Genomic DNA, 56,273 nt, shown 5'->3' on the forward strand with positions numbered 1-56,273 from the left:
GAACTCACCTGCGGTGTCACCCGGGGGAGCGATGCCCCGTACAGGCGGTCTGCATACCTGCCGGTTACCGTCGGACCATGGACACGTCCTGGTGGCCCGCGGTGGCCGCGCTGGTGGCGCTGGCGGTGGTGGCGGTGCTGGTGGGCCGGCGTCCCGGGCGCCCGCCGGCGGGTACGGTGCGCGGGCCGGGGCGGGGTTCGGAGCCGGCGCCGGGTCCGCGGCCGGCCGAGATCTGGTGGGCGGCGGTGCCGTTCGAGGACGGGCCGGGCCGTAAGGACCGGCCGTGCCTGGTGCTGGGGGTGCGGGGGCACACGGCCCGGGTCGTGAAGATCACCAGCAAGTACCACGACGAGCGGCCAGGGGTGATCCCGCTGCCGCCGGGGACGGTGGGCGACGCCCACGGCCGGCCGAGTTTCCTGGAGACGGACGAGCTGCGGGAGGTGCCGCTGCGGGAGTTCCGGCGGCGGGTGGGGGTGGTGGACCCGGCCCTGTGGGACCAGGTCCGCCACCTCGCCTGAGGGGAGCGCGGGGGCGCGGAGCCCGGTCCGCGCCCCACGCGTCCCCGAAAAGGAGAGCCCGCAGGCTCAGGCCCAGAGCTGGCCCTGGAGGGTTTCGATGGCCTCTTCGGTGGTGGCGGCCGTGTAGACGCCGGTGGAGAGGTACTTCCAGCCGCCGTCGGCGACCACGAAGACGATGTCCGCCGACTGCCCGGCCTTGAGGGCCTTCTTGCCGACGCCGATGGCGGCGTGCAGGGCGGCCCCGGTGGAGACGCCGGCGAAGATGCCCTCCTGCTGGAGCAGCTCGCGGGTGCGGGTGACCGCGTCCGCGGAGCCGACCGAGAAGCGGGTGGTGAGCACCGAGGCGTCGTACAGCTCCGGTACGAAGCCCTCGTCCAGGTTGCGCAGCCCGTAGACCAGGTCGTCGTAGCGGGGTTCGGCGGCGACGATCGTGATGCCCTCGACCTGCTCGCGGAGGTAGCGGCCGACGCCCATGAGGGTGCCGGTGGTGCCCAGGCCCGCCACGAAGTGGGTGATCGAGGGGAGGTCGGCCAGGATCTCGGGGCCCGTGGTGGCGTAGTGGGCGCCCGCGTTGTCCGGGTTGCCGTACTGGTAGAGCATCACCCAGTCGGGGTGCTCGGCGGAGAGCTCCTTGGCGACCCGGACCGCGGTGTTGGAGCCGCCCGCGGCCGGGCTGGAGACGATCTCGGCTCCCCACATGGCCAGCAGGTCCCGGCGCTCCTGGCTGGTGTTCTCCGGCATGACGCACACGATGCGGTAGCCCTTGAGCCGGGCCGCCATCGCGAGCGAGATGCCGGTGTTGCCGGAGGTCGGCTCCAGGATGGTGCAGCCGGGGTACAGGCGGCCGGACTTCTCGGCCTGCTCGATCATGTGGAGCGCGGGGCGGTCCTTGATGGAGCCGGTCGGGTTGCGGTCCTCCAGCTTGGCCCAGATCCGCACGTCCTCCGAGGGGGACAGCCGCGGCAGCCGGACCAGCGGGGTGTTGCCGACCGCCGCCAGCGGGGAGTCGTAACGCATCAGACGGAGCCGCCGGCCACGGCCGGGAGGATCGTCACGCTGTCGCCGTCGGCGAGCTTGGTGGCGATGCCGTCGATGAAGCGGACGTCCTCGTCGTTGAGGTAGACGTTCACGAAGCGGCGCAGCTGGCCGCCGTCGACGATGCGCTCCTCGATGCCCTTGTGGCGGGTCTCGAGGTCGGCGAAGAGGTCGGCGAGCGTGGCGCCCTGGCCGGAGACGGCCTTCTCGCCGTCGGTGTAGGTGCGGAGGATGGTCGGGATGCGGACCTCGATGGCCATGGCGGGCTCCAGTGAGTCGGTGGTGCGGTGGCGTGCGTGAGGGGGCGCGCGGCGCGCGGCGCCGGCCCCCGCGCGAGGAAGGGGGTGGTGCGGCTCGGCTCGATCGGGGATCGGCTCGGCTCGGTCAGGGATCAGGCGGCGGGACAGATCGCGCTGGCGAGGCGGCACAGGTCGACGTGCAGCCGCGCCACGAGCAGCAGCCTGCCGGGCGTCTCGATGCTCACGTCGTGGGGAACCATGCGGTCATGTTAACGATTCCCGGTCTCACGTTTGGAGTGTGATCCCACATCCTGGACGTCCGCCGCTCACGATGTGGTCAGTAGGCCTCGACGACCTGGACTTCTTCCTCGGTGATGACGCCTTCGACGATGCGGAAGGAGCGGAACTGGAACTCCCCCGCGCCGTCGGTGTCCGCCGTGGAGACCAGCACGTAGTGGGCCTCGGGCTCGTTCGCGTACGTGACGTCGGTGCGCGAGGGGTAGGCCTGCGTGGCGGTGTGCGAGTGGTAGACGATGACGGGCTCCTCGTCCCGGTCGTCCATGTCGCGGTAGAGCTTGAGCAGGTCCCCGGAGTCGAACTCGTAGAAGGTGGGCGAGCGCGCGGCGTTGAGCATCGGGATGAACCGCTCGGGGCGGCCGGTGCCGGCCGGGCCGGCGACCACGCCGCAGGCCTCGTCGGGGTGGTCCTGACGGGAGTGCGCGACGATCTTGTCGTACAGGTCCTGGGTGAGGGTCAGCATGGGGCTCAGAATAGACAGACGGGCCGTTCCGTACCGACGGATGGTACGGAACGGCCCGAATGCTGGACAGACCCCTTGTGGGAGCCCGTTCGCGGGGAAACCGGTCAGCGCTTGTTGAACGCGGCGGCCTTCGGGTCGCGGCTCTTGAGGACCAGGTAGGCGACGCCCAGCAGCAGCCCCCAGGCGGGTGCGCAGTAGAGGGAGACGCGGGCGTCCTTGTCCACGCCCATCATCACGATCACCATGCCGATGAAGAGCAGGGCGAACCAGCTGGACCAGGGGGCGCCGGGGGCCCGGAAGGGGGACTTCGGCAGTTCGCCGCGGTCGGACTTGGCGCGGTAGCGGATCTGGCAGACCAGGATCATGATCCAGGCCCACATGCCGGAGATGGTGGCGAAGGAGACGACGTAGTCGAAGGCCTTACCGGGGGCGACGTAGTTGATCCAGACGCCGACGAGCATGAGGGCTGCGGAGAAGGTGGTGCCGACCAGCGGGGTGCCGCTCTTGGTGAGCTTGGTGAAGATCTTGGGGCCCTGGCCGTTCTGCGCGAGGTCGCGCAGCATGCGGCCGGTGGAGTACATACCCGAGTTGCAGGAGGAGAGCGCGGCGGTCAGCACGACGAAGTTGACGATGGCGGCGCCGACGCCCAGGCCCATCTTCTCGAAGGCGAGCACGAAGGGGCTCACGCCCGGCTGGAAGTTCGACCACGGGATGACCGAGAGGATCATGATCAGCGCGCCGACGTAGAAGACGGCGATCCGCCACGGCACGGTGTTGATGGCCTTGGGGAGGGTCTTCTCGGGGTCCTTGGACTCGCCGGCGGTGACGCCGACCAGCTCGACGGCGAGGAAGGCGAACATCACGATCTGCAGGGTCATCAGGGTGTTGCCGATGCCGTGCGGGAAGAAGCCGCGGTCGCTCCACAGGTTGGAGACCGAGGCGGTGGCGGCGGCGTCGGAGAAGCCGACGGTCAGGATGCCGGCGCAGATCAGGATCATGCCGACGATGGCGGTGACCTTGACCATCGAGAACCAGAACTCCAGCTCGCCGAAGAGCTTCACGGAGATGAGGTTCGCGCCGTACAGGATGACGGTGAAGATCAGCGCGTACGCCCACTGCGGGAAGCTGTCGTGCGTCCAGAAGGACATGTACTGCGCCGCCGCGGTCACTTCGGTGATGCCGGTGACCACCCAGAACAGCCAGTACGTCCAGCCGGTGACGAAGCCGGCGAAGGGGCCGACGAACTCCCGGGCGTAGTCCGAGAAGGAGCCCGACACCGGCCGGTACATGAGCAGTTCGCCCAGGGCCCGCATGATGAAGAAGATGACCAGGCCCGCGATGGCGTAGGCCAGGATCAGGCTGGGGCCGGCCTTGGCGATGGCCTTGCCCGCGCCCAGGAAGAGGCCGGTGCCGATGGCACCGCCGATCGCGATCATCTGGATCTGGCGGGCGCCGAGTGCGCGGTGGTATCCCTCGCCCCCGGCGGCGTCCGCCGCGGAACCGGCCTCATTGCCGTCGTGCTGCTCTTCGACCTGCACTGAGGTCATGGTGGTGCGCCTTTCTCCATGCTCGACCCGCGCCTGAGAACGGCTGCGGATCGGGTCCTCGATCCCCCCGGATACGGAAATGGAGTGCACGCCGACGATCAGTCGGCCCGAAGCGCCGCCACGGAGACAGGGGTGGTGTCCCGCCGGCGGTCGTGAAGATTTATCACGGCCGTCACAGTGATCGATCGGGACGAAGGGGACGCCGGCCACAAAAAAATCCGGACACAAAGGTCCGGATGGGGACATGCGGGCACATCCCAGTGATCTGATCGTTATCCGGATTTGAGGCTCCGCTGAGCGAACACCTCAGCGGAGGCTCAAATCGGTACCAGTCAGGCCAACACGGGGCGGCCCGATCAGGACATCAGGGTGTCGACCAGGGTCTCCTGGAGCCCGCCGAGCCACAGGTAGGCCATCACCATCGGCTTGCGCGGATCCTCGTCCGGCAGCCGGTACAGCTCCCCCGTCTCGTCGTCCGCGGTGATCTCCAGCCGGGCCGCGATGGTCAGCCGGAGGTCGTTGAGGGCGCCGAGCCAGCGCCGCGGCAGTTCGCCGGTCAGCTCCAGCACGGCCCCGCCGTCGCCGCCCGGGCTGAGCGCGTCCAGGCTGCGGACCACCGCCAGGGCGTCCTCCCGCTTGCGGGTGCGCAGGTCGTTCTCGGTGAAGCGGCGGAACTCCCCCGACCGGGCGCGCAGCTCGGCCGGGTCCTCGCCCTCGACGGGACCGCCGGGGGCCTCGTACGCGCTGGGGAAGAGCCGGGCCAGCGCCGGGTCCTTGGGCGGTTCGGTGGGGCCCTCGGCGAAGAGCACGGCCAGCGGGTCGGCGTCCTCGGCCGGTTCGTCGCCGGGGCCGATCAGCTCCAGCAGCTGGACCGCGAGGGAGCGCAGGATCGAGATCTCGATCTCGTCCAGCGCGACGGCGGCGCCGCCGCCCTTGAGGGGCACGAAGGTGCCCGGGTGCGCGGCCATCAGCCGCGGTCCTGCGACAGGGTCGCCCACAGGCCGTACCCGTGCATGGCCTGCACGTCGCGCTCCATTTCCTCTCGGGAACCGCTCGACACCACCGCCCGCCCCTTGTGGTGGACGTCCAGCATCAGCTTGTGCGCCTTGTCCTTGGAGTAGCCGAAGTAGGCCTGGAAGACGTAGGTCACGTAGCTCATGAGGTTGACCGGGTCGTTGTGCACCAGGGTCACCCAGGGGACGTCCGGTTCGGGGACCGCATGGGTCTCTTCGGCGGACTCGGTGCGTTCGATCTCAATGGGAGCAACACTCACTCGTCCCATGCTGCCACCGTGACGGGGTGGTCGCACAAACGGACCCCCACATCTCGTCAGTTTGACGAAATGTGGGATAGCATCCGTGGCATGAACCCTGCGGACCTGGGACTGCCGGTGGATGTGCCGTCGACAGCTCTCTTCACGGACCATTACGAGCTCACGATGCTGCAGGCCGCACTGGCCAACGGCACGGCCGACCGCCGCTCCGTCTTCGAGGTGTTCACCCGCCGGCTGCCGGAGGGGCGCCGGTACGGAGTGCTCGCGGGCACCGGGCGGGTGCTGGACGCGGTGGAGAACTTCCGCTTCGACCCGGCGGTGCTCGAGTTCCTGCGGGAGCGGTCCGTGGTGGACGCCCGGACCCTCGACTGGCTGGCCTCGTACCGCTTCTCGGGGGACATCTGGGGCTACCCCGAGGGCGAGGTGTACTTCCCCGGCTCGCCCGTGCTGCGGGTGGAGGGCAGCTTCGCCGAGTGCGTGCTGCTCGAGACGGTGATCCTCTCGATCCTCAACCACGACTCGGCGATCGCCGCGGCGGCCTCCCGGATGTCCGCGGCGGCCGGCGGCCGGCCGCTGATCGAGATGGGCGCCCGGCGCACCCACGAGCTGGCGGCGGTGGCCTCGGCCCGGGCCGCGTACGTGGGCGGCTTCACCTCTACCTCGGACCTGGCGGCGGGCTTCCGGTACGGCATCCCGACGGTCGGCACCAGCGCGCACGCCTTCACCCTGCTGCACGACACCGAGCGCGACGCGTTCACGGCGCAGGTGGCCTCGCTGGGCAGCGGGACCACCCTCCTGGTGGACACGTACGACGTGGCGGAGGCGGTCCGCACCGCCGTCGAGGTGGCCGGCACCGGTCTGGGCGCGGTCCGGATCGACTCCGGCGACCTGCTGCTGGTGGCGCACCGGGTACGGCAGCAGCTGGACGAGCTGGGGGCCACCGGCACCAAGATCGTGGTCACCTCCGACCTGGACGAGTACGCCATCGCCTCGCTGGCCGCGGCGCCGGTGGACGCGTACGGCGTGGGCACCCAGCTGGTCACCGGCAGCGGGCACCCGACCTGCTCGATGGTCTACAAGCTGGTGGCCCGGGCCGCCTCGGCCGACCCGAAGGCGCCCCTGGTGCCGGTGGCCAAGAAGTCGCTGGGCGGCAAGAGCTCGCAGGGCGGCCGCAAGTGGGCGGCCCGGCGGCGGGACGCGGAGGGCGTGGCGGAGGCCGAGGTGGTGGGCACCGGGGCGGTGCCGGCCGCGCTGGCCGGGGGCCAGCTGCTGGTCGAGCTGGTGAAGGGCGGCGAGGTGGTGGCCCGCGAGCCGCTGGAGGCCGCCCGCGACCGCCACCGCAGCGCCCTCGCCGGGCTCCCGATGTCCGCCATCCAGCTCTCGCGCGGCGAGCCGGTCATCCCCACCGAGTACGCCTGACCTCCGGGCCGGGAGCCGGTTCGGACCGGGGCGGGGCGGGGAAAGGCCCCCGCAGGACCCGACCCCGGCCCCGGCCCGCCCACCGCCACTCCTACGTAAGGACCGCGCACATGCACCGCGCACTGATCGTCGTGGACGTCCAGAACGACTTCTGCGAGGGCGGCAGCCTCGCGGTCCCGGGCGGCGCCGACGTCGCCGCGGCCATCACCGAGCTGATCGGCCAGAGCGCCGGCCCCGGCTACCGGCACGTGGTCGCCACCCGCGACCACCACATCGACCCGGGCGCCCACTTCGCGCACCCGCCGGCCGCCCCCGACTACGAGACCTCCTGGCCGGTGCACTGCGTCGCCGGCACCGAGGGCGTGGGCTTCCACCCGAACTTCGCCCCCGCGGTCGCCTCCGGGGCCGTGGCCGCGGTCTTCGACAAGGGCGCGTACGAGGCGGCGTACAGCGGCTTCCAGGGCGCCGACGAGAACGGCACCGCCCTGGCCGACTGGCTGCGCGCCCACGACGTGGCGGAGGTGGACGTGGTCGGCATCGCCACGGACCACTGCGTGCGGGCCACCGCCCTGGACGCGGCCGCCGCCGGCTTCACCACGCAGGTGCTGCTGGACCTGACCGCGGGCGTGGCCCCGCACACCACCGAGCGGGCCCTGGCGGAGCTGCGGGAGGCGGGCGTGACGCTCTCCGGCACCCCGGTGGTCCGGACGGCCTAGCCGGGGGCCGCGGGGCCCCACAGCGGCCTCACAGCGGCCTCACGGGCCCCGTGAGGCCCGCCGGCCGGGCGAAGGCCCCCGGGGCCCGCCCGGCTGCCCCTCAGCTCCGCAGCAGCGCGCGTATCGGGTGCCACAGCTCCTGGGCGGCGCCCGGCGGCGGTACGGCCGCCGCGCGGCGCCAGAGCAGGCCGTCGGGATGGTGCAGGACCGCCGTCACCTCGTCCGGTGTCGGCGGTTCGGCGTTCCCGCGCAGGTACACGGCCCGCATCCCGAGGTTCCGCAGCCTGGTCAGGGCGCGGGCCCGGTTCACGGCGTGCACGAGCACGCGGACGCTGCCGCACTCGGCGGCCGGTCCGCCGGGCGGTCTGGGGAGGGTGAGCGCCACCACGACGCTCCCTCCCGGAAGCTTGACGAAACCTCCGCCGGGCATGCCTTTCGTCTCCCCCGTGAGATGGAGTTGATGCGGGTGTCAATAAGCACCGCGCACCAGGCATCTAAACGCGATCGGCCGCCGCCCGCTAGAGGGCGACGGCCGATCATGCTTTGACCTGCGGTTTTACTGGGCCTTACTTGGCCGGGGCCACCGAGACGGTGATCGTGTCGCCGGAGACCGGCTGGTTCACGATCGAGATCTTGGTGTTGGTGTCAGTGGTCTTGACACTGCCCGTGCCGTTCTCGGCGTACCAGTAGGTGCCCGTGTGGTCGTTGAAGACCGGAACACCCTTGTGGGCGCCGATGCGGGTGCCCTTGTCGGCCTTGTGCAGCGTGAACGCCTTGGTGTCGAACTTGCTGAACGCGGCGTCGAACGGCTGGATCTTGTTGCGCATGAGCGTGCCGTCGGACCACTTCATCGGACGCGCGTGCGCGTCGATCGGAAGGATCAGGCCCTCGCCCGGGTGGACGCTGGTGTTGTTGTCCTTCTGCGAGGTGTCCCACAGCCAGACCAGCAGGCCGTTCTGGTACGCGTAGTGCTCGACCCAGCTGGGCTTGCTGGCGAAGCCGAAGTTGTACGGGCCGACCTTGAGGGTCTTGTCGTACGAGGTGTACTGGCGGTTCTCGGCCAGGTAGTACTGCGCGTAGGACTTGGTGAAGCTGCCGGCGATGGCGGTGTAGCCCTTGGCGGTCCAGCCGTTGGCACCGTTCTCGGCACCGTCGGTGAACAGGGTCTTGCCGTCGGCGACGACCTTGATCGAGTCGGCGGTGAAGCCCTTGCCGCCCGCGCCGCCGTCGGTGGCGTAGCGGAAGCGGATGCTGACCTTCTTGCCCTTGTAGGCGTCGAGCGGGAAGCTCAGGTTCTGCCAGGCGCCGGAGACGTCGGTCAGGGCCGGCTTGTTGGCGGCGTCACGCGGGAGCGCCTTGCCGTTGGCCGTGCCGTCGAGGGCGGTCCAGTTGGAGCCGTCCGTCGAGACCTCGGTGTAGAGGAAGTCGTAGTCCTTCTCGATGTCCCACCAGCCCTTGAGGGACAGGGTGGCCTTCGCCTTGCCGGTCAGGTCGACCGAGCGGGTGAGGGTGTTCTGCAGGTTGTCACCCATGCCGCTCCACCACTGCTTCGAGCCCGCGGCGGGCGCGACGATCGTGGTGGTGACCTTCTTCTTCGGCAGCGTGACGAGCAGCGCCTGCTTGTTCTTGGTGTTGTACTCGGCGAGGCCCAGCTTGTGGGTGGACTTCGTCGCGGCCTTGGCCTTGTCGTAGTTCAGCCAGCCCAGCTGGTACTTGTCCCAGGCATTCATGCCGCCGGGCATGTCACCTATGGAGTCCTTGCCCATGCCGAGCCAGGAACCGGCCGACATCAGCGACCAGAAGCCGACCGAGTTGTCGCCGCCACCGGTGGTGTCGTACTCGTCCGGCAGGCCGAGGTCGTGGCCGTACTCGTGCGCGAAGACGCCGAGGCCGCCGTTCTCGGGCTGCATGGTGTAGTCGCCGACCCAGATGCCGGTCTTGCCGATCTGGGTGCCACCCGCCTTGTTGCCCGTCGGGCCGGTGGAACCGGCGTCGGTGCCGTAGGCGTACCAGCGGTGCGCCCACAGGGCGTTGGGGCCCTGCACGCCGCCGCCGGCCGACTCGTCCTCGCCCGCGTGGACGATCTGGAAGTGGTCGATGTAACCGTCGGGCTCGTTGAAGTTGCCGTCGCCGTCGTGGTCGTAACGGTCCCACTTGTCGTACTTCGCGAGCATCGTCTTGATCTGGGCGTCGGTCTTGCCGGCGGCCTTCTGCTTGTTGTAGAAGGCGGTCACGCCGTCACGGACGGTGTCCCAGACGTTGGCGCAGTTGGTCTGGCCGCAGTAGTTCGAGCCGTAGCGGGCCTCGTTGTACGGGACCTTGACCCAGTCCTGGACCTGGCCGGTGACCGAGTAGCGGCCCGAGGAGGTCTTCTCGTAGTACGACTTCAGGGAGCCTTCGTGCGAGCCGAAGTACAGGTCCTGGAAGTACTGGCGGTTGTAGTCCTTGCGCCAGGCGGTGCTGTTGTCCTGCTTGCGGTCCGGCTGCGCGATCTCGTTGTGCGCCGGGCCCGGGTCGCCGCCGTACTTCTTGACGGGGGGCAGCGGGCCGTCGCCGTCCGGGTCGAACATGGTCGTGTTGTCGACCTTCTTGCCGAAGTCGACCAGGATCGTGAAGATCGAGTCGGTCCGGGTGCGGTCGAGCTCCACGTACTTGCGGTCGCTCAGCTTGACGACCTTGGAGCCGTTGCGGGTCTCCACCGGCTTCTCGCCGGAGAGCACCGACTCCAGGGCGGCCTTGCGGGCCTGGTCCTGCTGCTTGGTGAACGGACCCGGCAGGTTGTGCGAGTCCTTCTGAGTCCCGGCCTGCTGCACGGCGGCAGCAGCAGCGCGCGCCTTGGGAGCGCTCTGGTGGGAGTCGGCCTGCGCCATGGTGGTGTACGCACCGGCGGTAGCAGCACACGCGGCCATGGTCACGGTGACCGCGGCTGCGCGGAATGCTCGCCTCTTCGAGGCGGTGTTCGTGCTCACTTGATGTAGTTCCCCTCCCGCGGCCGCTCGCACGGATCGAAGGTGAGGGGTCGTTCCGGCGCAGCACGCGTCTCAAGTGACGTCATTCGACCGGAGTCCCGCTAGAAAAGACAGACCTTGACTTGCTCCGGTCAAGTGCACTATGCGGGACGACCGTTCCGCATTTCGGACGTTCGGCACCGTTCCGGAGGAACGCCTCCCGAATGCCCTCGTCATGGCCCTGCCAGGGTGACGACCCCGGCCGGCCCCAGGGCGCGTCAACTCCTCCCACCGGCGTGCGGAATGACCCCGTGCGCCCCCCGTGCTCCGGCACCGTGGGTTAGGTCACGCTTACCGCCGGTTCCGCTCGGGAATCCACCGTCGTAGAGTCACTTGACAGAGCGACGAGTTGAGCAGACTCCCCCTCCGATGCCTTGAGGACGGAACCGCCATGCCGCGTCCCACTGCCGCACAGCTCGCCTACGGGTCCGCCACCGTCATCGTGTCGACGATCGCCATGCTGCTGCTCTCGCAGACCAGCACGAGCCTCGGGATCGCCGTCATCTCCGCCGCCGCCCTCTGCCTCGGCCTCCTGGTGGCCCTCACCGCCCCCTCCCCCAAGCGCACCGCACCCCCCGCGCCGGCCACCGCCGCCCGCATCCCGGAACCCCGCCGCCCGGAACCCCTCCCCGCCGAGGCCCCGGCCCGCCACTGACCTCCCGGCTGCGCCTCGAAGTGGAGGCCTAGGCACGCGGAAGGGCCCGCGGCGGGTGTGTACCCGCTGCGGGCCCTTCGTCGTGCGGGGTGGTCAGCCGGCGGAGACCACCACCGTTTTGGCCACCTTGTCGTGGAGGGCCTGGCGGTAGGGCTTGTCGGTGAGCATGGTGACGATCAGGACCAGCGGCCAGATGCAGAAGCAGCAGACCAGCGTGGGGATCCACAGGACGGCGGCGCGGGAGAGCGCCGCGTTGCTGTCGGGAACGCTGCCGTCGTTGAGCATCGCCACCCGCAGGGACATCACGCGCTTGCCGACGGTCTGGCCGTTCTTCTTGGTCATGTACCAGTCGTAGACCAGGTAGGCGGCGATCTCGATCAGGAGCCAGAGCAGGCCGCTGCCCTTGTAGGACTTGGTGATGATCTCGGTGGCGTCCTCGCCCTTGTCCGTCTTGACCACCCAGCGGTCGCTGCTGAACGGCCACTGGATGAGCGCGAGCGGGATGGCGATCAGCAGGAAGTCCATGATCCGCGCCAGCAGGCGGCGGCCGAAGTCGGCCAGCGGGGGCATCCCGGCGAGCGGGTCCGGCGCGCCGTAGCCCCCCGGACCGCCGCCGTACGGGCCGCCCGGACCGCCGGGGCCGCCGCCGTACGGGCCGCCACCACCGGGGCCGCCGCCGTACGGGCCGCCACCGCCGGGCGGGCCGCCGCCGTAGGGGCCGCCGGCGCCCGGCGGGGGCGGGGGCGGGTAGCCGCCACCGCCGCCGGAGCCGCCCTGCGGGGGCGGCGGGGTGCCGTAGGGGGAGCCGCCGGTCGGCGGCTCGGTGGGTCTCTTGAGGAACGGATCGTCCTCGGGCGGCTGGCCGGGCGGCGGCTGATCGTTGCTCATGGCCCGAGCAGAACCCGGCCCCCGGCACCCCGCAACGGGACCGCGGCCGTCCGGGGGAAACCGGGGCCGGCCGGGTGACCGGGGGCGCGTCAGCGGGTCACGAAGGTGCCGGCCGCCTTGTCGTGCCAGCCCTGCCGCCAGGGCCGGTCGACCAGGCACCACAGGCCCCCGAGCACTCCGACGCCGGCCAGTCCGAGCAGCCCGTACACCAGCCAGCGGCCGAGCGCCGCGCCGAAGGACGGCTTCCGCTGCGATTCCAGTCCGCAAACGCGCACACGGAAGACGGCCTTGCCGAGGGTGCGGCCCCAGAGCCAGACCGGCAGGACCTCGTAGAGCAGTCCGAAGACCACGAACGCGCCGAGGACCAGGGCGAGGTAGCCCCCGGTGGTGCCGTCGACCAGGTAGACGGTGACCGTCTCGCCGGTGAGCTTCGCCGCGTCGATCTTGTCCTGGACGTGGTCGGTGGCCTTGGTGACGAAGGGCAGGGCCACCGCGGCGGTGACGGCCGCCACCACGAGCGAGTCGAGCAGCCGGGCCAGGCCCCGCCGCAGCAGCCCGGCGGGCCGGCTGGGGGCCGGGGCGGCCAACTGCCGGAAAAGGTCCTCCGAGGCGGCGGGGAGGCCGGCGCTGCGGGCGGAGGCGGCGGCTTCCGGGGCCGCCGCCGCGGCGGCGGGTGCCTGCGGGCCGGCCGGCGCGGCCGGTTCCGCGGCGGGCCGGGGAGCGGACCCGGCGGGTGAGCGGACGGAGAGGATCCCAGCGGCCGCGGCCTGCCCGGGCACCACGGCCTCCTCGGAGCCGGCCGCCGCGGCGCGCGCTCCGGCGGCCCCGCCCGTACCGGAGGCCGCCGCCGGACCGGACCCGGATCCCGACCCGATCGGGGACCCCGTCCCGGCCCCGGACGCGATCCCGGACCTGGACGTCGTACCGGACCCGGACGCGGCATCGGACCCGATCCCGGACACGGCTGCCGGTCCCGAAGCCGATGCCGGCCCGGAACCGGATGCCGACCCGGTCGTCGGCGCGGGCGCCTTGGCCAGTGCGACCGGGGCGGCGGGAGCGTCGGCCGGGCGGGACTCGCCCCAGGACACCTTGCGGTCCCGGTCCCCGCCGAAGCCGGACTGCTGACCCGCGTCGGCCGCCCACTCGGCCCGGGCCGCGGGCACGGCGTCCGCGGGCACGCCGTCCGACGGCACCGCGTCGGCGGGCCCGGCGTCGGAAGGCACCGCGTCCGAGGGGCCGTCACGGTACGGGTCGACGCCGAGCGGGCCGCCACCGGACGAACCGGCTGCCGCCGGACCGTCGGTCTGCCTGGGGCCGTCCGGGAGTTCGTCGAAGAAGACCGGGCCGGTCTCCTCGAGGACGGCGGGGGCGGTCGCCCGGGGATCCGGCACGCGGGCGGCGGCCCGGGCGGCCAGCCGCTCGGCGACGGCCGCGCTCTCGGCGCCCGGCGCGGCCGGCCGGCTGGTGCCCGGGACCCAGGCCGAGCCGTTCCAGTACCGGACGTAGCCCGGGATCGACGGGTCGGGGTAGTAGCCCTCTCGGGGCGCCTGCTCGCCGTCACCAGGGGAGGCCGTCATGATCCCCAACTCCGATCGTCCGCATACCGCCTGTGCAGACAGGACCTTAGCCAAGAAGGAGGGCGTCCCAGGACCGGTCACCGCAGAAAGACCGCCTTCGGGCGACCCGCGGGGCGTCCGGCTGATTCCGGTCACACCATCCGTTTTCAGCCAACCTCGATTTCCCGGCCGAAGCCGCGTCATCACCGGGCCCCGCCCCGCTCTCTCCGGGTGCGGGCCCACCCTGCCCCAGCTGCCGCTGGGTGGGGGTGCCCCCGGACGAAGTCTGGGGGAGTGCCCCCAGGCCCGCCGCACAGAGGAGAGGAACACCCCATGCACACCACCGTCGTTGAGCGCGAACTCGAGCTGAAGCTGGTCCTGTCCCCCGAACGCAGCATCCCCGTGCCCGCCCGGCTGGCCTACCGCGCGGACGACCCGTACGCCGTGCACATCACCTTCCACATCGGCTCCAGCGCCCCGGTGAACTGGACCTTCGCCCGCGAGCTGCTGGTCGAGGGGGTTTTCCGGCCCTGCGGCCACGGCGACGTGCGCATCTGGCCGACCAAGGTCGACTCGCACAGCGTGATCTGCGTGGCGCTCAGCTCCCCCGACGGCGACGCACTGCTGGAGGCCCCGGCCGGCTCGGTCTCGGCCTGGCTGGAGCGCACCCTGCGGGTGGTCCCGCCGGGTTCCGAGACCGAGCGGCTGGGCCTGGACTCCGCGCTGGCCGAGCTGCTGGCGCCCACGCCGGCGGACGACCTGTGGCTGCGGGACCCGTGGCCCTCGGACGAGTCCAAGGAGGAGGACGCGTGAGAGGGCCGGGCCCGGACGGCGTACCGGTCCCCCGGCCGCCCGGAACCGGCCCCGGACTGCGGACCGGTCAGAAGAGCTTGCCGGGATTCAGCAGCCCCAGCGGGTCGAAGGCCTGCTTGACCGCCCGCTGCATCTCGATGCCGACCGGTCCCAGCTCCCGGGCCAGCCACTCCTTCTTGAGGACGCCCACGCCGTGCTCGCCGGTGATGGTGCCGCCCAGGGCCAGCCCCAGCGCCATGATCTCGTCGAAGGACTCCCGGGCCCGGCGGGCCTCGTCGGCGTCGTCGGGGTCGAAGCAGACGACGGGGTGGGTGTTGCCGTCCCCCGCATGGGCGCAGACACCGATGGTGAGCCCGTACTTCTGCCCGATCGCGGCGGTGCCGTCCAGCATCCCGGCCAGCTGCGAGCGGGGCACGCACACGTCGTCGATCATGGTGGCCGGCCGCAGCGTCTCCAGCGCGGTCAGGGCCAGCCGCCGGGCCTGGAGGAGCAGCGCGGACTCCGCCTCGTCCTCGGCGGGCACCACCTCGGTGGCGCCGGCTTCCCGGCACAGCTCCGCCACCGCGGCCAGGTCCGCGGCCGGGTCGGCGGTGTCGAAGGCCGCCAGCAGCAGCGCCTCGGTGCTCTCTGGCAGGCCCATCTGCGCCAGCGCGTTGACCGCCCGGACGGTGGTGCGGTCCATCAGTTCCAGCAGCGAGGGGGTGTGGCCGCGCTCCATGATCGTGCAGACCGCGGCGCAGGCCGCGGCGGCCGAGGGGAACTCGGCGGCCAGCGCGAGCTGCCGGGGCGGGGCCGGGCGCAGCGCGAGGACCGCCCCGACCACGACCCCCAGGGTGCCCTCGGAGCCGACGAACAGCCGGGTGAGGTCGTACCCGGCGACGCCCTTGGCGGTGCGCCGGCCGGTGCGCAGCAGCCGTCCGTCCGCGAGGACCACGTCCAGCCCCAGGACGTACTCGGCGGTGACGCCGTACTTGACGCAGCACAGGCCGCCGGAGGCGGTGCCGATGTTCCCGCCGATGGTGCACTGCTCCCAGCTGGAGGGGTCCGGCGGGTAGGCGAGGCCGTGCTCGGCGACGGCCCGGGAGAGCGCGGCGTTGACGACTCCGGGCTCGACCACGGCGATCCGGTCCACGGCGCTGATCTCGAGGATGCGGTCCATCTTCACCAGGGAGAGCACGATGCAGCCGTCGGTGGCGTTGGCCGCGCCGGACAGGCCGGTACGGGCGCCCTGCGGGACGACCGGGACGCGCAGCGCGGTGGCGGTCCGCAGGACGTGCTGGACCTGTTCGACGGTGCGCGGCAGGACCACGACGGCGGGGGTGCCGGCGGCGCAGAAGCCGGCCATGTCCCGCGCGTAGCCGGTGGTGACGTCGGCGTCGGTGAGCACGGAGTCTTCGGGGAGGGCTTCGAGGAGCCGCTCGATGAGGTCGGCGCGGAGATCATCCATGGGCCCAGCCTGGCACCGGGGGCCAACTGTGTGAACCCGCGGGCGATCCACTTCGGACACCCCGGAAAGCTCTTCATATTGACGCACAGTGATCGCATGGAAGAGGAATCCCACCGGCCGCCCGTCACCTTCACCGCGCGGCGGACCGCGCTGACCGCCGCGGTGGCGGTGGTCCTGATCGCCGGCGCGCTCGTCATCCGGCCCGCCCGGCCGCACGTGGACGACCCCCGCCCGCAGCGGCCCGAGGCCCGGGCGATGGCCTCGGTCGCGATGGGCGCCCCGGCCGCCGCCTCGGACCTGGGCACGCTGATCGGCGACCGGTCGGCGTGGGTGCGCTCGCATCCGCGGGACGACGGGGCGTGGGCGGTGCTCGGTGCGGCGTACCTCGAACAGGCGCGGCGCAGCGGGGATTCCGGCGAGTTCCCGAAGGCGGAGCAGGCCTTCAAGAAGTCGCTGGCGGCCCGGCCGGCCCAGAAGGGCAACCTCGAGGCGATGATCGGCATGGGCGGCCTGGCCAACGCCCGCCAGGACTTCGCCACCGCCCGCAAGTGGGGCGAGCTGGTCCGGGCGCAGGCACCCGACCGCTGGACGGCGTACCCGCTGCTGGTGGACGCGTACACCGGGGCCGGGGACTACAAGGGCGCCGAGCGGGCGATGGAGAAGCTGGTCTCGCTCCAACCGGGGCTCGCGGCGTACCTGCGGGCCTCGCAGGTCTACCGGGACCGGGGCTGGCGCGAGGACGCGGCGGCCTCGATGGAGCAGGCCGCGACCGCGGCCCGGACCCCGGCGGAGAAGGCGTACGTGCTCTACCGCAAGGCCGAGCTCCAGTGGGAGCGGGGCGAGGTGCCGGAGGCGCTGGGCCTCTACGAGGGGGCGCTGCGGGCGGACCCGTCCCAGGGCCGGGCGCTGGCGGGCAAGGCGCGGGCGCTGGCCGCGCTGGGCCGGACCGGCGAGGCGGTTCGGGACTACCGGGCGGCGCTGGCGGCGGTGCCGGAGCCGCGGTTCGCCCTGGAACTGGGCGAGTTGCTGGACGCGATGGAGCGGCCGCAGGAGGCGAAGGACCAGTACGACCTGCTGCGGGCGCTGGTGGCGCGGGAGTCGGCGCACGGCATGAACGACGCGGTCACGCTGGGGCTGTTCGAGGCGGACCACGGCGATCCGGCGGCGGCGGTACGGGTGTTGCGGGCCGAGTGGACGCGGTCGAAGAGCGTGCAGGTGGCGGACGCGCTGGGTTGGGCGCTGCACAAGTCCGGTGACGATCCGGGGGCGTTGGAGTACGCGAAGAAGGCCACGGACCTGGGGATGCGGAACGCCGACTTCGCCTTCCACCGGGCGGAGGTGGAGCGGGCGGTGGGCGACGAGGCGGCGGCCCGCCGGTACCTGCAGGAGGCACTGCGGACCAATCCGCTCTTCTCGCCGCTGCGGGGGCCGCTGGCGAAGGCGGCGCTGGACTCGGTGGGGCAGCCGGTGGCCTCCGGCGGGCCGGAGCATGTGCTGCCGGTGGTGCCGTGGGAGCCGCCGGAGTTGCCGAAGCCGGCGGGTAAGCGGGGCTCGTCTTCCTCCGGCTCGTCTTCCTCCGGCTCGTCTTCGAGCTCCGGCTCGGGCTCCTCCTCCTCGGACGGCGAGGAGGAGGCGGAGCCGGCGCCGCGGGTGGTGAAGCGGAAGCCGCAGCGTGCGGCGGCTCCGGTCGCGAAGCCGGAGGCGAAGCAGCCGGCTGCTCCCCACCGGCTGCCGGCCGCCTCGCCGCCTTCTTCCGCCGCGAAGCGGACGCCCTAACGGGGGCGGGGGGTGGGGGCCCTGCGGGGCCGTTCCCCTACCCGCCCCTTCCCGAAACCGGGGCTCCGCCCCGGACCCAGTACCGCCGCTCCGCGCCGGTGCGCTCAATCGCCGCGCGGGCTGGAATTCGCTGCGCGAATCCAGCCCCGCTGGGGTTTGAGGCGCGGGGGTCCGGGGGCGGAGCCCCCGTAAGGGCTAGAGGTTGCCGCGCTTCTCCTGTTCGCGCTCGATGGCTTCGAAGAGGGCCTTGAAGTTGCCCTTGCCGAAGCCCATGGAGCCGTGGCGCTCGATCATCTCGAAGAAGACGGTCGGGCGGTCCTGCACCGGCTTGGTGAAGATCTGGAGCAGGTAGCCGTCCTCGTCGCGGTCCGCGAGGATCTTCAGTTCGCGCAGGGTGTCGACGGGGACGCGGGTGTCGCCGACCCACTCGCCGAGGGTGTCGTAGTACGAGTCCGGGGTGTCCAGGAACTGCACGCCGGCCGCCCGCATCGCGCGGACCGTGGCGACGATGTCGTTCGTGGCGAGGGCGATGTGCTGGACGCCGGCGCCGCCGTAGAACTCCAGGTACTCGTCGATCTGCGACTTCTTCTTCGCGATGGCCGGCTCGTTGATCGGGAACTTGACCTTGAGCGTGCCGTCCGCGACGACCTTGGACATGAGCGCGGAGTACTCGGTGGCGATGTCGTCGCCCACGAACTCCTTCATGTTCGTGAAGCCCATGACCTTGTTGTAGAACGCGACCCACTCGTTCATGCGGCCCAGCTCGACGTTGCCGACGCAGTGGTCGATCGCCTGGAAGGTGCGCTTGGCCGGGGGCTCGACCATCGGGGCGACGGCCGTGTAGCCCGGCAGGTACGGGCCGGAGTAGTTGGAGCGGTCGACCAGCGTGTGGCGGGTCTGGCCGTAGGTGGCGATGGCCGCCAGCACGACGGTGCCGTGCTCGTCGGTGACCTCGTACGGCTCGTCCAGGCCGCGGGCGCCCTGCTCGACGGCGTACTTGTACGCGGCGCGGGCGTCCGGGACCTCGATGGCCAGGTCGACGACGCCGTCGCCGTGCTCGGCGACGTGCTCGGCCAGGAAGCGGCCGTGATCGGTGGTGGCCTTGATGACCGAGGTGAGGACGAAGCGGGCGGCGCCGTTGGTGAGGACGTAGCTCGCCGTCTCGCGGCTGCCGTTCTCCGGTCCGGAGTACGCCACGAGCTTCATGCCGAAGGCCGTCGAGTAGTAGTGGGCGGCCTGCTTGGCGTTGCCCACGGCGAAGACGACCGCGTCCATACCCTTCACCGGGAAGGGGTCGGCCTCACGCGCGGTTCCGGGGGTGTGATCCAGGGTCTCAGTCATGAGCGCAGATTCCCGCTGTTCCACAAGCTGCGCAATAGTTTGCTGGATCGCTGGTCAATCTGACCAGTCGGCTGCCAGGATGATGGGGCTCTCTGTACAGGATGACCAGCTCTGGAGGCCTCATGGGCATCGACCGTCTCGACGGCCGTCTCATCGTGCTGCTGGCCCGGGAGCCGCGGATCGGGGTCCTGGAGGCCTCCCGCCGGCTCGGTGTGGCCCGCGGGACCGTGCAGGCCCGGCTGGACCGGCTCCAGTCCAACGGCGTGATCAGCGGGTTCGGCCCGCAGGTCGATCCGGCGGCGCTGGGCTACCCGGTGACCGCCTTCGCGACCCTGGAGATCAAGCAGGGCCAGGGGGCCGACGTCCGGGCCCATCTGGCGACCGTGCCGGAGGTGCTGGAGCTGCACACCACCACCGGTCACGGCGACATGCTGTGCCGGCTGGTGGCCCGGTCGAACGCCGATCTCCAGCGGGTGATCGACAAGGTGGTGGGCTTCGAGGGGATCGTCCGGGCCTCCACCGCGATCGTGATGGAGAACCCGGTGCCGCTGCGGGTGATCCCGCTGGTGGAGCAGGCCGCCGAGGACAGCGGGGCGTAGTCCGGGCGGTGGGTCCGGGTCCGCTTGCGCCGGCGGGAAAATCCCCGCCGTCCGGCCGGACCCGCTGGCTAGACTCCCGCGATCATGGAACTGGACCCCCGGACCGGCGACCGCCGGCCGCTCACCGCCCTGCTCGTCGCGAACACCGTCTCCGTCACCGGCAGCGCGCTGACCCTGATCGGCGTGCCGCTGTTCGTGCTGGAGACCACCGAAAGCCCGGCCCGCGCCGGCGTGGTGGCCTTCTGCGCGACCCTGCCGATCGTGGTGGCGGCCCTGGTCGGCGGTCCGGTGATCGACCGGATCGGGCGCCGCCGGGTGTCGGTCCTCTCCGACCTGGTCTGCGGGCTGGCGGTGGGCGCGATCCCGCTGCTGCACGCCCTGGGGGTGCTGGAGTTCTGGATGCTCTGCGCGCTGATGGCGGTCAGCGGGCTGGTGCACACCCCCGGCCTGACCGCCCGCAGCGTGCTGCTGCCGAACCTGGCGCAGCACGCCGGGACGACGGTGACCCGGGCGGCCGGGCTGTTCGACGGGGTCTCGCGCGGGGCCCGGATGGCCGGCTCGGTGCTGGCCGGCGTCCTGATCGCGATGACCGGCGCCGAGACGGTGCTGTACCTGGACGCCGGGTCGTTCCTGGTCTCGGCCGCGCTGCTGGCGGCCGGGCTGCGCGGGGTGGCGGCCGCGGACCCGCAGCGGGGCGCCGGGCCCGTCTCCTTCGCCTCGTACCGCACCGAGCTGCGCGAAGGGTACGCCTTCCTACTGCGGACCCGGCTGCTGCTGGCCGTCACGGTGATGGTGATGGTGACCAACGGCCTCGACCAGGCCTGGTCGGGGGTGCTGCTGCCGGTGCACGCCAAGGAGGAGCTGGGCGGTCCGGAGGCGCTGGGCCTGCTGGGCGCGCTGTTCGGCGGCGGCGCGCTGGTGGGGGCGCTGGTGTTCTCCGCGGTCGGCGAGCGGTTCCCGCGCCGGGCGGTGTTCGCGGTGGCCTTCCTGCTCAGCGGGCCGCCGCGGTGGGCGGTGGCCGCGCTGACCGGTACGACGCTGCCGCTGGCGGTGACGATGGCGCTGGGCGGCATCGGCGCCGGGATGCTCAACCCGGTGCTGACCGGGGTGGTCTTCGAGCGGGTGCCGGAGGAGCTGCGCAGCCGGGTGGCCGGGGTGTCGATGGCGGGGGCGGAGCTGGCCATGCCGGTGGGCGCGCTGACGGCCGGTGTCCTGGTGCAGGCCGCCGGGGTCACCCCGGCGCTGCTCGCGCTGGGCGGGGTCTACCTGCTGGCCACGCTCTCGCCGCTGGTGTTCCCGGTCTGGCGGACCATGGGCCCCGAACACGCCACGGTCGGCAGGGCGGTCAGCAGGCCGGGACCGGGCCGCCCTTCTGGAGCGCCCGCAGCGAGTCCACCGCGCCCGACAGGGTCGTGACGGGGATCAGGCGCAGTCCGGCGGGCAGTTCCGCGCGGGCGTCGGCGCATTCGGCCCTGGGGACCAGGAAGACGCTGGCGCCGTCCCGCCGGGCGGCCTGGGTCTTGAGCGCCACCCCGCCGACCGCGCCGACCGTGCCGTCGTCGTCGATGGTGCCGGTGCCCGCGATGGACGTGCCGCCGGTGAGGTCCCCGCCGGAGCCGTTGCCGTCGAGCTTGTCGACGATGCCGAGGGAGAAGAGCAGGCCCGCGCTGGGCCCGCCGACGTCGGCGAGGGAGAGGGTGACCTTCACGGTCCTGGGGTCCTTGCGGAGGAAGCGCAGGGCCGCGGTGGTCGCGGCGTCCTGGGAGTCCTGCATCTGCTCCAGATTGTGCTTCTCGATCTCTTCGTCGTTCTTGCCGGTGGGGTAGACCGCCTCCTTGGGCAGGACCGCCCGGTCGGTGCGGAACCAGCTGTCGACGAGGTCGCCCAGGCCCACGTCCACGGAGGGCCCGGTGGCGACGATGGTGGTCATCCGCAGCTGCCCGGTGGTGGCGCGGACCGGGGCGCCGGTGATGGTGATCACCTGCTTGCCGTCCTGGGCGCCGAGCACGTCCGCCGTCATGCCGGGGCGGGCCAGCGCGAACGGCAGGGGCGCGAGGGCCGCGACGGCGAACAGCGCCAGCACGGGCGCGGCGCAGACGGCGAGCGCGGTGGGGCGGGGCAGACGTGTGAGGCGTGAGAGCACCCGGCCAATCTATCGGGCCGGGTGCTCCGGGTGCCGCGTGCGGCGGCCCGTACGGCGTGGGGGGCGGTACGGGGTGCCGCGGGTGTCTCAGCGCAGGGCGTCGGCGACCTCGCGGGCGGCGTCCACGACGCGGGGTCCGACCCGCTCGGGGACGGCGTCGGCGAGCATCACGACGCCCACGCTGCCTTCCAGGCCCGTGATGCCGACCAGGGGCGCGGCGGCGCCACTGGCGCCGGCCTCCAGTTCGCCGTGGGTGAGGGTGTAGCCGGGGTCGGACAGGGCGCCCTGGCGGGCGGCGAGGATGGCGCGCCCGGCGGCGCCCCGGTCCAGGGGGTGACGGAAACCGGCCCGGTAGGCGACGTGGTAGTCGGTCCAGGTCGGTTCGACCACGGCGACCGCGAGGGCCTCCGTGCCGTCGACGAGGGTCAGGTGCGCGGTGGCGCCTATGTCCTCGGCGAGCGAGCGCAGGGCGGGCAGGGCCGCCTCGCGGACGAGCGGGTGTACCTGCCGGCCCAGGCGCAGCACGCCGAGGCCCACCCGGGCCCGGCCGCCGAGGTCACGGCGGACCAGGGCGTGCTGTTCGAGGGTGGCGAGCAGGCGGTAGACGACCGTGCGGTTGACGCCGAGCCGGTTCGAGAGCTCGGTGACCGTCAGGCCGTGGTCGGTGTCGGCAAGGAGTTTGAGGACTCTGAGTCCCCGGTCGAGCGTCTGGGAGGTTTCCGCGGTCACGACGCCTCTCCCTCTGTGGTGAGCGGCGGTGATCTCTCAAACGGCGGTGGCGTTGCCGGTCCCATCGGCGACGCACGGAGAGGCCGCCGGCTAAAGGCCATGAGCACCGGCTGCGCTCCGCGGCGGCGCTGCCACGGGGCGTTTCATTGCGGGGAATGTAGCGAGCGGGTCCGCTGAGCGGAAGCCCTCGTCCAGAATCCGGGCGGTAGCAAGCAATTTGCGCCGTTTCAGGACCAAGGTCGATAACCCGAGGACCTTATCCGGCCACGAGTGACTTTACTGTTTCATTAACATTGGCCGGGCACCCGCGTCCCCATGGGTAAGGGACGGGGCCCGTGCGTTCCTCCGCACGGACCCCGTCCCTTTTTTGTACGAAAAGCCGTGGATATCAGCGCATGCGGGTGGCCCACTCCTGGACCTTCTTGATGCGCTCGCGCAGCTGCCCGGCGGTGGCCTCGGCGCTGGGCGGGCCGCCGCAGACCCGGCGCAGTTCGGTGTGGATCACCCCGTGCGGCTTGCCGCTCTGGTGGACGTACGCGCCGACCATCGTGTTGAGCGACTTGCGCAGCTCCAGCAGCTCCTTGTGGGAGACGACGGGACGCCGCTCGGCGGGCAGTTCGAGCAGGTCCGCCTCGGCGTCGGGCTTGCGGCGGCTGTGCGCGATCTGCCGGGCCTGGCGCTTCTGGAGCAGCAGCTGGACCTGGTCCGGCTCGAGCAGCCCGGGGATGCCGAGGTAGTCCTGCTCCTCCTCGCTGCCGGGGTGCGCCTGCATGCCGAACTCGGCACCGTCGAAGAGCACCCGGTCGAAGACGGCGTCGGACTCCAGCGCCTCGAAGGGCAGCATGTCCTGCTCGCCGGTGTCCTCGTCCTCCTGCTTGTTCGCCTCGTCCATCTCCTTCTCGGACTCGGCGTACGGGTCCTCCTCGCCCTGCTTCTTGGGCTTGTCGAGGACGTGGTCGCGCTCGACCTCCATCTCGCTGGCGAAGCCGAGCAGGTAGGGGATGGTCGGCAGGAACACGGACGCGGTCTCGCCGCGGCGCCGGGACCGCACGAAACGGCCGACCGCCTGGGCGAAGAAGAGCGGGGTGGAGATGGTGGTGGCGTACACGCCGACGGCGAGCCGGGGCACGTCGACGCCCTCGGACACCATGCGGACGGCGACCATCCACCGGTCGTCGTTTGCGCTGAAGTCGTCGATCCGCTTCGAGGCGCCGGTGTCGTCGGAAAGCACGACGGTCGCCTTGGTGCCGGTGATCTCGCGGATCAGCTTGGCGTAGGCGCGGGCCGAGTCCTGGTCGGAGGCGATGACCAGGCCGCCGGCGTCCGGGATGCCCTTCCTGACCTCGGTCAGCCGCTGGTCGGCGGCGCGCAGCACATTGGGCATCCAGTCGCCGCGCGGATCGAGGGCGGTGCGCCAGGCCTGCGAGATGGCGTCCTTGGTCATCGGCTCGCCGAGCCGGGCGGCGATCTCGTCACCGGCTTTGGTCCGCCAGCGCATGTTTCCGCTGTAGGAGAGGAAAATGACGGGACGAACCACCCCATCACCGAGAGCATTCCCATAGCCATAGGTGTAATCGGCGGAGGATCTGCGGATTCCGTCATTCCCTTCTTCATACGTGACGAAGGGAATGGGATTCGTGTCGGAACGGAACGGCGTACCGGTGAGCGCGAGGCGGCGGGTGGCCGGGTCGAATGCCTCCAGGCAGGCCTCGCCCCAGGACTTGGAATCGCCCGCGTGGTGGATCTCGTCCAGGATCACCAGGGTCTTGCGCTGCTCGCAGCGGTTGCGGTGCAGCATCGGGCGGACGCCGACACCCGCGTACGTGACGGCGACGCCGTGGTACTCCTTGCTCAGCGGGCCGGCGGAGTACTCCGGGTCCAGCCGGATCCCTATCCGGGCGGCGGCCTCGGCCCACTGCTTCTTGAGGTGCTCGGTCGGCGCGACCACGGTCACCTGCTGCACGACGTGGTGGTGCAGCAGCCAGGACGCGAGGGTCAGCGCGAAGGTGGTCTTGCCGGCGCCGGGGGTGGCCACCGCGAGGAAGTCCCGCGGCTGCGTCTGGATGTACCGGTCCAGCGCCCCCTGCTGCCAGGCACGCAGCTTGCTGGCGGTGCCCCAGGGGGCACGGCCGGGAAAGGCGGGTGAGAGGTGGTGGGAGGCGGTAGTAGTCACGGTCTCCGGTTCGGGTCTCTCGGCCGTACGGACGGCGGTCGTACGTAGGACAACCGGGCCACCTTACCGGTGCCGCGCGCCCTTCCGGGGGCGGACGAGGCCGTGACCTCGCGGGGTGCGTCGAGGCTCACACCGGTCCGTTGCCCGGCCTCAGCCGATCCGCCCGCTCAGCACCAACTCCCGCCCTCACCCCCTCGGCCTCCGCGCAGGCCTTGAGGGCCCGCTGTCGTTCATCGCTCAGGCGGAGGTTCATGGCCGTACCGGGACGGTACGACCCGTGGTACCGGATCGGGACCGCTCAGGGGGCACTACGCCCGTTCGGGGGTCATGCGGGTGGCGACCCAGATGCCGGCCGCGGCGACGGCGGCGATGGGGAGGAAGACCACGACGAAGGCGGCGGGGTGGGCCGCGGCGGAGGCGTCGGCGGTGTGGGCCAGGCCCACCGAGCCGCCGCCGAGCGCCGCGAAGGCCGCACCGCCGGCCGCCAGCAGGACGACGTTGGACAGGGCGTCGGAGATCTGCAGGGCGGCCGAGTTGGCCCCCGCCTCCTCCGGCGCCGACAGCTTCAGCAGCAGCACGCTGCCCGCCGCCATCACCAGGCCCATGCCGAAGCAGCCGAAGCCCCACACCAGCGCCAGCGTCCACACCGGCACCGAGTCGATCAGCACGGTCGGCACGGCCGCGATGGACAGCGCCACCATCACCATGCCCCAGGCCACCAGCGGCTCCCGGTACCGCTCGGCCCACGGCCGGGCCTGCACCCAGGAGCCCAGCGCCCAGGTCAGCCCGGCCGGGGCCAGCGAGAAGCCGGCCAGCGTCGGGCTCAGGCCGCGCTGGGTCACCAGCATCAGCGGGATGAAGGACTCCGCGGCGATGAAGGAACCCGCCGCCACCCCGCGCAGCAGCACCACCGCCGGCAGCCCCCGGGCCGCCCGGTAGGTGCCCCGGGGCAGCAGCCCCAGCACCGCCGGCACCAGCAGCGCGGCCCCCGCGAGCCCCGGCAGCAGGGAGAACCAGCGCAGGTCCTGGGCGGCGTACTGGAGCAGGCCGGCGCCCAGCGAGATGCCGAGGGCCAGCGTGATCCGGCGCCGGTCGAAGGCGGCCGGCGGGACGCTCGGGTCGGCCGGGCCCGAGGCGGTGCGGCGGATCGCCGGCAGCGCGATCAGCAGCGGGAAGACCACCAGGACCGGGATCCCGACGAAGACCCAGCGCCAGCCGAGGTGCTCGGTGACGGTGCCGGCGGCCAGCGGGCCGACGATGGACGGCACCACCCAGCTCGCCGCGAAGGCCGCCATGATCGCCGGCCGCAGCCGCTCGTCGTACGCCCGGCCCACCACCACGTACAGGGCGACGATCACCAGTCCGCCGCCGAAGCCCTGCACGGCCCGGCCCAGGACGAAGAGCCACATGGCACCCGCCGTGCCGGAGAGCAGCAGACCGGCGGCGAAGCCCGCGATGCCGGTGGCCAGGGCGCGCAGCGGGCCCTGCCGGTCGCACCACTGGCCGGCCAGCACCATGCCGAAGAGGCTGGTGGTGAAGTACGAGGAGAAGGCGAAGGCGTACAGCTCGACGCCGTCCAGCTCGCGGGCCGCGACGGGCATGGCCGTGCCGACCGCGGTGGCCTCGAAGGCGATGAGCAGCACGACGGTGACGATGCCGATGCTCAGCGCCCGGTGCGCGGCCCCGAGGATGCCGCCGCTCCCGCCGTCGCCGGGGTCTGCCACCTGGGGCGACGGCGGGACGGCTATCTCGGACGGGGCGTGCGGTTCGGTGGCGGTCATCGCATCAGCGTAAGGGGCGTGTCCGGTATTCGTCCCTGTCAATTCGGCGGATCATGAGCGGGTCCCGAGTCCTAGGTCCGGGGACGGGGTCCGGGCCTGCGTGAACGGGTCGTGGCGGCGGCATGGCAGTCGCATTGCGGACCGCCGGCCGGCCTTCCGGGGCGGCGGGACGGGGCCCTACGGTCGTACTCGTCTCCGCACACGGCCGTGTGCCCGAGTGGTTGAGGGAACCGCCTGCAAAGCGGTTTACGCCGGTTCGATTCCGGTCACGGCCTCTACGCCCGCCCGCCGGCGCCCCCACCGCTAGACCCGGCCATTCCGGCCCCGCCGACGCTCGAAGCGCGGGTCCGTGGCGGAGCCCCGAAGCCTGGGCGCGGCCCACCTGTCCCGTCCCGCGGGGCGGGCCCCCGCCGGAGCCCCGGCATATCCAGCCCCGCCGGCGATTGAGGCGCGGGGTCCGGGGCAGCGCCCCGAAACCTGGGCCCGGCCCGCCTTCTGCATCCGCCCGAGCGGGGACCCGCCAACCCCTCCGGAGACCCGGCACATCCAGCCCCGCCGGCGATTGAGGCGCGGGGTCCGGGCCCGCGCCCGGCCGCTGCGCGGAGCCAGCCCCACCCCACCCCTTCCCGAAACCGGTGGGCAGCCGCCCCCGGATCCCCCGCACCGCCGCTCCGCGACGGTCGCCTCAAACGCCGGCGGGGCTGGTACGGGGACGGCGGGGCTCCGCCCCGGACCCCGCGCCTCAAGCGCCGGCGAGGCTGGGTATGCCGGCTGCGCCCGGCTGCCGGCGGCGGTAGGCCCGGCGGAGGCGCGGGCTACGGCTGGGTGACTGCGGATTGGGGGCGGATGGGGAGGCGGTTGACGGGGCGGCCAGTGGCGGCGCGGACGGCGGAGGCGATCGCGGCCGGGGTAGTGACCACCGGCACGGCACTGGCCGCCTTCGCACCGAACGGCGCGACCACGTCCCGCTCCTCCACCAGCTTGACGATCCGCACGTCCGGCGCGTCCAGCGCCGTCGGCAGCGCGTACCCGGTCAGGTCCGGGTGCCGGACCAGTCCCCCGCCGGTGCGCAGGTTCTCGGTGAGCGCCGCGCCCAGGCCCTGGGTGACGCCCGCCTCGATCCGGGCGGCCAGCTGGCGCGGGTTGAGCACCCGGCCCACGTCCTGCGCCACGGCCAGCTCGACCACCCGCACCGAGCCGAGCTCGATGTCCACGTCGACCACCGCCCGCACCGCGCAGAAGGCGAGGCCGACGAAGGCGTCGCCCTGGCCGTCCGCGTCCAGCGGCTCGGTCGGGTGCGGCCGGCACTGCGCGGTGGCCCACAGCTCCTTGCCGGCCATCGCCTCGGCCACCGAGGTCGAGAAGGCGCCGTCGTAGGAGGTGACCCGGCCGTCCACGATCTGGAGCAGTTCGGTCGACATGCCGAGCTTGTGCGCCATGGGCTGAAGCAGCTGGGTGCGGACCATCTTCGCGGCCCGCTCCACCGCACCGCCGGACACCCACGTGTGGCGGCCGTGCGCGGCCGGTCCGGCCGGCGGCTGGTCGGTGTCGACCGGGGCCACCAGCACGTCCTCGACGCCCAGGACCTCCTGGACGATCTGGCGGGCGAGGGTGGCGAAGCCCTGGCCGGTGTCGACGGCCGCGCAGATGACCGTGGCGGTGCCGTCCTGCACCTTGACGGTGGCCGTGGAGACCTCGTCGGTGCCCTCGGCGCCGAGCATGTGGACCATGCCGAGGCCGTAGCCGACCCCGCGGCGCACCGCCCCGGGCTCGCCCGCGCCCTCGGGGCCGCCGGGCAGCAGCCATTCGTCCTCGGGGACGTCCTTGGGCAGCCCCGGCAGTTCGAAGTCGCGCACCGCCCGCAGCAGTTCCGCGACCGGCGCCGGGCAGGTGACGGTCTGGCCGGTGGGCAGCAGGTCGCCGGTGGCCAGGACGTTGCGCATCCGCAGCTCGGCCGGGTCCAGGCCCAGCTTGGCGGCGAGCTTGTCCATCTGGCCCTCGTACGCCGCGCAGACCTGGAGCGCGCCCTCACCGCGGACGTGGCCGGAGGGCGGGTTGTTGGTGCGTACCGCCCAGCCCTCGACGAAGGCGTGCGGGACGACGTACGGGCCGCAGGCGAAGGCCACCGCGGCGGCCAGCGACTCGGCGGAGGAGTCGGCGTAGGCGCCGGCGTCCATCAGGATCTGCGCCTCGACCTTGACCAGCCGGCCCTCGGCGTCCGCGTGGTGGCGGTACCGCAGCAGGGTGGGGTGGCGGTGGGCGTGGCCGAGGAAGGACTCCTCGCGGGTGGCGGCGAGCTTGACCGGGCAGCCGGTGCGCAGCGCGAGCAGGCCGAGCGGCAGCTGGAAGCCGGAGTCCTCCCGATCGCCGGTGGCGCCGGGGACGCCGGTCACCACGACCTTGACCCGCTCGGGCTCCAGGCCCAGGCAGGCGGCGACCAGGTCGCGGTCGCTGTGCGGGTCGGTGGAGGCGGCGTAGATCTCCACCCCGCCGTCGGGGCGGGGCACGGCGAGGCCGGCCTCGGCACCGATGGGGGCCGGGTCCTGGCGGCCGATCCGGTACAGGCCCTCGACGATCACCTCGCCGGTGGCGTCCGGGTCGCCGAAGCGGAGCGGGATGTGCCGGATCAGGTTGCCGTCGGGGTGCAGCGGCTCGGCCCCGAAGGCCTTCTCGGGGTCGGTGACCGGCTCCAGGAGCTCGTACTCGACCGCGATGGCGGCGGCGGCCAGCCGGGCCGTGTCGGGGTGGTCGGCGGCCACCGCGGCGATCGGCTCGCCGTGGTGGCGGACCAGGTCGTGGGCGAAGACCGGGCGGTCGGTGATCCGGCGGCCGTGGGTGGTCGCGCCGGGGACGTCGGCCTGGGTGACGATCGCGCGGACCCCGGGCATCTCGGCCGCGGCGGAGGTGTCGACGGACAGGATCCGGGCGTGGGCGTGCGGGGAGCGCAGCACGGCGGCCCAGAGCAGGCCCTCCGCCCAGAGGTCGGCGGCGTACGGGAAGGTGCCCTCGGTCTTGGCCCGGCTGTCGGCGGGCGCGACGGAGGCGCCGAGGCCGTACGGGGGGCGGTCGGGCTCGGCGGGGACGGCGCCCGCCTCGGCCGTGGCCGTGGCCGCGTCGTTGCTCACGCCATGCCTCCGTCGTGGTGGATGCCGCCCGCGCCGGGGGGCGCCTGGTGGGGGATGCGGGCGGCCTCGGCCTGGGCGGCCGCGGTCTCCTCGCGCTCGGCGACGACCTCGCGGACCGCGCCGAGCACGCCCTGGTAGCCGGAGCAGCGGCAGAGGTTGCCGCAGAGCGCCTGGCGGGTCTCCAGCTCGGTGGGGGCGTGGTTGCCCTCGAGCAGGTCGTGGATGGTCATGGCCATGCCCGGGACGCAGAAGCCGCACTGGACGGCTCCGGAGCGGCACAGGGCCTGCTGCACGTCGGAGAGCTCGCCGCCCTGGGCCAGGCCCTCGACGGTGCGGACCTCGCTGCCGGCGGCGGTGGCCGCGGGCACCAGGCAGCTGGCCACCAGCCGGCCGTCGACCTGCACGGCGCAGGCGCCGCACTCGCCCTGCGAGCAGCCGTCCTTGGCGCCGGCCAGGCCCAGCCGCTCGCGCAGCACGTAGAGCAGGGACTCGCCGATCCAGGCGCCGGTGACGGGCCGGTCGGCGCCGTTGACCCGCAGGACGTAGGAGGCGTGCGGGTGTTCGTCCTGCGCCACGGCGGCCCCGGGGCCGGGCGGTGCCTCGGCCGGGGCGTGCAGGTCCGCGGCGTCGTGCAGGTCGGCCGCGACGTGGAGGTCCACCGCGGCGTGCCCGGCGGGCCCCGCCGGGTGCGCGTCGGCCGCCGGCCGCTCCTCGGCCGTGGCCTGCGGCCCGTGCGGCAGCCCGTCGGCGTCCTCCGTCGGTGCCTGGGGCGCCTCGGCGGCGTCCTGCGCCTGCGCGGCCACCGGCCCCTCGGCCTCGGCCGCGCCGTGCGGCGCACCGTCCTCACCGGGTGCGGCGGGCGGGAACGGCGTTCCGTCGCCGGCGTCCGCGACCGCAGCGTGCGGCGGCAGCCCGTCACCAGCGCCCTCGAATGCTCCGTGCGGCTCACCCGCGGGCACACCGGCCTGCGGGAACGCAGACCCGGAGGCCACGCCGTCACCGGACACACCGGCGTGCGGCGCCGGTCCGTCGCCGGCTCCCCCGAACGCTCCGTGCGGCTCACCCGCGGGCGCACCGGCCTGCGGGAACGCAGACCCGGAGGCCACGCCGTCAGCGGGCACCGCGGCCTGCGGCGCCGGTCCGTCGCCGGCTCCCTCGAACGCTCCGTGCGGGTCGCCCGCGGGCGCGCCGGTCCGCGGGAACGGCAGCCCCGCGGGCATGGCGGGCGGGCCGGCGCCGTCGCCCGGTGCGGGCGCGTGCGGCAGGCCGGTGCCGTCGGAGTCGCCCGGCAGGCCGGCGCGGGCGTGCGGTACGCCGCCCTCGGCCGCGGTCCCGGCGAGGTCCGTGAAGGCCTGGTCCTCGTCCCGGACCGCGGCACCGCTCTTGCGGCGGCGGGCCGCCCGGGCCCCGGCGACCGACAGGCCGTGCGCGGCCGCGAGGCCCGGCGTCCCGGCCGGGAGCGCCTCGGGGCCCTGCTCCGCGGCGTCCGCGTCGGCGGTGCGGCCCGCCGGGCCGGAGCCGTACTCCTCGTCGGTGTGGCCGGCCCCGGGGAAGGTCCCCGGGTCGTCGCCCGGGTGCCCCGAGGGCTGGTGCGCCGGACCGGTCCCACCGGCGAAGCCGGCACCGTCCGGGTCCCCGGCCGCCCGCGGCACGGCGGCGAAGCCCGCGCCCCGGCCGCCGTCGGCACCGTGCACCGCGGCAAAGCCTGCGCCGTTCGTACCACCGTCCACGCCCGGCACCGCGGCGAACCCGGCGCCGTCCGTGCCGGCGGCCGGCGCGGGGGCGTGGGGTGCGTGGCCGGGGGCCCGCTCGTCGGGAAGCAGCGCGTACGGGTCCGGGGTGCCGCCGGGGGCGGGGTGCGGCCAGTCGTCGGCGCCGGGGAGGCGGACGGCGGTACCCGTGTAGTCCGCCGGGGGCGCCACGTAGCCGCGGACCCCGTCGAAGGCCTGGCCGGCGCCCTCGGTGTGTTCGACGGCCGCGTCGGCCCGGTCCTCCGGGGAGGGGGCCGGCCACTGCTGGAGGGGTTCCGCCCAGGGCGCCGCGGCGCCGCCCGGGAGGGTGGCGGGGGCCTGCTGGGCCCACTCGGGGGCCAGGGTGCTGCGGGCGTACTCCCCCGACTCCTCGGGCAGGTCGCCCTCGGCCACGGGGATGGACCACTGGCCGGTCAGCGAGGCGCCGGCGTCCGGGAAGTGCCATTCGGCGGTGTCGCCGTGCTGCGCCGGGGCCGCCTCGGGCCACTCCTGCTCCGCCGGGGCGGGAGCCGGGGCGGATGCCGCCGCGGCGGCCGGGGCCCCGTCGGCCCATGAAGGCACGGCGGGGGCGGCGGGCGCAGCGGCCTCGGCCCACCCGGGCCCGGCCGGCGCGGCGGCGGCCGCCCAGTCGGTCGGGACGGACCAGGTGCCGGTCGCCGAGGGGTCGGTGCTCGCCGGCGCGGTGGTGACGATCACCGGCGGGACGTAGCCGTGCCCGGGGGCCTCCAGCGGCTCGCCGAGCATCTCCTCCGGCAGCTTCACGAAGGCCGTGGCGTCCGCGTCGTAGTCGCCGCCCTGCGGGACCGGCTGCCAGCCCCAGGCGCCCGGCGCCGCGCCGGTCGCGTTGTCGTTCTCACTCATGAGCTCAGTGCCCTCCCCAGAGCCCTCCGGGCCAGCACGGCCACCGTCCGCCGCAGATGCAGTACCGCCGGTGAGGCGGGTTCCGGCGCCGGGTCCGGCACGCAGGCCATGCCCACGTACTCGCCGAAGGCCTCCAGCGCCTCGGGGGCGAGCCGGCGCTCGCCGTCCCAGTCGATCAGGTCGGCCACCCACCGCTCGGCCTCCAGCGGCCGCAGCGGCATCGGGGCCACCGCGCCCACCGCGCATCTGACGCCGCGCCGGGCCGGGTCCAGCACCAGGCCGACCGAGGCCACCGCGCGGGCGGGTCCGGTCCGGCCGGTCGCCTTGAGGAAGACCTGCGGGGCGTGCAGCAGCGGCACCCGGACGAAGCCGATCAGCTCGCCGGGGCTCAGCATCTCGCGGCCCGCGAGCAGGTGGGCGAGGGGGATCTCGCGGCGGTTGCCGCCGGGGCCCGCGATGATCAGCACGGCCTCCAGCGCGGCCAGCACCGGCAGCGCGTCCCCGGTGGGCGCGGCGCTGGCGATGTTGCCGCCGAGGGTGCCGGCGTTGCGGATCTGCGGCGGTCCGGCGGCCCGGGCGGCGGCGGCCAGGGCCGGGATCAGCGCGGCGAAGTCGGGGCGGCCCATCCGGGCGTGGGTGAGGCCGGCGCCGAGGAGGGCGTGGCCGTCCTGGTACTGCCACCCGCGGATCTCGCTGATGCGTCCCAGGCCCACCAGTCCGGCGGGCCGCAGCAGTCCGGAGTTGACGGCGGCCATGAGGTCGGTGCCGCCGGCGACCGGCACGGCGGCGGGCATGGCGGCGAGCGCTGCCACTGCCTCGTCGAGCGAGACCGGCAGCATCACGGACTGCGCCGTCTGCGGTGCGTGCGTGGTCAACCCAGCTGCCCCTTCCCGGTTGTCCCGGCCCTCACGCCTGTCCGCCGTACGGTACGTCTTCACTGCCGGGACGTGGCAACTCTGGCACATCTTCCGGGCCGCACGGAGCGAGGGTCCGCTAGGAACCCTTCGCCCCCGACCTGCACGATCGCCCGATTTGCTCTGGCTTCGGCACAGATTTCCGATTGCCTACCGCGGGGGCATTTTCGTTCCACCTCAGAGGACTTGTGCGATTTTCGGACGCAGGCCTCCGGAGCGCCCGGCCGGGCCGTCGGGGACCGGCCCCGGGGCCGCCGGGCGGGCCCCGGGGCGGGGTACCGTCACGCCCGCGGCGGGGCCCCCTCGCGCGGCCGTCCCAGCACCCCGGGCCGCCGCTGCCAGGGCAACGGCCCACCCGGCGGCCGGTACTCGACCCCGAGGGCGTCAAGCCGCCGCAGGTGCCCGGTCATTCGGGCGGTGAACTCCGCCACGTCCCGCTCCTCCGGTTCCGGCAGCGGGGACCACACCACCTCCGCGAAGGCGGCCAGCCGCGGGAACACCTGGTAGTCGACCCGGCCCTGGTCCTCCATCACCTCGGTCCACACGTTGGCCTGGGCGCCCAGGACGTGCCCGGCCGCGGCCCGGCTCAGCTCGGGCGGTACCGGCTCGAAGCGGTAGACGTCCTCGAGGGTGCGCACGTAGGCGATGGGCACCGGCTCGTCCGGGCCGCCGTCCTGACGGTAGTCCAGGTAGACGTGCTGCTCGGGGCACATCACGACGTCGTGGCCGGCCTCGGCGGCCGCGACGCCGCCGGCGTAGCCGCGCCAGGAGGAGACCGCGGCGCCGTCGGCCAGCCCGCCTTCGAGGATCTCGTCCCAGCCGATCAGCCGGCGGCCCCGGTCGGCCAGCCAGCGGTCGAAGTGCCGGATGAACCAGGACTGCAGCCCGTCCTCGTCGGCCACGCCCAGTTCGCGGATCCGGGCCTGCGCGGCCGGCGAGCGCCGCCACTCGTCCTTGGGGCACTCGTCGCCGCCGACGTGCACGAACGGCGAGACCTCGGCCGGGAAGAGTTCGAGCAGTTCCTCGAAGACGCCCTCGTAGAAGCGCAGGACCTCCTCGGTGGGGGCGAGGACGTGCTCGCTGATGCCCCAGTCGTCCCAGACCTCCAGCGCGGCGGTGTCCGTCACGTCCGCGTTGCCCAGCCACGGATAGGCCGCGATGGCGGCCTGGGAGTGGCCGGGGATGTCGATCTCGGGGACCACCCTGATGTGCCGTTCGGCCGCGTAGGCGACGATCTCGCGGATGTCGTCCTGGGTGTAGAAGCCGCCGTGCGGGGTGTCGTTCCACAGCGGCGAGGCGCGGTGGCCGCGGCGGCTGCGGGGCCGCCAGGCGCCGGTCCGGGTGAGTTCGGGGTGGCGCAGGATCTCCACCCGCCAGCCCTGGTCGTCGCTCAGGTGCAGGTGCAGCACGTTCAGCTTGTGGGCGGCGAGCAGGTCCAGGTGGCGCAGCACGCCCTCTTTGGGCGTGAAGTGCCGGGCGACGTCGAGCATCATGCCGCGCCAGCCGAACCGGGGCCGGTCGGCCACCCGCAGGTGCGGCAGCCGCCAGCTGCGGCCGGGCAGCGGGGCGCGCCGCCAGGCGTCGGGGCCCAGCAGTTGACGGAGCGTCTGCACGCCCCAGAAGAGCCCGGCGGGGCCGCCGCCGGCCAGGTCCACCCCGTCGGGGCCGACGGTCAGCCGGTAGCCCTCGGGGCCGAGCCGGTCCCCGGCGTCCGGGTCGATCCGGAGCCGTACGTCGCCCGGTGCGCCGGGGGCGGGCGGGTCCAGGGGCAGTCCGGTGGCGGCGCCGAGCTCCCGGCGCAGCCAGCGGGCGGTGCCCTCGGCGCCGGGGGCGGCGGCCAGGGTGGTGGCGGGCGTGAGGTGGTACGAGGGGGCCGGGCCGTCCGTCTCGACGTGGACGGGGGCGGGGATCAGGTCCATGCGTCAGCCTTCACCTTCAGCACGTCGCGAGGACTCCTCGCGAGCCGGCACGGGCAGGCGTTGCACTCTGCGCAACGATCGTTTCACGGAGTGCCGCCGGGGCCGACCCTACCGGCATGCGAAAGGCCCCCGGGGGCGCAGGGGTGCGCTCCCGGGGGCCTGTGCGCGGCGGAGGCCGCAGGCCCGGACCGCCCGGCGGGCGGTCCGGCGGCCTACTTGTCCTTGCCGCCCTTGTCCTTGTCCCCGCCGCCGGGGCCCATGGACTCGTAGATCTCCTTGCACAGCGGGCAGACCGGGTACTTCTTCGGGTCGCGACCCGGGACCCAGACCTTGCCGCAGAGCGCGACGACGGGGGTCCCGTCGAGCGCGCTCGCCATGATCTTGTCCTTCTGGACGTAGTGGGCGAAGCGCTCGTGGTCGCCATCGCCGTGGGACACCTGCGGCGTCGGCTCTACGAGGGTCCCCGTGCCAGTCCCGCGCTCGGGCTCAAGAGTGCTCATGCCGCTAGGGTACTGGGCCGCGCGGGCCTCAGTTGAGCGACGGGTCGTCCGGATAGGTGGCCACCATCGCCAGCTCGCTGCGCTGGCGCCGCAGGACCGAGCGCCACAGCCGCTCGGGGTCGGGCGAGGAGACGTCCCCGGGCTCGGACTCGACCACGTACCAGGCGCCGTCGTCCAGCTCGGCCTCCAGCTGGCCGGGCCCCCAGCCGGAGTAGCCGGCGAAGATCCGCAGCGAGCCCAGGGCGCCGGCCAGCAGCTCCGGCGGGGCCTCCAGGTCCACCAGCCCGATCGCGCCGTGCACCCGGCGCCAGCCGACCGGGTCGCCGCGGCCCGCGCGCGGCGGCGCGCCGTCGGTGCGGAGCGGGGCGGCGGGCGGCGGGCCCTCGTCGCCGGGGATGACGGCCAGCCCGAGCGCGGAGTCGAGGGAGACCGGCCCGCCCTGGAAGACCACCCCGGGCTCACCGGCCAGCGGCGCCCAGGACAGCAGGACGTCGCCGACGCCGACGGGGGTGGGGCGGTTGAGCACGACGCCGAGGGATCCCTCGGCGTCGTGGTCGAGCAGCAGCACCACCGCGCGGTCGAAGTTCGGGTCCGCGAGGGCGGGGGTGGCGACGAGCAGTCGCCCTGTGAGCGAGGACACCTCGGTCATGCGGACATGATCCCGCACATTCGCCCTTCAGGGGGAGCCGACGGCCAGGTTCGCCGGTACGCAGCTCAGGGCGCACGGCAGCAGCCGGGAGCGCGCGGGAGCGGGCCCGCTGGAGGGCGACCCTCCGCCATGGAGCGGGTACGCAGGGTGCTGTGGCGAATTCATGACATTCCCGGGGCCCCGTCAGGCATACAACTGCGGCCACTGTGCCCCTTACCCTTTTCTCTGGCCCCCTGCCCATCCACTCCGGAACGCGAGATTCATGACCGGCACAGACGATGTCCTGCTTGTCCACGGCGGTACCCCGCTCGAGGGTGAGATCCGGGTCCGCGGCGCGAAGAACCTCGTGCCCAAGGCCATGGTCGCCGCACTTCTCGGCAGCGAACCCAGCCGGCTGCGCAACGTCCCGGACATCCGCGACGTGCGGGTCGTGCGCGGGCTGCTGCAGCTCCACGGCGTGACCGTGCGCCCCGGCGACGAGCCGGGCGAGCTGGTCATGGACCCGACCCACGTCGAGAGCGCCAACGTCGCCGACATCGACGCGCACGCGGGCTCCTCGCGCATCCCGATCCTCTTCTGCGGTCCGCTGCTGCACCGCCTCGGCCACGCCTTCATCCCGGGCCTGGGCGGCTGCGACATCGGCGGCCGGCCGATCGACTTCCACTTCGACGTGCTGCGCCAGTTCGGCGCCACCATCGAGAAGCGCGAGGGCGGTCAGTACCTGGAGGCCCCGCAGCGGCTGCGCGGCTGCAAGATCCGCCTGCCCTACCCCTCGGTCGGCTCGACCGAGCAGGTGCTGCTGACGGCCGTGCTGGCCGAGGGCGTCACCGAGCTGTCCAACGCGGCCGTGGAGCCGGAGATCGAAGACCTCATCTGCGTGCTGCAGAAGATGGGCGCGATCATCTCCATGGACACCGACCGGACCATCCGGATCACCGGTGTGGACCGCCTCAGCGGGTACAACCACAAGGCGCTCCCGGACCGCCTCGAGGCGGCCTCCTGGGCCTCCGCGGCCCTGGCGACCGGCGGCAACATCTACGTGCGCGGCGCCCAGCAGCGCTCGATGATGACCTTCCTGAACACGTACCGGAAGGTCGGCGGCGCCTTCGAGATCGACGACCACGGCATCCGCTTCTGGCACCCGGGCGGCCCGCTGAACGCGATCGCCCTGGAGACGGACGTGCACCCCGGCTTCCAGACCGACTGGCAGCAGCCGCTGGTCGTGGCGCTGACGCAGGCCGCGGGCCTGTCGATCGTCCACGAGACGGTCTACGAGTCGCGGCTGGGATTCACCTCCGCGCTCAACCAGATGGGTGCGCACATCCAGCTGTACCGCGAGTGCCTGGGCGGCTCGGCCTGCCGCTTCGGCCAGCGCAACTTCCTGCACTCGGCGGTCGTCTCCGGCCCCACCAAGCTGCAGGGCGCCGACCTGGTCATCCCCGACCTGCGCGGCGGCTTCTCGTACCTGATCGCGGCGCTGGCGGCCGAGGGCACCTCCCGGGTGCACGGCATCGACCTGATCAACCGCGGTTACGAGAACTTCATGGAAAAGCTCGTGGAACTCGGCGCCAAGGTCGAGCTGCCGAACGGCTCGCTGGTCTGAGCACCCTCTCAGGGGCCCCAGGGCCCCTGAGAGGGCCGCCAGCGGCCCCGCAGACGCCGAAGGGCGGCCACCCCCCAGGGGGTGGCCGCCCTTCGTCTATGAGGACCTGTGGGCCTCACGCCCGGCCCGGGGCCGGCTCACGCCCGGCCCGGACCGTGCCGGCCTGCGGCCGGCAAGGGGCTTACTTGCCCTTGGCGGCTTCCTTGAGCTTCGAGCCCGCGGAGACCTTCACGCTGTAGCCGGCCGGGATCTGGATGGGGTCACCGGTCTGCGGGTTGCGCGCGGTACGAGCGGCACGGTGGGTGCGCTCGAAGGTCAGGAAGCCGGGGATGGTGACCTTCTCGTCGCCCTTGGCGACGACCTCACCGATCGTCTCGGCCAGGGCGGCCAGGACGGCGTCGGCGTCCTTGCGGGTCACCTCGGCGCGGTCGGCCAGCGCGGCCACCAGCTCACTGCGGTTCATGTTGTACTCCCGTGTTCAACTTGCCTATGAGGCGTGAGATCGAAGCCGATGCTGCCAGGGCCCTAGGACAGTCCCCGGACCCGGGTCTGACGTCAGACCCTCTCGCCCGGTTACGCATCCTGCCCCCACCAGCGGCGGGAAAGCCAATCCGGCACCCGCCCGGGTCACACGAAAAGCGCCACGGTCACGCCGCGGTGACGCTCCGTCCGTCGCTGGCGACGGTGTGCCGACCGGCTCGGGCATCCACGCAACCCTAGAGGGGCCGCGTGGCTGCCGCGACTCACGACGCGCCGTGGGTCAGGCGGACGTGGGGCCCGTCACAACGGCTCCGGCGGCCTTGGCGGCGTTGCGGACGGCGCCCGCGACCGCGCCGGCGACCTTGTCGTTGAACACCGAAGGAATGATGTAGTTCGGGTTCAGTTCGTCCTCGGAGACGACGTCCGCCAGCGCGCTCGCGGCGGCCAGCATCATGTCGGTGTTCACCGTCCGGGACTGCGCGTCCAGCAGGCCGCGGAAGACACCCGGGAAGACCAGCACGTTGTTGATCTGGTTGGGGAAGTCGGAGCGGCCGGTGGCCACAACTGCCGCCGTCTCGCGGGCGATCGAGGGCTCGACCTCCGGGTCCGGGTTCGCGAGCGCGAAGACGATCGCGCCCTCGGCCATGGCCGCGACGTCCTGGCCGTTCAGGACGTTCGGGGCCGACACGCCGATGAAGACGTCGGCGCCGACCACGGCCTCCTTCAGGGTGCCCGTGTAGCCCTCGGGGTTGGTGTTGTCGGCGATCCAGCGCAGCGGCGACTCGGCGTCCGCGTCGACCAGGTCGGGACGGCCGGCGTGCACCACGCCGTGGATGTCGGCGACCACGGCGGTCTTGACCCCGGCGGCCAGCAGCAGCTTCAGGATGGCCGTACCGGCCGCGCCGGCGCCGGACATGACGACCTTCACGTCGCCGATGCCCTTGCCGACCACGCGGAGCGCGTTGGTGAGGGCGGCGAGCACCACGATGGCGGTGCCGTGCTGGTCGTCGTGGAAGACCGGGATGTCCAGGGCCTCGCGCAGCCGGGCCTCGATCTCGAAGCAGCGCGGCGCGGAGATGTCCTCGAGGTTGATGCCCGCGAAGCCGGGGGCGATGGCCTTGACGATCGCGACGATCTCGTCGGAGTCCTGGGTGTCCAGGCAGATCGGCCAGGCGTCGATGCCGGCGAAGCGCTTGAAGAGGGCCGCCTTGCCCTCCATGACGGGCAGCGCGGCCTTGGGGCCGATGTTGCCCAGGCCCAGCACCGCGGAGCCGTCCGTGACGACCGCGACGGAGTTGCGCTTGATGGTGAGGCGGCGGGCGTCCTCGGGGTTCTCGGCGATCGCCATGCACACCCGGGCCACGCCGGGGGTGTAGATCATCGAGAGGTCGTCTCGGTTGCGGATGGGGTGCTTGGACGCCATCTCGATCTTGCCGCCGAGGTGCATCAGGAAGGTGCGGTCGGAGACCTTGCCGAGGCTGACGCCCTCGATCTCCCGCAGCTTCCCGACGATCTCGTCGGCGTGCGCGGTGGAGGTCGCCGCGATGGTGACGTCGATACGGAGCTTCTCGTGACCCGATGCGGTCACGTCGAGACCGGTGACAGAGCCGCCGGAGGACTCCACGGCGGTGGTGAGCTGGGAGACCGCGGTTCCGCTCGCGGGCACCTCCAGGCGGACCGTCATCGAGTACGAGACGCTGGGCGCCGTTGCCATGGCCGTGTTCCTCTTCTTTCCCTTGCTTTGCTTGCGCACGCCCCCCTGACCCCGCGCGCACGCGGCAGGACGTGTTGTCCGATCGTCCCACCTACCCGCCGGTACAAGGTAACCAGCTACAAACTTCGGAAAGACTTTTCCACCATACGAGATACCCGGGGGTGGCGGAAGGGCGGCCGGGCACAAAAAAGGTCCGCACCCTCCCCGGAGGGAGGGCGCGGACCTGTTCATACGTCTAAGACACCGACCCGCCATGCTCGCCTCGCGGCAAGTGGTCGCTCTAGGCGACGAAGGTTGGGCCCGGGGGCTTGGATCGAGCCGGTGTCGTACCCAGGCTAACAAACCTTCCCCGGAAGCGGCCCCCTCTGCGCCGACTTGCCCACCAGGTGGACCGATCGGCGCAGTTCACGGCCCGCGCGGGCCCGGGGAGCAGTCGGCCGGAGCCCCGGATCAGTCGCGCAGCAGCTCGGGCACGCCCGCGGCGTCGGGACGGTCGGCGGCCGCGGAGACGACCGTCAGCTGCTGGGTGGCGCGGGTCAGCGCCACGTACAGCACCCGCAGGCCCGCCGGGGACTCGTCCGCGATCTCCGCGGGCGAGACCACGACCGTGGCGTCGTACTCCAGGCCCTTGGCCTCCAGGCTGCCCAGGGCCACCGCCCGGTCGCCCAGGTCGGCCAGCCAGCGGGCGGCCTCGGCCCGCCGGTCCATGGCCACGACCACGCCGACCGTGCCGTCCACCTGCTCCAGCAGCCGGACCGTTTCCTCCCGGACCGAGGCCCCGAGGTCCGGGCCGGCCGCGGCGAACCGCGGCCGCACGCCGGTGGAGCGGACCGCGGTGGGCGACTCCATCCCCGGCATGGCCAGCGCCAGGACCTTGGCGGCCAGCTCGGCGATCTCGGCCGGGTTGCGGTAGTTCACGGTCAGCGTGAACCGGCGGCGCGGCCGGCTGCCCAGCGCCTCGTCCCGGGCCTCCGCGGCCTCCTCCGGCACGGTCCAGGAGGACTGGGCCGCATCGCCCACCACCGTCCAGGTCGCGGTCCGGCCGCGGCGGCCGACCATCCGCCACTGCATCGGCGTCAGGTCCTGCGCCTCGTCCACGATCACGTGCGCGTACTCGGTGCGCTCCGCGGCCAGCCGCTCGGCCCGCTCCCACTGCGTCTCCTCGCGGCGGGGCATCAGCTCCTCCAGACCGGTGAGCTGGTCCAGCGGGTCGAGCTCGCGCTTGCGGCGCGGCCGGGCGGGGGCGCCCAGCAGGCCCTGGAGCTCGTCCAGCAGCGCCACGTCGTGCACCGACAGGGGGCCGGCGCCGTCCGGGCCCAGCCGGCGCAGCGAGCGGGCCAGCTGGCGGGTCTCGCGCGGGTTGAGGATCCGGCGGGCCCAGCGGTTCAGCCGCTTCTCGTCGGCCATCGCCGCGAGGACCCGGCGCGGCGCCAGCTCGGGCCACCAGGCGTCCAGGAACTCCAGGAACGCGTCCTCGGTGGAGACGTCCTCGTCGAAGCCGGAGCGCAGCTCGGCCGCCAGCTCGGGGTCGGTGTGCCGGTTCGCGCCGCCCGACTTGGCCCACAGGGCGTCCAGCAGCAGCTTGCGGGCGCGCGGGCGCAGCAGGTTCACCGGGGCGGTGCCGCCGAGGACGGACTGCCGGATCCGCTCCAGCTCGGGCGCCTCCAGCTCCTGGCGGCGGCTGAAGGCCACCACCCGCAGCCGCTCGGGGGCCTGCCCCGCCGGGCCGCCGAGCTCCAGGGCCCCGCGGACGGCCTTGCGGAGCACCTTGAGCATCCGGGAGGAGCCCTTGACGCGGGCCACCGCGGGCTCGTCGTAGGTGGTCGCCTCGGCGCCGTCGACCAGCGAGCCCAGGGCGCGGATGGCGACCTGGCCCTCCTCGCCGAGCGAGGGCAGCACGCCCTCGGTGTAGGCCACCAGCAGCGGGGTCGGGGAGACGATCAGGATGCCGCCGGAGTAGCGCCGCCGGTCCTGGTAGAGCAGGTAGGCGGCGCGGTGCAGGGCGACCGCGGTCTTGCCGGTGCCGGGGCCGCCGGAGACCTCCGCGACGGAGGCGGCGGGGGCCCGGATGACCAGGTCCTGCTCGGCCTGGATGGAGGAGACGATGTCGCGCATCGTGTGCGTGCGGGCCCGGCCGAGGGAGGCCATCAGGGCGCCGTCGCCGATGGCGGGCAGCTCGGCCCCGTCCAGGTAGGCGGTGTACTCGGGGCGCATCAGGTCGTCCTCGACGCCGAGCACCTGGCGGCCCTTGGAGCGGATCACCCGGCGGCGCAGGACCCGGCCCGGGTCCTTGGGGGTGGACCGGTAGAAGGGCGCGGCGGCCGGCGCGCGCCAGTCGATGACCAGCGGCGAGTAGTCGGCGTCGAGCACGCCGATGCGGCCGATGTGCAGGGTCTCGGCGATGTCCGCGGTCAGGTCCTCGCGCAGCGCGTCCTCGGCCGGCTGGACCGAGGTGTAGGCGCCGTCGGGGCCCCGCTCGCCGTCCTTGCCGAGGACGAGGTCGATGCGGCCGAAGAGGAAGTCCTCGAACTCGTTGTTGAGCCGGTTGAGGTGGATCCCGGCCCGGAAGACCTGGGCGTCGCGCTCGGCGAGCGCCCCCGGCGTCCCGACCTGGCCGCGCTTGGCCGCGTCGTCCATCAGGAACTCCGCCTCGTGGATCTTCTCCTCGAGGCGGCGGTACACCTGGTCCAGATGACGCTGCTCGACGGCGATCTCCCGATCGCGGACGGTCTCTGCCGTGGCGTCTGCCGTGGCATCCTGCGCGGCCACCGAAGGCCCCCTTCTGACGTACTGGGCGACCGTCAAAGGTACCCCCTGCCGGCGCGGGCCACGCGCTGCGCTACGCGGATCCGGCCGCCAGCGTCCGGCGGCGGTGCCGGGCGACCCGCTCGCGGTTGCCGCACAGGCCGCTGCTGCACCAGCGGCGGCGGTGGCCCCGGGAGGTGTCGAGGTAGACCCGGGTGCAGCCGTCGCCGTCGCAGGCCCGGAGCAGGGCCAGTGCCTCGGGGTCGGTCAGCAGTTCGACGGCGTCCCGGGCCACGGCGGCCAGCATCGCCGCCCGTCCGGCCCCGCGCAGCTCGCGTACCAGGCCCCCGCCGGCCCCGCGTACCGCACACGGCACCGGGGGTGCGGCGAGCGCGAGCGCGTTGACCCGCTCCAGGGCCTCGCCGGCCGGGCCGCCCCGCAGGTGGGCCGCCACCAGCTCGGCCAGGTCCCCGCGCAGGGCCCGGAAGGCGGGCAGCCAGTCGTACCCCACCCGCTCCAGCGGCGTGCCCGGCGGCACCAGGCCGGCCCCGGCCAGCCACTCCCGCAGCCGGGGCGCCTCACCCAGCTGCTCCCCGGGCCCGGCGGTGTTCACCAGGTCCAGGCAGACCCGCCCGGATTCGAACCACAGCCCGTACGAGCCCACGCCCGCAGCCATGCGCCTGTCACCGCCTCAAAGGGCCCCCGCTGAGTACCTGTCAGCCCTCCCAGAGTGCCCGTCCCCACCCCCGACCGGAACCCCACCGACCGCGCACATTTCCTCGAGGGCGGCTCGGGCCGCTCAGGACGGGTCGGCGTCGTGGAGGAGGCGCTGGAAGAGGTGGTGGTCGCGCCAGGCGCCGTTGACGTGGAGGTACTTGGGGGCGGTGCCGTAGCGGACGAAGCCGCACTTGGCGAGGACGCGCTGGGAGGCGGTGTTGTACGTCGTGGTGCCGGCCTCGACGCGGTGCAGGCCGACCTCGTCGCGGGCGATCCGGCAGACCTCCTCGACGGCCGCGGTGGCCAGCCCCCGGCCGGCCCGGTCCACGTCGACCCAGTAGCCCACCCCGCCGCTGCACAGCGGGCCGTGGACGATGCTGCCGAGGTTGATCGTGCCCACCGGCAGCCCGGTGGCCGTGTCGGCCAGGACGAAGGGCCGCATCCGGCCGCCGTCCCGCTCGGCCAGCAGCCCCTCGATGCGTTCGGCCTGGCCGCGCTCGGTGTAGAACTCCGGCGGCCGGACCGGCTCGTAGGGGGCCATGTGCTCCCGGCTGCGCGTCAGGGCCGCCGCCAGCCCGGCCGCGTCGCCCGGCCGGAGTTCCCGCAGTTCCACTCCCTCAGCGATGATCATGCCGGTACGGTACGGCGGACCGGGCCCGGCGAACAGACCTCAGTCGTCGGCGTACTTCGCGTCCGAGGCCGGGTCCAGCGCGAGCCGGTAGCCGCGCTTGACCACCGTCTGGATCAGCTTCGGGGTGCCGAGGGCGGCCCGCAGCCGGGCCATCGCGGTCTCCACCGCGTGTTCGTCCCGGCCGGCGCCCGGCAGGGTGCGCAGCAGCTCCGCCCGGGCCACCACCCAGCCCGGCCGGCGGGCCAGCGCCCGCAGCAGGGCCATGCCGGCCGGCGGCACCGGCCGCAGGTCCGCGTCGACCAGGACGGCGTGCCCCCGGATCTCGACCCGGTGACCCGCCACCGGCAACGTCCGCGCCCGGGCGGGTAGTTCCCGGCACAGGAGCTGCACCAGCGGGCCGAGCCGGAACCGTTCGGGCTGCACGGTCTCGATGCCGTGGGCCTGCAACGGCAGCGCGGTCACCGGCCCCACGCACGCCGCCACCACCTCGCCGCACAGCGCCCCGAGCACGGCGGGGAGCAGCCCCCGCTCCCCGGCCCGGGAGAGCAGCGAGGCGGCGGCCGGCGCCGAGGTGAAGGTGACGGCGTCCAGGGAGCCCGCGACCAGCGCGTCCAGGAGCCGGTCCAGCGGTCCCGGGTCCTCCGGCGGCAGCCACCGGTAGACGGGGACCACCACCACCTCGGCGCCGCCGTCGCGCAGCGCCTCCACGAACCCCGGCAGCGGTTCGCCGTGCAGCTGGAGGGCGATGCGGCGGCCGGCCACCCCCTCCCCCAGCAGCCGGTCCAGGACCTCGGCCAGCGACTCGGAGTCCGGCGACCACTCCTCGGTCAGCCCGGCCGCCCGGATGGCGCCCTTGACCTTGGGCCCCCGGGCCAGCAGCCGGGCCCCCCGCAGCCGGGCCAGCAGGTCCTCGCCCACCCCCCAGCCGTCGGCGGCCTCGACCCAGCCGCGGAAGCCGATGGCGGTGGTGGCGACCACGGTGTCCGGGGCGTGCCCGATCAGCTCCTTGGTGGCGGCGAGCAGTTCCCCGTCGTCGGCGAGCGGCACGATCCGCAGCGCGGGCGCGTGCAGGACGTCGGCGCCCCGGCGCCGCAGCAGGACGCCGAGCTCGTCGGCCCGGCGGGCGGCGGTGACGCCGATCGTGAAGCCGGCCAGCGGGCCGGCCGGGGTGTCGTGTGTGGTCTCGTCCATCGCGGGTCCCTGCCTTGCGCAAAGGGGTGGTACGGCGTCTCCGAGCCTGCCAACGGGGCGTGACAGACTCGGATCACCGGTATTTCACCGCGGTTAACCACGGTTTCGTCCGCGCCCGCTCAGACCGTGCTGAGCTGCGGCTTCGCCTCCGCGTTCGAGGCCACCACGGTGCTGCCGGGGGTCCGGCGAAGGTATACCGCCCAGGTGAGCGCGCAGCACAGCGCGTAGAAGCCGAGGAAGGTGACGAAGGCGCGGGTGCCGCTGCCGGTGGCGAGGAAGGCCTCCCGGAAGACCAGGTTGATGCCCAGGCCGCCGAGCGCGCCGACGGCCCCGATCAGCCCCATCGCGGCCCCCGAGAGCCGGCGGCCGTAGGCCGCGGCCGCCTCGCCGCTCATGCCCCGGGCCAGCGCCTTGTTCTGGAAGATGCCGGGGATCATCTTGTACGTCGAGCCGTTGCCGAGCCCGCTCAGCACGAAGAGGGCGATGAAGCCGACCAGGAAGACCGGCAGCGACTCGCGGACGGCGGCGAGGATCACCACCCCGGTGGCGGCGGCCATGGCGACGAAGGTGCCGAGGGTGATCCGGGCGCCCCCGAAGCGGTCCGCCAGGGCGCCGCCGACCGGCCGGATCAGCGAGCCGAGCAGCGGGCCGATGAAGGTGAAGGAGGCGGCCTGCAGCGGGGTACGGCCGAACTGCGTCTGGAGGACCAGGCCGAAGGCGAAGCCGTACCCGATGAAGGAGCCGAAGCTCCCGACGTAGAGGAAGGCCATGATCCAGGTGTGGCCCTCGCGCAGGGCCTCCTTGACGGCCCCGGTGTCGTTGCGGACCGGCGCGAGGTTGTCCATGTTCCGCCAGGACAGGGCGGCGGCGAGCAGCACCAGCGGGACGTACGCGCCGAGCAGGATCCGCGGGTGCCCGGCCCCGGCGGTGCCGATGACCAGCAGGCCGGCCAGCTGGACCACGGGCACGCCGATGTTGCCGCCGCCGGCGTTCAGGCCCAGCGCCCAGCCCTTCTTGCGGAGCGGGAAGAAGGCGTTGATGTTGGTCATGGACGAGGCGAAGTTGCCGCCGCCGACCCCGGTGAGCGCGGCGACCAGGAGGAACGTCCCGTAGGAGGTGCCCGGTTCCATCACCAGGAAGGCGGCGGTGGTGGGCGCGAGCAGCAGGAGGGCGCTGAAGACCGTCCAGTTGCGGCCGCCGAAGCGGGCGACGGCGAAGGTGTAAGGGATCCGGACGAAGGCGCCGACCAGGGTGGCGGTGCCGATCAGGAAGAACTTGCCGGCCGGGTCGATGCCGTAGCCGGGCCCCATGAAGAGCACCATGACGGACCAGATCGACCAGATGGAGAAGCCGATGTGCTCGGAGAGCACGGAGTAGACGAGATTGCGGCGGGCGACCCGCTCGCCGGTGTCCCGCCAGAAGACCTCGTCCTCGGGGTCCCACCGCTCGATCCAGCGGCCCCCGGTGCGCCCTGCAGCCATCACGCCTCCCCAGCTCTCGTGTCCGTCGCACTGAACCGTAGGAAAACCGCGTTTCGGTGCAGTGCCGTCCGATGACCGCTGCGGAACGTTGCTCTCACCCCGGGGGGCGGGGCCGGTGTGAGCCCCGGGCGCGGGGAGGGGCGGCTACGGCACCGGGAGGGCCATGGCCCCGGCGTCCTCCGGGGGCAGCCAGCTGCCCGGCGGCCGGTCCAGCCAGCCGTGCGCGGCGGCCAGGCCGGCGGCGGCGGAGCGCAGCGCGTCCAGGCCCGGGTGGGCCAGGCCCCGGCGCCAGACCAGGGAGACGGCGGACAGCGGTACCGGGTCCACCAGCGGCACCTTGACGGTCCCCGGCAGGTCGGTGAAACCGACGGTGGCCAGGACCGGGGTGCGGGTCTTGGCCATCACCCGGCGGAACTCCTCCTTGCCCACGGCCACCGGCGCGGGCGGGGCGAGGGCGATGCCGCGGCCGTCGAACAGCCGCCGGGCCAGGTCGGTCCACTCCAGGGTGCGCGGGTTGCCGGCCCCGGCGTAGACCCGCTCCCCCGCCAGGGCCGCCAGCGGCAGCGTCCCGGCCCCGGCGAGCGGGTGCCCCTCGGGCAGCAGCACGGCCAGCGGCTCGTACCGGACGGGCCGGTGGTCCAGGCGGGCCCGGAGGGCGGGGTCGAGGCCGGCGACCCGGCCGAAGGAGACGTCGAGCCGGCCGGCCGCGATCTCGGCGGCGGCGTGCGTGAGCCCGCTCTCGAACCGCGCCATCAGCTCGCAGCCGGGCGCCAGTTCGCGGGCCCGGTCCAGGACCAGGCGCCCGGTGCCGGGGCCGTCGGTGTTCAGGTCGACCAGCAGCGGCCGGGCCCCGGCACCCGCCCCCGCGAAGGCCGCGGCCAGGTCCTCGTACGCGTCCAGCACCCGGCGCGCGTACGGCACCAGCCGCTCGCCCTCGGGGGTGAGGGACACCTGCCGGGTGCTGCGGACGAACAGCTCGGCGCCCAGGGCCCCTTCGAGCCGCCGGACGTCCCGGCTGAGGGCCTGCTGGGCGACATACCGGCGGGCGGCGGCCCGGGTGAAGTGCAGCTCCTCGGCGACGGCGAGGAAGCCGCGCAACAGCCGGGGGTCGAGGTCGGGGATCACCGGGAGAGGTTAACAACGCAGGTGCGTGAATCCGCCCCGATCAGGTGTTGGACCCCGGGCGGGACCCGCCCGCAGCATGATCGTCATGCCGCTCATGACCGTCTCCGGCTCGACCCTCGTCCTCGCCGCCCCCGCCGCGGCCGCGCGCCGGACCGCCGCCGCCCCCGCCGCGGCCGGCCGCCGCACCCGCGCCGCCGGCCCCTACCGGCGGCTGCTGCGCACCCCGGGGGCCCGCGCCTTCACCGCGGGGAACCTGCTGGCCCGGCTCCCCATGGGCATGTTCGGGGTCAGCGCCGTCATGATGATCGCCGGGCAGCGCGGCTCGTACGCCCTGGCCGGGGCGGTCACCGCCACCGGGCTGGCCGCCACCGCGGTGGTGGCGCCCTTCACCGCCCGGCTGGTCGACCGCTACGGCCAGGCCCGGATCGCGCTCCCGGCGACCGTCCTCGCCGTCCTCGGCTCGCTGGCCCTCGCCCTGTGCGTGCGCACCGGCGCCCCGGACTGGACGCTCTTCGCCGCCTACGCCGCCACCGCGACCACCCCCAACACCGGCGGTCTTTCCCGGGCCCGCTGGGCCCATTTGCTGCGGTCGGACCCGGCGGCCAAGCACGCCGCCGACTCCTTCGAGCAGGCCGCCGACGAGCTGTGCTTCCTGCTCGGCCCGGTGCTCGCGGCGCTGCTGAGCGGGACGCTCTTCCCGGAGGCGGGCACCCTCACCGGGGCGGCCCTGCTGCTCGGCGGGATGCTGCTGTTCTGCGCCCAGCGCGCCACCGAGCCGCCGGTCGCGCCCCGGGCCGGCCGGGGCGGCTCCCCGCTGCGGGCGCCGGGGATGCGCCCGCTGCTGGTGATGTTCCTGGCCATGGGGGCGGTCTTCGGCTCGATGGAGGTGGTCTCGATCGCCTACCTCGACGCCCACGGCCTCTCGGCCGGCGCCGGGCCGGTCCTCGCCCTCCAGGCGCTGGGCTCCTGCCTGGCCGGACTGGCGTACGGGACGCTGCGCCCGGCCGGGTCGCCGGGGCGGCGGCTGGTGGGCTGCGTGGCGGCCATGACCGCCCTGATGAGCCTGCCGCTGGCCGCCTCGGCCACGGGAGCGGTGGCCCCGCTGGCCTGCGCCCTGCTCGCGGCCGGCATGGCCACCGCCCCGACGATGGTCACCGGCATGGGCCTGGTGCAGCGCCTGACCCCGGCGGGCCGGCTCAACGAGGGCATGACCCTGGCCGTCACCGCCCTCCTGGCCGGCATCGCCGCCGGCGCCGCCACCGGCGGCACCGCCGTCGACCACCTCGGCCCCTCCCCCGCCTACGCCACCCCCGCCCTCGCCGCCCTCACTGCCTTCGCCCTCACCCTCCCCCAACTCCGCCGACCGCGCGCCTGAGGCGACGACGAACACCGCCTCGTCCACCGGGCGGACGACAAGGAAGGGAAGATCCTCAAGGCGCGCCACCACTACGCGGACCGACCGGCGGGCCGCCCGGGATCCGGGGCCTGCCCAGGGCCCGGGGCCCGCGCCCCGCCCGTGCTCCAGCCGTGCTCCGGCAGGTCGCGAGCCGCCCCGGACTACCCTGCGGGCCGCCGCCCCACCGCACACCCGGAGCACCGCATGGACATCCGCACGGCCCAACGCCTGGCCTGGCAGAACAAGCTCGCCAAGGGCTTCAACACCACCGATGTGGCCCTGGAGTTCGGGCTCCTGACCGCGGAGGTGGGCGAGGCCTTCACCGCCTGGCGGCGCAGGCTCCCGGACGCCGGCGAGGAACTGGCCGACGTGTTCCTCTACCTCACCGCCCTGGCCGAGATGACCGGCCACGACCTCCAGAACGAGGTCGAGGCCAAACTCGAGAAGAACCGCACCCGCGTCTACGTCCGCAACGCCCAAGGCATCCTCACCCGCACGGACACCCCGCCCGAGAGCTGACCTCCGGACCGCCCCCGGAACCATCCACCCCGCCCCGGCGTCCTTCCCAACCGGTCGCCGGCGTCGCACAGTTGCCCGGTCACCCGCCCGTACGGTCAGGAGCCCGGCATGTCCTCGCAGTCACCCGCTCACGTCCCCGTCCCCGCCCACGTCGTCGACCCGGCCGGCGGCTGCCCGCACGCGCTCAACGCCGAGCTGCGGGCCCGCGGGCCCGTCGCCGAGGTGGTGCTGCCCGGCGGGGTGCCCGCCGCGGTGGTGCTGGGGCACGACGCCCTCAAGGAGTTCCTGTCCCACCCCGACGTGGCCAAGGACGCCCGCCACTGCCCGGCCCTGCGCGACGGCAGCATCCCCGCCGACTGGCCGCTGCGGGTCTTCGCCGACGCCCAGGGCATGCACACCGCCGACGGCGCCGACCACCGCCGGCTGCGCTCCCTGGTCGGCAACGCCTTCACCGCCCGCCAGGTCGAGCGGCTGCGACCGCGCATCGAGGAGCTGACCGACGGCCTCCTCGACGACCTCGGCCGGGCCGCGGCCCAGGACCCCGACGGCGTCGCCGACCTGCGCACCCACTTCGCCCTGCCGCTCCCGATGAGCGTCATCTGCGAACTGCTCGGCGTGGACCCCGAGCACCGGGACCGCCTCCACGACCTCACGTACACCGTGATCATCGCCACCGACACCACCCCGGCCGAGGTGACGGCCGCCGTCCGGGAGCTCGTCGGGCTGCTCGGCACCGTCGCCGCCACCCGCCGGGCCGCCCCCGGCGAGGACCTGACCAGCGCCCTGATCGCCGCCCGCGAGGGCGACGGCGACCGGCTCAGCGAGGCCGAACTCATCGGCACCATGCGGCTGATGCTGGTCGCCGGCCACGAGACCACCCTCAACCTCATCAGCAACGCCGTCCGCGCCCTGTGCACCCACCGCGACCAGCTGGACCTGGTCCTGGCCGGCCGGGCCGGCTGGTCGGACGTGGTCGACGAGACGCTGCGCTGGGACGGCCCGGTCAGCTGGTTCCCCTTCCGCTACCCCACCCGCGACCTGGAGCTCGGCGGCACCCTGGTCCCGCGCGGCACCCCGGTCCTGGCCGGCTACACCGCCGCCGGCCGCGACACCGCCTTCCACGGCCCGGACGCCGACCGCTTCGACGTCACCCGGCCCGGCGCGGCCCGGCACCTCTCCTTCGGCCAGGGCGCGCACTACTGCGTCGGCGCCCCGCTCGCCCTCCTCGAAGCGACCATCGCCCTGGAACGCCTCTTCACCCGCTACCCCGGCCTCGACCTCGCCGTCCCCGAGCCCACCCTCCCCCACCAGCGCAGCTTCATCGGCAACAGCGTCCACACCCTCCCCGTCCGCCCGGCCCCGAAGCGGGCATGACGAAGGCCCCGCCCCCTCAGTCGGGGGGCGGGGCCTTCGGCCACATGGGATGAGTGGAGATGGCGGGAATCGAACCCGCGTCCAACGGTGGAAAAGGAGGGCTTCTCCGAGCGCAGTCCGCTGCGATTTTCTCGGCCCCGGAGATCACACGGACAAGTCTCCGACGGGCTCAGTCACTGTTTGATTTCCCTCAGGCCCCCGTGACCGGGGCTAGAGGTTTAGATCCCTAAATGACGCCAGGATCCGGGTCGGGACCATCCCCGGGCTGACGCACCTCACAGAGGCTTCTACTCGTTACCTAAAATTAGGCAGCGAGGGCGAAGCGGGTGTTATCGCTCTTGGAGTTGGCGATTATTGGTTGCGACACGTGGTTAACGAGATCATTGCCGCTTCCTCGGCTCGCTTCCCCTGCTTCGACATCCGCTGTCGAAACCGATCATCCCCATGTTGATTTATCAAGGTCGTACCACCGCTCCATCGGGGGTACGCGCACATCGTACGGGAACAACGCGGGCGGGTGCCAGCGCATTCCGCCCCGGCCGGCTCAGAGCGTGGCCCGCTCCTTGCGCTTGACCGCGGAGATCACCCGGTCCGTCTCGCGCCGGTCCTGCTTCTCGCGCAGGGTCTGCCGCTTGTCGTACTCCTTCTTGCCCTTGGCCAGCGCGATCTCGCACTTGGCCCGGCCGTCCTTGAAGTACAGCGACAGGGGCACGATCGTGTGACCCGACTCCTGCGCCTTGGACTCCAGCTTGTCGATCTCGACCCGGTGGAGCAGCAGCTTGCGCCGGCGCCGGGCGCTGTGGTTGGTCCAGGTGCCCTGGCTGTACTCCGGCACGTGGACGTTGTGCAGCCACGCCTCGCCGCCGTCGATCTGCACGAAGCCGTCCACCAGCGAGGCCCGGCCCTGGCGCAGCGACTTCACCTCGGTGCCGGTGAGCACCAGACCGCACTCGTAGGTGTCGAGGATCGTGTAGTCGTGCCGCGCCTTCTTGTTCTGGGCGATCAGCTTGCGCCCTTTTTCCTTAGCCATAGTGCGGTCATTTTCGCACTACCGGGCCACCCCGAGGCCACCCAATACTCCACGGGCCTGCTCCTCGGTGCGGTCGGCCGCCACCAGGTCCGGGTTGATGCCCCGGCCGTCGAGGCTGCGGCCGGCCGGGGTGCGGTAGTGGCCCACGGTCAGCTCGGCCACCGAGCCGTCCGGCAGCGCGGTCGGCATCTGCACCGAGCCCTTGCCGAAGGTGCGGGTGCCGACCGTCACCGCGCGGCCGCGGTCCTGGAGGGCGCCGGTGACCAGCTCGGCCGCGCTCATGGTGCCGCCGTCCACCAGGGCCACCAGCGGCCGGCCGGTGTCCCCGCCCCGGTCGGCGTACAGGGCGCGCTGGTCACCGCGGACGTCGTACGTGGCGACCAGGCCGCCGTCCAGGAAGGCGGAGGCGGCCGAGACCGCCTCGGTGACCAGGCCGCCGCGGTTGCCGCGCAGGTCGAGCATGACGCCGGCGCCGGCGGGGGCGGCCTTGACGGCCGACCGGACCCGGGCGCCGGAGCCGCGGGTGAAGGAGGAGACCTTGATCAGCAGGACCCCGCCGGGCAGCCGCTGGACGGTGACCGGCTCGGTGCTCAGCCGGGCCCGGTGCAGGGTCCGGGTCCAGGTGTGCCCGCCGCGCCGGAGGACCAGGACGACCGGGCTGCCGGGCCGGGCCCGCCGGGCGTCGCCGCGCAGCAGGGCGGTCACCTGGCCGGGCCGCAGCCCGGTGACGGCCCGGCCGTCGACGCTCACCAGCCGGTCGCCGGGGCGCAGGCCGGCCCGGGCGGCGGGGCCGCCGGACTGGAGGCGGGTGAGGGTGACCGTGCCGTCGGCGGCGCGTTCCACGAAGAGGCCGACGCCGGTGTAGTGGCCGCCGAGGGCCTGTTCGAACTCGGCGTACTCGGCGTGGTCGTAGACGGCCCCCCAGCGGTCGCCGCTGCGGCTGACCACGTCCTCGGCGGCCTGCTTGCCGGACTTGCCGTCGGCCACGGCCTGGGCGGCGGCGCGTTCCACCGCCTCCCGGTAGCCGGTGGCGGCGGCGCGGCCGTGCGCCTGCGGGACCGGGTCCGCCGGGGTGTCCCGGTCCCAGCAGCCGGTGGCGGCCGCGGTACCCAGCACACCGAGGAAGACCAACGTCAAAACGGCCCCGCGACGCAGGTCGCGGGGCCGGAGAGCGAAGGCTGGGCCACCCGGCATGGCGCCGAGTCTAGGACAAGCCCCGGCACGGAACCGGATGTTGGCGGTTGTGCTGCCGGGGCCCTTGTCACACCTTCAGGTACTTGCGCAGGGCCACGAAGGCCGCCAGGGAGGGCATCAGCAGGCCGATGACCAGCACCAGCGGGAGCTTGGTGATGACGTGGTCCCAGCCGATGAAGTTGATCAGTTCGAGCTTCGTGGCCAGGGACACGCCGTGGTCGATGACGAAGTACTGGCCCGCCACCAGCATCACGCAGGCCAGGCCGGCGCCGATGAGCCCGGCGAAGGCGGCCTCCATGATGAAGGGCATCTGGATGTAGAAGCTGGAGGCGCCGACCAGGCGCATGATCCCGGTCTCGCGCCGACGGCTGAAGGCCGAGACGCGCACCGTGTTGACGATCAGCAGCAGGGCGACGACCAGCATCACGAGCATGACGCCGAGCGCGGCCTTGTTGAGGATGTCGAGGAGCGAGAAGAGGTTGTCGAGCACGCCGCGCTGGTCCTGGACGGACTGCACGCCGTCACGGCCGGCGAAGGCCGTGGTGATCACCTTGTACTTCTCGGGGTCCTTGAGCTTGACCCGGAAGGACTCCTGCATCTGGTCCGGGGTGACCGAGGTGACCAGCGGGGAGTCGCCGAACTGCTCCTTGTAGTGCTTGTAGGCCTGGTCGGCGGACTCGTACTGGACGGTCTCGACCAGGTCCATCTTCTTGAGGTCGGCCTCGATCTGCTTCTTCTGGTCCGCGGTCACCGCGCCCTTGGCGCAGGTGGCACTGGTCCCCGACTCGGCCTCGTTCTTGTTGCAGAGGTAGATGGAGACGTTGACCTTGTCGTACCAGTAGCCCTTCATGGTGCTCACCTGGTCGCGCATGAGCAGGGAACCGCCGAACAGGGCCAGCGACAGGGCCACGGAGATGATGACGGCGAAGGTCATCGTCAGATTGCGACGGAGACCGACGCCGATCTCCGACAGGACGAACTGGGCGCGCATGGCGTCTCTTCAGGCCTTTCAGTGCTGGTAGCCGTAGACGCCGCGCGACTGGTCGCGCACGAGACGGCCCTGTTCGAGTTCGATGACGCGCTTGCGCATCTGGTCGACGATCTGCTGGTCGTGGGTCGCCATGATCACGGTGGTGCCGGTCCGGTTGATCCGGTCCAGCAGCTTCATGATGCCGACGGAGGTCTGCGGGTCGAGGTTGCCGGTGGGCTCGTCCGCGATCAGCAGCTTGGGGCGGTTGACGAAGGCGCGGGCGATGGCCACGCGCTGCTGCTCACCGCCGGAGAGCTCGCCGGGCATGCGGTCCTCCTTGCCGCCGAGGCCGACCAGGTCGAGGACCTGGGGCACGGCCTTGCGGATCTCGCCGCGCGGCTTGCCGATGACCTCCTGGGCGAAGGCGACGTTCTGCGCCACGGTCTTGTTGGGCAGCAGGCGGAAGTCCTGGAAGACGGTCCCCAGCTGGCGGCGCATCTGGGGCACCTTCCAGTTGGAGAGTCTGGCGAGGTCCTTGCCGAGGACGTGCACCTGGCCGTGGCTGGCGCGCTCCTCCCGGAGCAGCAGCCGCAGGAAGGTGGACTTGCCGGAGCCCGAGGAGCCGACGAGGAAGACGAACTCGCCCTTCTCGATCTCGAGGGACACGTCCCGCAGTGCGGGACGGTTCTGCTTCGGATAGGACTTGGAGACGCTGTCGAATCGGATCACGGGTGCACCACGGTCGCCGGGAGTAGGTGTGCGTGACCATACGCGACCTGGCGCGAGGGTGGCAGTCGGTGACCGGAGATGCCTGATATGTCCGCGTTCTCGGGCGGGCCGGAGCGGGTACGGATGCCGATTGACCCGACGGGCCGCGCCGAATGTCCCCGGAGCTGGCACAGTGGTAGGGGGAACGCCCGCGTTCCCGTACGCGTTGTGTGGAGGGACGAGAGGAGGAGAGCGCATGACATATGACCGGCTCGTGTGCGCGAACTGCGCGGCACCCGTCAGTCAGGGCCGCTGCCCGGTGTGCCGGGCGAATCGGGAGCGCCTCCAGCAGGAGCAGAGCCCCTTCGCCGGTATGAACCCGATGGCGCTCGTAGCGCTCCTCGCCGTTCTGGTGGCTGCCGTGGCCCTGCTGGCCCGCTGATCCCGCGCGGCCGCCCCGCCGCGTTCCGATCGTATGGCCGGACGAGAGATCGTACGAAGCACGCAGAAGGGCCCGGAGCAGCGCTCCGGGCCCTTCTCGCGTACGCCGGGGGATCAGCCCTCGGTCGTCTCCTGCTGCTTGCGCCAGCGGATGCCGGCCTCGAGGAAGCCGTCGATCTCGCCGTCGAGGACGGCCTGCGGGTTGCCGACCTCGAACTCGGTGCGCAGGTCCTTGACCATCTGGTACGGGTGCAGGACGTAGGAGCGCATCTGGTTGCCCCAGGAGCTGCCGCCGTCCTTGAGGGCGTCCATCTTGGCCTGCTCCTCCTGGCGGCGCCGCTCGAGCAGCTTGGCCTGGAGGACGTTCATCGCGCTCGCCTTGTTCTGGATCTGGGAGCGTTCGTTCTGGCAGGAGACCACGATGCCGGTCGGGATGTGCGTGATGCGCACGGCCGAGTCGGTGGTGTTGACGCCCTGGCCGCCGGGGCCGGAGGCGCGGTAGACGTCCACGCGCAGCTCGGACTCGTCGATCTCGACGTGGTCGCTGGTCTCGACGACCGGCAGCACCTCGACGCCCGCGAAGGAGGTCTGGCGGCGGCCCTGGTTGTCGAAGGGCGAGATGCGGACCAGGCGGTGGGTGCCCTGCTCGACGGAGAGGGTGCCGTAGGCGTACGGAGCCTTCACGACGAAGGTGGTCGACTTGATGCCGGCCTCTTCGGCGTACGAGGTCTCGTAGACCTCGGTCGGGTAGCCGTGCCGCTCGGCCCAGCGCAGGTACATGCGCTGGAGGCGCTCGGCGAAGTCGGAGGCGTCCACGCC

49 protein-coding genes, 1 tRNA gene and 1 other RNA gene (1 of these 51 cut by a window edge) are annotated in these 56,273 nt (G+C 73.3%); 14 read left to right on the plus strand and 37 right to left on the minus strand.

Going from position 1 to position 56,273, the window contains the following annotated elements:
• The first annotated feature begins 77 nt into the window (after positions 1–77).
• Positions 78–518 (plus strand): type II toxin-antitoxin system PemK/MazF family toxin, encoded by a 441-nt coding sequence (locus AB0O40_RS03315; RefSeq protein ID WP_365035103.1) that lies wholly within the window; start codon positions 78–80, stop codon positions 516–518.
• 66 nt (positions 519–584) lie between these two features.
• Here the strand turns inward: AB0O40_RS03315 and AB0O40_RS03320 are convergent, their stop codons facing one another.
• From AB0O40_RS03320 to clpS, 7 genes are all read right to left on the minus strand, one after another.
• A complete protein-coding gene (locus tag AB0O40_RS03320; RefSeq protein WP_365035105.1) occupies positions 585–1,535 on the minus strand; it encodes a cysteine synthase in 951 nt (316 codons plus the stop codon).
• Positions 1,535–1,813, minus strand: coding sequence for a MoaD/ThiS family protein (locus AB0O40_RS03325; protein WP_365035107.1), 279 nt, complete (start codon positions 1,811–1,813; stop codon positions 1,535–1,537). Before AB0O40_RS03325 ends, AB0O40_RS03320 begins: the two co-directional genes overlap by 1 nt.
• Before the next feature lie 131 nt (positions 1,814–1,944).
• The gene (locus tag AB0O40_RS03330; protein WP_310941867.1) at positions 1,945–2,052 is read right to left on the minus strand and encodes a putative leader peptide; all 108 of its coding nucleotides are present in this window, start codon (positions 2,050–2,052) and stop codon (positions 1,945–1,947) included.
• Between the two features lie 77 nt (positions 2,053–2,129).
• Positions 2,130–2,552 (minus strand): M67 family metallopeptidase, encoded by a 423-nt coding sequence (locus AB0O40_RS03335; RefSeq protein WP_365035109.1) that lies wholly within the window; start codon positions 2,550–2,552, stop codon positions 2,130–2,132.
• A 104-nt stretch (positions 2,553–2,656) separates the two neighbouring features.
• Positions 2,657–4,099 carry an amino acid permease gene (locus AB0O40_RS03340; protein WP_365035111.1) on the minus strand — a complete coding sequence of 481 codons (1,443 nt, stop codon included), beginning with the start codon at positions 4,097–4,099 and terminating at the stop codon, positions 2,657–2,659.
• Between the two features lie 356 nt (positions 4,100–4,455).
• Positions 4,456–5,067, minus strand: coding sequence for a DUF2017 domain-containing protein (locus AB0O40_RS03345; RefSeq protein WP_365035112.1), 612 nt, complete (start codon positions 5,065–5,067; stop codon positions 4,456–4,458).
• The gene (clpS, locus tag AB0O40_RS03350) at positions 5,067–5,381 is read right to left on the minus strand and encodes an ATP-dependent Clp protease adapter ClpS (RefSeq protein WP_365035114.1); all 315 of its coding nucleotides are present in this window, start codon (positions 5,379–5,381) and stop codon (positions 5,067–5,069) included. Before clpS ends, AB0O40_RS03345 begins: the two co-directional genes overlap by 1 nt.
• Positions 5,382–5,462: 81 nt before the next feature.
• Here clpS and AB0O40_RS03355 point away from each other — a divergent pair, with 81 nt between their 5' ends.
• Both AB0O40_RS03355 and AB0O40_RS03360 read left to right on the plus strand, forming a co-directional pair.
• Complete coding sequence (locus tag AB0O40_RS03355) at positions 5,463–6,791, plus strand: nicotinate phosphoribosyltransferase (protein ID WP_365035115.1); 1,329 nt, start codon at positions 5,463–5,465, stop codon at positions 6,789–6,791.
• Positions 6,792–6,901: 110 nt separating this feature from the next.
• The gene (locus tag AB0O40_RS03360; RefSeq protein WP_365035117.1) at positions 6,902–7,507 is read left to right on the plus strand and encodes an isochorismatase family protein; all 606 of its coding nucleotides are present in this window, start codon (positions 6,902–6,904) and stop codon (positions 7,505–7,507) included.
• A 100-nt stretch (positions 7,508–7,607) separates the two neighbouring features.
• On the opposite strand, the gene AB0O40_RS03365 is transcribed toward AB0O40_RS03360, so the two are convergent.
• Both AB0O40_RS03365 and AB0O40_RS03370 read right to left on the minus strand, forming a co-directional pair.
• Positions 7,608–7,937 (minus strand): hypothetical protein, encoded by a 330-nt coding sequence (locus AB0O40_RS03365; protein WP_365035119.1) that lies wholly within the window; start codon positions 7,935–7,937, stop codon positions 7,608–7,610.
• Between the two features lie 136 nt (positions 7,938–8,073).
• Entirely contained in the window at positions 8,074–10,416 is a 2,343-nt protein-coding gene (locus AB0O40_RS03370; protein WP_365035204.1) for an immune inhibitor A domain-containing protein, read from the minus strand.
• Positions 10,417–10,906: 490 nt separating this feature from the next.
• On the opposite strand from AB0O40_RS03370, the gene AB0O40_RS03375 reads away from it, so the two are divergent.
• Positions 10,907–11,170 carry a hypothetical protein gene (locus AB0O40_RS03375; RefSeq protein ID WP_365035121.1) on the plus strand — a complete coding sequence of 88 codons (264 nt, stop codon included), beginning with the start codon at positions 10,907–10,909 and terminating at the stop codon, positions 11,168–11,170.
• Between the two features lie 93 nt (positions 11,171–11,263).
• Here the strand turns inward: AB0O40_RS03375 and AB0O40_RS03380 are convergent, their stop codons facing one another.
• Together AB0O40_RS03380 and AB0O40_RS03385 are read right to left on the minus strand one after the other, a co-directional pair.
• Positions 11,264–12,058: an RDD family protein gene (locus AB0O40_RS03380; RefSeq protein ID WP_365035123.1), complete on the minus strand. Its 795-nt coding sequence runs from the start codon at positions 12,056–12,058 to the stop codon at positions 11,264–11,266.
• Positions 12,059–12,147: 89 nt separating this feature from the next.
• Entirely contained in the window at positions 12,148–13,635 is a 1,488-nt protein-coding gene (locus AB0O40_RS03385; protein ID WP_365035125.1) for an RDD family protein, read from the minus strand.
• Between the two features lie 312 nt (positions 13,636–13,947).
• On the opposite strand from AB0O40_RS03385, the gene AB0O40_RS03390 reads away from it, so the two are divergent.
• The gene (locus tag AB0O40_RS03390; protein ID WP_365035127.1) at positions 13,948–14,427 is read left to right on the plus strand and encodes an SsgA family sporulation/cell division regulator; all 480 of its coding nucleotides are present in this window, start codon (positions 13,948–13,950) and stop codon (positions 14,425–14,427) included.
• A gap of 67 nt (positions 14,428–14,494) precedes the next feature.
• On the opposite strand, the gene AB0O40_RS03395 is transcribed toward AB0O40_RS03390, so the two are convergent.
• Positions 14,495–15,874, minus strand: coding sequence for an FAD-linked oxidase C-terminal domain-containing protein (locus AB0O40_RS03395; protein WP_365035129.1), 1,380 nt, complete (start codon positions 15,872–15,874; stop codon positions 14,495–14,497).
• 96 nt (positions 15,875–15,970) lie between these two features.
• Between AB0O40_RS03395 and AB0O40_RS03400 the strand changes: the two genes are divergently transcribed.
• On the plus strand, positions 15,971–17,650 hold the full coding sequence (locus tag AB0O40_RS03400; RefSeq protein WP_365035131.1) for a tetratricopeptide repeat protein: 1,680 nt from the start codon (positions 15,971–15,973) through the stop codon (positions 17,648–17,650).
• A 195-nt stretch (positions 17,651–17,845) separates the two neighbouring features.
• Here the strand turns inward: AB0O40_RS03400 and hppD are convergent, their stop codons facing one another.
• Positions 17,846–18,991 carry a 4-hydroxyphenylpyruvate dioxygenase gene (hppD, locus tag AB0O40_RS03405; RefSeq protein WP_365035132.1) on the minus strand — a complete coding sequence of 382 codons (1,146 nt, stop codon included), beginning with the start codon at positions 18,989–18,991 and terminating at the stop codon, positions 17,846–17,848.
• Positions 18,992–19,113: 122 nt separating this feature from the next.
• Between hppD and AB0O40_RS03410 the strand changes: the two genes are divergently transcribed.
• Both AB0O40_RS03410 and AB0O40_RS03415 read left to right on the plus strand, forming a co-directional pair.
• Positions 19,114–19,590, plus strand: coding sequence for an Lrp/AsnC family transcriptional regulator (locus AB0O40_RS03410; RefSeq protein ID WP_365035134.1), 477 nt, complete (start codon positions 19,114–19,116; stop codon positions 19,588–19,590).
• An 84-nt stretch (positions 19,591–19,674) separates the two neighbouring features.
• Positions 19,675–21,006: an MFS transporter gene (locus AB0O40_RS03415; protein ID WP_365035135.1), complete on the plus strand. Its 1,332-nt coding sequence runs from the start codon at positions 19,675–19,677 to the stop codon at positions 21,004–21,006.
• Here AB0O40_RS03415 and AB0O40_RS03420 read toward each other — a convergent pair.
• The 4 genes from AB0O40_RS03420 to AB0O40_RS03435 form a co-directional block, all read right to left on the minus strand.
• Entirely contained in the window at positions 20,936–21,733 is a 798-nt protein-coding gene (locus AB0O40_RS03420) for a S16 family serine protease (RefSeq protein WP_365035137.1), read from the minus strand. The genes AB0O40_RS03415 and AB0O40_RS03420 overlap by 71 nt on opposite strands.
• An 87-nt stretch (positions 21,734–21,820) precedes the next feature.
• Complete coding sequence (locus AB0O40_RS03425; protein WP_365035139.1) at positions 21,821–22,462, minus strand: helix-turn-helix domain-containing protein; 642 nt, start codon at positions 22,460–22,462, stop codon at positions 21,821–21,823.
• Positions 22,463–22,850: 388 nt separating this feature from the next.
• Positions 22,851–24,635 (minus strand): DEAD/DEAH box helicase, encoded by a 1,785-nt coding sequence (locus AB0O40_RS03430; RefSeq protein ID WP_365035141.1) that lies wholly within the window; start codon positions 24,633–24,635, stop codon positions 22,851–22,853.
• A 308-nt stretch (positions 24,636–24,943) separates the two neighbouring features.
• On the minus strand, positions 24,944–26,416 hold the full coding sequence (locus AB0O40_RS03435; protein ID WP_365035143.1) for an MFS transporter: 1,473 nt from the start codon (positions 26,414–26,416) through the stop codon (positions 24,944–24,946).
• 203 nt (positions 26,417–26,619) lie between these two features.
• Here AB0O40_RS03435 and AB0O40_RS03440 point away from each other — a divergent pair.
• A tRNA-Cys gene (locus AB0O40_RS03440) sits at positions 26,620–26,691 on the plus strand.
• A 540-nt stretch (positions 26,692–27,231) separates the two neighbouring features.
• Here AB0O40_RS03440 and AB0O40_RS03445 read toward each other — a convergent pair.
• The 6 genes from AB0O40_RS03445 to AB0O40_RS03470 all read right to left on the minus strand — a co-directional run bounded on the left by AB0O40_RS03445 (position 27,232) and on the right by AB0O40_RS03470 (position 36,135).
• Positions 27,232–29,541, minus strand: a complete 2,310-nt coding sequence (locus AB0O40_RS03445) for a xanthine dehydrogenase family protein molybdopterin-binding subunit (protein WP_365035144.1) — start codon at positions 29,539–29,541, stop codon at positions 27,232–27,234.
• Positions 29,538–32,153, minus strand: coding sequence for a 2Fe-2S iron-sulfur cluster-binding protein (locus tag AB0O40_RS03450; RefSeq protein ID WP_365035146.1), 2,616 nt, complete (start codon positions 32,151–32,153; stop codon positions 29,538–29,540). Before AB0O40_RS03450 ends, AB0O40_RS03445 begins: the two co-directional genes overlap by 4 nt.
• Positions 32,150–33,028, minus strand: coding sequence for an FAD binding domain-containing protein (locus AB0O40_RS03455; protein WP_365035148.1), 879 nt, complete (start codon positions 33,026–33,028; stop codon positions 32,150–32,152). The genes AB0O40_RS03450 and AB0O40_RS03455 overlap by 4 nt, the downstream gene beginning before the upstream one ends.
• 320 nt (positions 33,029–33,348) lie before the next feature.
• Complete coding sequence (locus tag AB0O40_RS03460) at positions 33,349–34,986, minus strand: beta-N-acetylhexosaminidase (RefSeq protein WP_365035149.1); 1,638 nt, start codon at positions 34,984–34,986, stop codon at positions 33,349–33,351.
• Between the two features lie 212 nt (positions 34,987–35,198).
• Positions 35,199–35,486, minus strand: coding sequence for a DUF3039 domain-containing protein (locus AB0O40_RS03465; protein WP_365035151.1), 288 nt, complete (start codon positions 35,484–35,486; stop codon positions 35,199–35,201).
• Between the two features lie 28 nt (positions 35,487–35,514).
• On the minus strand, positions 35,515–36,135 hold the full coding sequence (locus AB0O40_RS03470) for a YqgE/AlgH family protein (RefSeq protein ID WP_365035153.1): 621 nt from the start codon (positions 36,133–36,135) through the stop codon (positions 35,515–35,517).
• 262 nt (positions 36,136–36,397) lie between these two features.
• On the opposite strand from AB0O40_RS03470, the gene murA reads away from it, so the two are divergent.
• Entirely contained in the window at positions 36,398–37,738 is a 1,341-nt protein-coding gene (gene murA / locus AB0O40_RS03475; RefSeq protein WP_365035154.1) for a UDP-N-acetylglucosamine 1-carboxyvinyltransferase, read from the plus strand.
• Between the two features lie 181 nt (positions 37,739–37,919).
• On the opposite strand, the gene AB0O40_RS03480 is transcribed toward murA, so the two are convergent.
• The 8 genes from AB0O40_RS03480 to AB0O40_RS03515 form a co-directional block, all read right to left on the minus strand.
• Complete coding sequence (locus tag AB0O40_RS03480; RefSeq protein ID WP_103834809.1) at positions 37,920–38,201, minus strand: HU family DNA-binding protein; 282 nt, start codon at positions 38,199–38,201, stop codon at positions 37,920–37,922.
• Between the two features lie 297 nt (positions 38,202–38,498).
• Positions 38,499–39,932: an NAD-dependent malic enzyme gene (locus AB0O40_RS03485; protein WP_365035156.1), complete on the minus strand. Its 1,434-nt coding sequence runs from the start codon at positions 39,930–39,932 to the stop codon at positions 38,499–38,501.
• Between the two features lie 450 nt (positions 39,933–40,382).
• Entirely contained in the window at positions 40,383–42,701 is a 2,319-nt protein-coding gene (locus tag AB0O40_RS03490; RefSeq protein ID WP_365035158.1) for a UvrD-helicase domain-containing protein, read from the minus strand.
• Between the two features lie 70 nt (positions 42,702–42,771).
• Entirely contained in the window at positions 42,772–43,353 is a 582-nt protein-coding gene (locus AB0O40_RS03495; RefSeq protein WP_365035160.1) for an ABATE domain-containing protein, read from the minus strand.
• Positions 43,354–43,476: 123 nt separating this feature from the next.
• A complete protein-coding gene (locus AB0O40_RS03500; protein WP_365035162.1) occupies positions 43,477–44,025 on the minus strand; it encodes a GNAT family protein in 549 nt (182 codons plus the stop codon).
• A gap of 39 nt (positions 44,026–44,064) precedes the next feature.
• Positions 44,065–45,216 (minus strand): uroporphyrinogen-III synthase, encoded by a 1,152-nt coding sequence (locus AB0O40_RS03505; protein ID WP_365035164.1) that lies wholly within the window; start codon positions 45,214–45,216, stop codon positions 44,065–44,067.
• Positions 45,217–45,335: 119 nt separating this feature from the next.
• The gene (locus AB0O40_RS03510) at positions 45,336–46,697 is read right to left on the minus strand and encodes a nitrate/nitrite transporter (protein WP_365035166.1); all 1,362 of its coding nucleotides are present in this window, start codon (positions 46,695–46,697) and stop codon (positions 45,336–45,338) included.
• A gap of 144 nt (positions 46,698–46,841) precedes the next feature.
• Positions 46,842–47,822, minus strand: a complete 981-nt coding sequence (locus tag AB0O40_RS03515) for a LysR family transcriptional regulator (RefSeq protein ID WP_365035168.1) — start codon at positions 47,820–47,822, stop codon at positions 46,842–46,844.
• 85 nt (positions 47,823–47,907) lie between these two features.
• On the opposite strand from AB0O40_RS03515, the gene AB0O40_RS03520 reads away from it, so the two are divergent.
• The 3 genes from AB0O40_RS03520 (at position 47,908) to AB0O40_RS03530 (ending at position 51,111) form a co-directional block, all read left to right on the plus strand.
• Positions 47,908–49,197, plus strand: a complete 1,290-nt coding sequence (locus tag AB0O40_RS03520; RefSeq protein ID WP_365035170.1) for an MFS transporter — start codon at positions 47,908–47,910, stop codon at positions 49,195–49,197.
• A 225-nt stretch (positions 49,198–49,422) separates the two neighbouring features.
• The gene (locus tag AB0O40_RS03525; protein WP_365035172.1) at positions 49,423–49,737 is read left to right on the plus strand and encodes a hypothetical protein; all 315 of its coding nucleotides are present in this window, start codon (positions 49,423–49,425) and stop codon (positions 49,735–49,737) included.
• A gap of 108 nt (positions 49,738–49,845) precedes the next feature.
• On the plus strand, positions 49,846–51,111 hold the full coding sequence (locus tag AB0O40_RS03530; RefSeq protein ID WP_365035174.1) for a cytochrome P450: 1,266 nt from the start codon (positions 49,846–49,848) through the stop codon (positions 51,109–51,111).
• A gap of 51 nt (positions 51,112–51,162) precedes the next feature.
• Here AB0O40_RS03530 and ssrA read toward each other — a convergent pair.
• The 5 genes from ssrA to ftsE form a co-directional block, all read right to left on the minus strand.
• Positions 51,163–51,555, minus strand: a transfer-messenger RNA (tmRNA) gene (gene ssrA, locus AB0O40_RS03535).
• A 100-nt stretch (positions 51,556–51,655) separates the two neighbouring features.
• Positions 51,656–52,141 carry an SsrA-binding protein SmpB gene (gene smpB, locus AB0O40_RS03540; protein WP_365035176.1) on the minus strand — a complete coding sequence of 162 codons (486 nt, stop codon included), beginning with the start codon at positions 52,139–52,141 and terminating at the stop codon, positions 51,656–51,658.
• A gap of 18 nt (positions 52,142–52,159) precedes the next feature.
• Complete coding sequence (locus AB0O40_RS03545; RefSeq protein ID WP_365035178.1) at positions 52,160–53,335, minus strand: S41 family peptidase; 1,176 nt, start codon at positions 53,333–53,335, stop codon at positions 52,160–52,162.
• Between the two features lie 67 nt (positions 53,336–53,402).
• The gene (gene ftsX / locus AB0O40_RS03550; protein ID WP_365035180.1) at positions 53,403–54,326 is read right to left on the minus strand and encodes a permease-like cell division protein FtsX; all 924 of its coding nucleotides are present in this window, start codon (positions 54,324–54,326) and stop codon (positions 53,403–53,405) included.
• Positions 54,327–54,344: 18 nt separating this feature from the next.
• On the minus strand, positions 54,345–55,034 hold the full coding sequence (gene ftsE, locus AB0O40_RS03555) for a cell division ATP-binding protein FtsE (RefSeq protein ID WP_365035182.1): 690 nt from the start codon (positions 55,032–55,034) through the stop codon (positions 54,345–54,347).
• 235 nt (positions 55,035–55,269) lie between these two features.
• Between ftsE and AB0O40_RS03560 the strand changes: the two genes are divergently transcribed.
• Entirely contained in the window at positions 55,270–55,455 is a 186-nt protein-coding gene (locus AB0O40_RS03560) for a hypothetical protein (protein WP_365035184.1), read from the plus strand.
• A gap of 113 nt (positions 55,456–55,568) precedes the next feature.
• Here the strand turns inward: AB0O40_RS03560 and prfB are convergent, their stop codons facing one another.
• Positions 55,569–56,273: the 3' portion of a peptide chain release factor 2 gene (gene prfB, locus AB0O40_RS03565; RefSeq protein ID WP_365035185.1), read on the minus strand. Its footprint extends 408 nt past the window's final position; 705 of the gene's 1,113 nt are visible here — the last part of the coding sequence; its start codon lies off the right edge, out of view; it ends in the stop codon at positions 55,569–55,571.

It is taken from the genome of Streptomyces sp. NPDC089919 (assembly GCF_040684615.1).
Classification (GTDB): domain Bacteria; phylum Actinomycetota; class Actinomycetes; order Streptomycetales; family Streptomycetaceae; genus Streptomyces.

Coding starts and splice junctions, on each gene's coding strand:
- AB0O40_RS03315 (WP_365035103.1), top strand. CDS start 78: ATGGACACGTCCTGGTGGCCCGCGGTGGCCGCGCTGGTGGCGCTGGCG.
- AB0O40_RS03320 (WP_365035105.1), bottom strand. CDS start 1,535: ATGCGTTACGACTCCCCGCTGGCGGCGGTCGGCAACACCCCGCTGGTC.
- AB0O40_RS03325 (WP_365035107.1), bottom strand. CDS start 1,813: ATGGCCATCGAGGTCCGCATCCCGACCATCCTCCGCACCTACACCGAC.
- AB0O40_RS03330 (WP_310941867.1), bottom strand. CDS start 2,052: ATGGTTCCCCACGACGTGAGCATCGAGACGCCCGGCAGGCTGCTGCTC.
- AB0O40_RS03335 (WP_365035109.1), bottom strand. CDS start 2,552: ATGCTGACCCTCACCCAGGACCTGTACGACAAGATCGTCGCGCACTCC.
- AB0O40_RS03340 (WP_365035111.1), bottom strand. CDS start 4,099: ATGACCTCAGTGCAGGTCGAAGAGCAGCACGACGGCAATGAGGCCGGT.
- AB0O40_RS03345 (WP_365035112.1), bottom strand. CDS start 5,067: ATGGCCGCGCACCCGGGCACCTTCGTGCCCCTCAAGGGCGGCGGCGCC.
- clpS (WP_365035114.1), bottom strand. CDS start 5,381: ATGGGACGAGTGAGTGTTGCTCCCATTGAGATCGAACGCACCGAGTCC.
- AB0O40_RS03355 (WP_365035115.1), top strand. CDS start 5,463: ATGAACCCTGCGGACCTGGGACTGCCGGTGGATGTGCCGTCGACAGCT.
- AB0O40_RS03360 (WP_365035117.1), top strand. CDS start 6,902: ATGCACCGCGCACTGATCGTCGTGGACGTCCAGAACGACTTCTGCGAG.
- AB0O40_RS03365 (WP_365035119.1), bottom strand. CDS start 7,937: ATGCCCGGCGGAGGTTTCGTCAAGCTTCCGGGAGGGAGCGTCGTGGTG.
- AB0O40_RS03370 (WP_365035204.1), bottom strand. CDS start 10,416: ATGGCCGCGTGTGCTGCTACCGCCGGTGCGTACACCACCATGGCGCAG.
- AB0O40_RS03375 (WP_365035121.1), top strand. CDS start 10,907: ATGCCGCGTCCCACTGCCGCACAGCTCGCCTACGGGTCCGCCACCGTC.
- AB0O40_RS03380 (WP_365035123.1), bottom strand. CDS start 12,058: ATGAGCAACGATCAGCCGCCGCCCGGCCAGCCGCCCGAGGACGATCCG.
- AB0O40_RS03385 (WP_365035125.1), bottom strand. CDS start 13,635: ATGACGGCCTCCCCTGGTGACGGCGAGCAGGCGCCCCGAGAGGGCTAC.
- AB0O40_RS03390 (WP_365035127.1), top strand. CDS start 13,948: ATGCACACCACCGTCGTTGAGCGCGAACTCGAGCTGAAGCTGGTCCTG.
- AB0O40_RS03395 (WP_365035129.1), bottom strand. CDS start 15,874: ATGGATGATCTCCGCGCCGACCTCATCGAGCGGCTCCTCGAAGCCCTC.
- AB0O40_RS03400 (WP_365035131.1), top strand. CDS start 15,971: ATGGAAGAGGAATCCCACCGGCCGCCCGTCACCTTCACCGCGCGGCGG.
- hppD (WP_365035132.1), bottom strand. CDS start 18,991: ATGACTGAGACCCTGGATCACACCCCCGGAACCGCGCGTGAGGCCGAC.
- AB0O40_RS03410 (WP_365035134.1), top strand. CDS start 19,114: ATGGGCATCGACCGTCTCGACGGCCGTCTCATCGTGCTGCTGGCCCGG.
- AB0O40_RS03415 (WP_365035135.1), top strand. CDS start 19,675: ATGGAACTGGACCCCCGGACCGGCGACCGCCGGCCGCTCACCGCCCTG.
- AB0O40_RS03435 (WP_365035143.1), bottom strand. CDS start 26,416: ATGACCGCCACCGAACCGCACGCCCCGTCCGAGATAGCCGTCCCGCCG.
- AB0O40_RS03450 (WP_365035146.1), bottom strand. CDS start 32,153: ATGAGTGAGAACGACAACGCGACCGGCGCGGCGCCGGGCGCCTGGGGC.
- AB0O40_RS03460 (WP_365035149.1), bottom strand. CDS start 34,986: ATGGACCTGATCCCCGCCCCCGTCCACGTCGAGACGGACGGCCCGGCC.
- AB0O40_RS03465 (WP_365035151.1), bottom strand. CDS start 35,486: ATGAGCACTCTTGAGCCCGAGCGCGGGACTGGCACGGGGACCCTCGTA.
- AB0O40_RS03470 (WP_365035153.1), bottom strand. CDS start 36,135: ATGACCGAGGTGTCCTCGCTCACAGGGCGACTGCTCGTCGCCACCCCC.
- murA (WP_365035154.1), top strand. CDS start 36,398: ATGACCGGCACAGACGATGTCCTGCTTGTCCACGGCGGTACCCCGCTC.
- AB0O40_RS03480 (WP_103834809.1), bottom strand. CDS start 38,201: ATGAACCGCAGTGAGCTGGTGGCCGCGCTGGCCGACCGCGCCGAGGTG.
- AB0O40_RS03485 (WP_365035156.1), bottom strand. CDS start 39,932: ATGGCAACGGCGCCCAGCGTCTCGTACTCGATGACGGTCCGCCTGGAG.
- AB0O40_RS03495 (WP_365035160.1), bottom strand. CDS start 43,353: ATGGCTGCGGGCGTGGGCTCGTACGGGCTGTGGTTCGAATCCGGGCGG.
- AB0O40_RS03500 (WP_365035162.1), bottom strand. CDS start 44,025: ATGATCATCGCTGAGGGAGTGGAACTGCGGGAACTCCGGCCGGGCGAC.
- AB0O40_RS03505 (WP_365035164.1), bottom strand. CDS start 45,216: ATGGACGAGACCACACACGACACCCCGGCCGGCCCGCTGGCCGGCTTC.
- AB0O40_RS03510 (WP_365035166.1), bottom strand. CDS start 46,697: ATGGCTGCAGGGCGCACCGGGGGCCGCTGGATCGAGCGGTGGGACCCC.
- AB0O40_RS03520 (WP_365035170.1), top strand. CDS start 47,908: ATGCCGCTCATGACCGTCTCCGGCTCGACCCTCGTCCTCGCCGCCCCC.
- AB0O40_RS03525 (WP_365035172.1), top strand. CDS start 49,423: ATGGACATCCGCACGGCCCAACGCCTGGCCTGGCAGAACAAGCTCGCC.
- AB0O40_RS03530 (WP_365035174.1), top strand. CDS start 49,846: ATGTCCTCGCAGTCACCCGCTCACGTCCCCGTCCCCGCCCACGTCGTC.
- smpB (WP_365035176.1), bottom strand. CDS start 52,141: ATGGCTAAGGAAAAAGGGCGCAAGCTGATCGCCCAGAACAAGAAGGCG.
- AB0O40_RS03545 (WP_365035178.1), bottom strand. CDS start 53,335: ATGCCGGGTGGCCCAGCCTTCGCTCTCCGGCCCCGCGACCTGCGTCGC.
- ftsX (WP_365035180.1), bottom strand. CDS start 54,326: ATGCGCGCCCAGTTCGTCCTGTCGGAGATCGGCGTCGGTCTCCGTCGC.
- AB0O40_RS03560 (WP_365035184.1), top strand. CDS start 55,270: ATGACATATGACCGGCTCGTGTGCGCGAACTGCGCGGCACCCGTCAGT.